Genomic DNA, 55,536 nt, shown 5'->3' on the forward strand with positions numbered 1-55,536 from the left:
ATTAGGCCGCGCTCGCTATTGCCGCAACGCCGTAATACCATTCCCGCAGCTCACCATTCCCGCCCATGTCCGCTGATTGCGCCTGGTATCTCTACCTGCTCGAATGCACCGGCAATTCCATTTACACCGGAATCACCACGGACGTGGCGCGCCGTTTTGCCGAACACCAGTCCGGCAAAGGCGCGAAATATACGCGCTCACGCAAGCCGATTCGCGTGCTCGGCCAGTTGCGCTTCGCCACCAAGTCGGAAGCGTTGAAGGCGGAAATCGAAATCAAACGCATGAGTTCGGCGCAGAAGCGATCATTTTGTGCCCAGCTGCCGCCCCTCGACGCGGAGCAGCAGACGGCGTGATATCAAGAAAAAACGGCCCGCATCGCGCTTGCGATGCGGGCCGTTTCTTTTGGGCTTGCCGCTTCAGACCAGGGTCAGCGTAACGTCGATATTGCCGCGGGTCGCGTTCGAGTACGGGCACACCTGATGCGCCTGCTCGATCAGCTTCTCGGCGGCTTCGCGCTCGAAGCCCGGCAAGGAGATCTTCAGTTCGACCTGGATGCCGAAGCCCTGCGGGATCGGGCCGATGCCGACCGCGCCCTGGATCGAGGCATCGGCGGGCACGTTGATCTTCTGCTGGCTGGCGACATAGCGCATCGCACCCAGGAAGCAGGCCGAATAGCCGGCGGCAAACAGCTGCTCCGGATTCAGACCGTTGCCGGCACCGCCCATTTCCTTGGGTACCGCCAGCTTGGCGTCGAGCTGGCCGTCGGACGTGGTGGCACGGCCATCGCGGCCGCCGGTGGCGGTGGCATGAGCGGTATATACGACTTTCTCGAGTTTCATCTAAGGCTCCGGTTTGGTTGCCCGCATGGGCGCCATCATTAATGCCTGCCGTCAGTCCGGCAAGCTGGAATCGGTCCGCGCTTGTTCGAGCGTCGACCGCAGTGCATGCAAGCGTCGCGTCAGTGCCTGGATCTCTTCGACCGGGCATTGCGTGGCACATAACATCTGTTCGGGAATTCCCGTCGCGCGCTGACGCAATGCGCGGCCGGCGTCAGTCAGGCTGACCAGGACCCTGCGTTCGTCAGCCGCGTCCCGCGTGCGAGTGACCAGACCCGTCGTGGCGAGCCGCTTCAGCAGAGGCGTCAGCGTGCCCGAGTCCAGCGCCAGGCGATTGCCGAGTTCCGAGACCGACAGCGTTTCCGTTTCCCACAAGACCAGCATGACGAGATACTGCGGATAAGTAAGCCCAAGCTCACTTAGCAGCGGCTTGTACAGCTTGGTCATCGCCAACGAGCTCGAATACAGCGCAAAGCATAGTTGGTGGTCCAGCAAAAGCCAGTCGGTGGCGGGTTCGTTGTCGCGTTCCATGTCGATATATTAGACGCAATTATATTGTACGCAAGATAAATCTTCGACTGAGCGATCCGACGGGGCGTGGGGGACGTCGGGGCTCCCGATCCTTAAGTCTGTTTTAAGTCTTGGTCGCTAGCATTACGGTGTTGCGTCGCATCGTGCCGACGCAAGATGCTAAAAGGAAAGGAACACCTATGATGCGCCAGACCATTGCTCGCACCGCCGTTGGTATCGCGGCCCTGGCCGCGCTCGGCGGCGGCTATGCCTATCTGCAGCGAGAAGTGATCACCCCGGGTTACGCGGCTCCCGCTGCCGTGGTGACCGCCGACCAGCCGGCGGCTGCCGTCGCCAGGCCGATGGACTTCTCCGGCATCGTCGCGCAGTACGGACCCGCGGTGGTCAATATCAGCGTCACCGCGCGCGCCCAGCGCACCGCGGTGCAGATGCCGCCCGGCATCGATCCGGACGATCCGCTGTTCCAGTTCTTCAAGCGCTTCGGCCCGCAGTTCCAAGGGCCGCAAGGTGGCCCGCAGCAACTGGTGCGCGGGCAGGGTTCCGGCTTTATCGTCAGCCCCGACGGCCTGATCCTGACCAATGCGCACGTCGTCGACGGCGCGCAGGAAGTGACCGTCAAGCTGACCGACCGCCGCGAGTTCAAGGCGAAGGTGCTTGGGACCGATCCGCAGACCGACGTGGCAGTGATCCGCATCGATGCCAGGGATCTGCCAACCGTGCGCCTCGGCAATCCGTCGCAGGTGCGCGTGGGCGAGCCGGTGCTGGCGATCGGCTCGCCTTACGGCTTCGAGAACACCGTGACCGCGGGCATCGTCAGCGCGAAATCGCGCTCGCTACCCGACGACACCTATGTGCCGTTCATCCAGACCGACGTGGCGGTCAATCCCGGCAACTCGGGCGGTCCGCTGTTCAACCAGCGCGGCGAGGTGGTCGGCATCAACTCGCAGATCTACAGCCAGACCGGCGGCTACCAGGGCCTGTCGTTCGCGATCCCGATCGACGTGGCGACCAAGGTGCAGCAGCAACTGGTGGCGCATGGCAAGGTCACGCGCGGGCGCCTCGGCATCAGCGTGCAGGAGGTCAACCAGGCGCTGGCGCAGTCGTTCGGCCTGCCCAAGCCGACCGGGGCGCTGGTCAACTCGGTCGAGCCTGACAGCCCCGCCGCGCGCGCGGGCCTGAAGCCGGGCGACGTCATCGTGCAGCTGGACAACGACGTGATCGATCATTCGGGCGACCTGCCGGAGCACGTGGCCGATATCAAGCCGGGCACGCAGAGCTCACTGAAGATCATCCGCAAGGGCCAGCCGATGACGTTGTCGGTGACGGTCGGCACCGCGCGGGACCAGGCGGTGGCGCAGAAAGCGGGCGGCAAGGAGGCCAACGGCCGGCTGGGGCTGGCAGTGCGGCCGCTGTCGCCGGCGGAAAAGCGCGAAAGCGGTATCGAAGGCGGCCTGGTGGTCGAGGACGTGACCGGTCCCGCCGCGCGCGTGGGCATCCAGCCCGGCGACGTGATCCTGTCGCTCAACGGTACGCCGATCGCATCCGTCGATCAGCTGCGGACGCTGGTGGGCAAGTCGGGCAAGCAGGTGGCGCTGCTGGTGCAGCGCGACGATGCGCGCATCTTCATTCCGCTCGATCTGGGCTGATCCTCGCGGGCACCACTGCGTGCCCGCAAGTCGTTAACCAGCAAGGCTTTGACGTCCTCGCGGGCCGTATACCTGCACGTATACCACCACGTTTACGAGTGGGTATACGTGCAGGTATACGGCCCGCTAAGCCTTACCGGAGGCGGGATTCAGCGCAACGAACTACTTACAGAAAGCGCGCCAGCAGGTATCATCTCGACTGCGATGCACGAAGCATGCGGCGGCAGCCCCCGCCGGCCCTGGTTCTGCTGAATCGACAAAGAGGAAGTCTATGCAGTTGGATTTCACCCGTGCCCCGATGCCGGGTACCGATAGAGCGCGGCGACTGACGTCCACGACGTCAGCCACCGGCTCCGCGCCGAAGCCCCGGCGGCGCAAGAAAGAGGTTGCCCCGCACTGGGAGCGCGGCTACCGTTCGCACTTCTACCGCAACGAGCGCGGCGACAAGCTTGGCGAAGTGCGCCTGTCCGAACGCGGCGAGCTTCCGGTGGTCTACCACTGGGCCGCCGGCAATTACTCCGGCGCGGAAGGCTCGCTGGCCCACGCCCGTGCGCGCGTGGAAGAGACCATCGGTTTCGGCATGCGCCAGCTGTCGCTGTTCTGAGCAGGATCTTCGCCGGTGCCGCGTTCGCCGGCACTGCGACCCGTCCGCGCCCACCCTTCGCGCGCGGTGCCTTCGCTTCTCCCTGATCTTCCCCGTTGTTTCTGCAGTCCCCGAGCGTAGCCTACAGCCGGCACAGTTCTGGCCAGTCCGGCAATCAGCCGATAGATTTCCTCGCAAGCAATCAGTGTGGCCTGCAGCGTGACCGCCGCGCCTTGGGTCCGCCTGCCCGTTATCGACGCAATGCCGCCGAGATTCCGCGGATGCCCGCCCGCATCGACGCCAAGGCCTGCGCCTGCATTTCGGCCGGCAGGTTGCCGTAGCGCAGGCTGACATAGGCGGCGCTGACGGCGGCGATCGCGTCGCCGGCGCGTGGCAAGTGCGTGCTGGCCCGCGCCGCAAAATCCTGCGGGCCTTCGGCCGGCGCGCGCGTGCAGCCGTGGCGGGCAAGCACGGCGCAGAAGCGCGCATAGGCCGCGCCGACCGGATCCGCGGGCGCGCGCCGCCGCCACAGCGGCACCAGCGCCAGCAGGCACAGCATGCCGAGCACGGCCGCCAGCAATGGTCCGGCACCGGCGCTGGTGCCGAGCGCCTGCAGCAGCCGCTGCTGCCGCGCATGGTCGTACTGCAGCACCCAGCGCTGCCAGGTGTAGACCATGCCCTCATAGGCCCAGCGCAAATCCTTGAGCCATGCCGGCTGGCGCGACGGGCGCCAGTCAGCGGCTTCGTTGCCGACCACCGCATCCAGCCCCTGCTCGATGCGGCTGGGCGCGACCGCGCTGGTCGGGTCAACGCGTACCCAGCCTCGGCCGTCGAGCCAGACTTCGGCCCAGGCATGCGCATCGGACTGGCGCACCACGTAGTGATTGGCCATGGGGTTGTACTCGCCGCCCTGATAGCCGGTGACCACGCGCGCCGGCACGCCGGCGGCGCGCATCAGGAACACGAAGCTGCTGGCGTAGTGCTCGCAGAAGCCACGCCGGGTGTCGAACACAAAGCTGTCGATCTGTTCGGCGCCCAGCGGCGGCGGGACGAGCGTATAGGCGAAAGGCGCCGCCGCGAACAGCCGCAGAGCGGCCTGCACGCGCGCCGCGGGATCGGCATGGCGTTGTGCCCATTGCGCGGCCAGTGCGCGGGCGCGCGGGTTACCCGGCGGCAGGCTCAGCGCCAGCCGCAGCGTGGCCGGCGGCAACAATTCGGCCGGCGGCGCCAGCGTGGAATGCGTGCGATAGCGGATGCGCTGGTCCACCGCCCGGCGCGCCATGAACTCGCCGTCGGCCGTGATGGCGGCATCCGCGCCGGCGGACAGCGCCTGGCCGCGGTCGAGCACGAACAGCCAGCGTTGCCGGCTGGGCTCCAGCGTGATGCTGATGTCGATACCGGCCGTGCCGCCGGCGCCGGGCGCTGGGGCTAGTTGCTGCCGCCGCAGGCGCGACGGGTGCCAGATGGTGCCGTCGTATTCCCACAGTACCAGCGCGCGCCAGTAGAGCGCGGCCGCGGGCAACGGCGGGCCGGCGATTTCGGCACGCAGGGCGATCTCGGGCGAACGGATCAGTTGCCCCACGCTGCCCGGGCGCATGGTGTCGCTGATGCCGGTGGTGCCGCTCTGCGCGGACTGGGGCAACTGCCACAGCGGGTGCTCCAGGCGCGGGAACAGCACGAACAGCGCCAGCGCCCACGGCAGGCCCAGCAGCGCCATGCGGCCCAGCAGCGGCCAGATCGCCAGCCGGCTGCGCGCCTCGGGGTGATGCAGCAACAGCCAGTTGCGCAGCACCCAGGCGCCGATCGCCAGGCTGTACAGCGCCAGCCAGAACGGCTGGTCGGACAGGTACAGCGTCAGCAGCAGGTAGAACGACAACTGCGTGACCAGCGTTGCGTCCGAAAGCGCACGGCATTCCAGCAGCTTGAGGATCACGAAGGCGCCCAGCAACGCCACCGCCAGCTCGCGCCCGATGCCGCCGCCATCCTGCCACACCAGCGCACAAGCGACCAGCAGCACCAGCATCGCGGTGGTGCCGAGCATCCAGCGCGACGGCAGCGGCGCCCGCCGCCGCCACAGCAGCCAGCGCCACGCCAGCAACAGCACCAGCAGCAGGCTGACCGCCACCGGCAGCGTACGTGCCTGCGGCGCCAGCACCAGCGCCAGCTGGCCGAGCAGCAGGCCGTGGTCTTCATGCCGCAGCGGCCGGGGCGCGGGTTTCATGCGGGTTCCGCGGCGCGGACCGTGCCAGGACGCTGCGGCCACAAGGCCAGCGCCTCGAGGCAGGCGCGCCGGTGGCTGGCGCCGCGCGCCGGCTGCAGTTCGATGCCGGGCAGCCGCAGGCCAATCTCGACTTCGTCGCCGGCGGCGAGCAGCCACGCGCACAGGCGCGACAGCCGGGCCTCGGCCTCCATGCCGGCGGGCAGCGCGTGCCAGTCCAGCCAGCGCGCCGGCTGCCGCGGCGGATCGCCGGCGCGGCTGAGCCAGCGGCCGGTGCGCGCGCTGTGCTTCCAGGCGATGCGGTGCAGCGGGTCGCCGCTGCGGTAGCGGCGCAACTGGTCGATGCCGTCGTCGCTATGCGTTGTGCCGGGGGCAGCGTGCGCGTCGTCGCCATGGTCGGGGCGGTGCGCGGGCGGCGGCGGTGGGGCGTCGCCTTCCGGCGCGGGGTAGACCAGCGTCGACAATTCCAGGTCCGCATGGCTCCAGACATGGAACAGGCCGAACGGAAAGCGGCTGGCAATCGTGACCCGCGGCAGCACCAGGCGGCCGCGCCGCGGCGCTGGTACGTGCAGCGCCAGCATGCCGCTGGCATTGGCATCCAGCGTCAGCGTTGCGGCGGCGACTTCGGGTATGGCGGACAAGCGCGCCTCGATGCCGATGCGCGCGTCGCCACCATGGCTGTCGACGCGCAGGTGGAAGACGGCGTCCTGCCCGGCATGGACCGCCGCCACCGGCCCCGCGGCCACGGCGAGGTCAAGCAGGTTGCGGTAGGCCAGCCACATGCATGACATGCCGATACCGGCGAGCATGAAGGTCAGCGCGAAACCCAGGCTGATGTTGTAGTTCAGCGAGGTCATCAGCATCGCGGCCAGCACCACCGCAAAGCCGACCCCACCGCGCGTGGGCAGGATATAGAGATGGCGCCGGTCCAGCAGAACCACGCCGCCAGCAGGGCGCCGGCTTGCGGCGCGGCGCCATGCGAGGCGTGGGGTGCCGCCGAGCACGCCCTTGCGCGCCGCCATGGCGTTCAGGGGATCGCCACGCCGGCCAGCAGCGCGGCCAGCTGGCCGTCGACGGCGGCGTGGCCGCCAGCGCCGGCCGGCAACAGGCGGTGCGTGGCCACGGCCATGAACACCGCCTGCACGTCTTCGGGCAGCACCAGGTCGCGCTGTGCCAGCAGCGCCCAGGCGCGCGCACACGCCAGCAGCGCCAGCCCGGCGCGCGGCGACAGTCCCGCGGCAAAGCCGCCGTGGCTGCGCGTGGCCTGCACCAGCGCCAGCACGTAGTCGACCAGCGCCGGGCTGGCGTACACCTGCGCGGCCGCGTCCTGCAGCGCCAGCACCTGGCTGCCATCCATCACCGCCGGCAGCTCCGCCGCGCTGGCGCCGCCCAGGTACAGCACGCGCTCGAAGGCGGGGTCCGGGTAGCCCAGCGACAGCCGCATGGTGAAGCGGTCCAGCTGGGATTCGGGCAGCGCATGCGTGCCGATCTGCTCCAGCGGGTTCTGCGTGGCGATGACGAAAAACGGCGACGGCAGCGCGTGCGTGGCGCCGTCATGGGTCACCTGCCCCTCGGCCATCGCCTCGAGCAGCGCGCTCTGGGTCTTGGGCGGCGCGCGGTTGATCTCGTCGGCCAGCACCACCTGCGCGAACACGGGGCCGCGGTGAAAGCGGAATTCGCCGGCGTCGCGGACAAAGACCGACACCCCGATCAGGTCGGCCGGCAACAGGTCGCTGGTGAACTGCACGCGCTGGTAGTGCAGCCCCAGCGTGCGCGCCAGCGCATGGGCCAGCGTGGTCTTGCCCACCCCCGGCACGTCTTCCAGCAGCAGGTGGCCGCGTGCCAGCATGCAGGCCAGCGCCAGCCGCACCTGTTGTGGCTTGCCAAGGACAATGCGGCCCAGCTGGGCCTGGGCCTCGGCCAGCGAAGCGACGATGCGGGGGCGTGCAGTCACGTGGGACCTCGGCGCGGAGCCTGAAAAAATCGCGGTGGATGCAGGAATTATCGGGCAAAGACCAGCGCATTGTAGCGGCGCGCACCGCAGACGCGACCGTCTGTTGCCGTACGCAGGCGGCCGCTGGCCGAGCGCGGTGCGCAGGCTGCGGATGCGGCGCCTGCGCCAGATGGCGCCGGTTCTGGCATCATGAGCCTGTCGGGCCACCGCGGCCCCTGTTTTGTTTCCGCCTCTTTGCGCGACCTTGCGCCGTGCCTGCTGCAATGACCTCGCTGGATCCCTGCGCCGACCTGCCCGCTTCCACCCTGTCCGCCGATGCCGGCGCGCTGCCGCGCCTGGTGCAGGCCTTCCATGCCAACGGTTTCGTGATCCTGCGCGGCTTTGCCGACGAGCCGGCGTGCGCGGCGCTGGAGACGGTGACGCGCCAGCATCTCGCCGCGGCGGTGCCGCCGGTGGAGTTCGAGGCCGATCTCGGCTATCCGGGCGCCCCGGCCACGCGCGATGCCACCGGCGGCGGCACGGTCAGGCGCCTGCGCCAGGCCTATGGGCGCGATGCGGTATTCCGCCGCTGGGCCAGCGATCCGAAGCTGGTCGTCGTGGTACAGGCGTTGCTGGGCGAGCCCGCCCGCATCACGCTGGCGCATCACAACTGCGTGATGACCAAGCATCCGCACTACGGCAGCCAGACCGGCTGGCACCGCGATACCCGCTACTGGTCGTTTGCGCGCCCGGAACTGGTGACGGTGTGGCTGGCGCTGGGCGACGAGGATGAGCGCAATGGCGTGCTGCGCGTCATCCCGGGCTCGCACCAGGCCCGGCTCGAGCCCGGCCAGCTGGACCCGGCCGAATTCCTGATCGAAGCGCACCCGGCCAGCCAGCCGCTGCTGGATGCCGCGCAGCCGCTGGCGCTGCACCGCGGCGACGTGCTCTGCTTCGACAGCCGGCTGTTCCATGCGGCCGGCCGCAATGCGTCCAACGCGGTCAAGCTGTCGGTGGCGTTCGCGTATTTCGGCGCCAGCAACCGGCCGCTGGATGGCACGCGCTCGGCCGAGTTCGGCAGCGTCGAGCTGCCCGCGGTGGTCTGACCCGGCGCGCGGCTGCGCTCAGGTGCGCAGCCCGACCAGCCCGGAAATCTTCTCGGAAGCTTCGAGCAGCGGCGGCAGGAAGCGCTCCAGCATCTCCTGCGCGCTGGTGCGATTCGCCTGGCCGCTGATATTGATGGCGGCGATGGTGTGGCCGGCGCGGTTGCGGATCGGCGCGGCCAGCGATACCAGCCCTTCCTCCAGCTCCTGGTCGTTCAGGGCCCAGCCGCGCTGGCGGATATCGGCGACGATGGCCTTGAGCGCGTCCACGTCGGTCACCGTGCGCCCGGTGCGCGCGCGCAGTTCGGTGGCGCGCAGCACGCTGTCGAGCTCGGGCTCGCTCAGCCCGGCCAGCAGCACCCGTCCCATCGACGAGCAATACGCCGGCAGGCGGCTGCCGATCGACAGGTTGATGGTCATGATCTTGCGCGCCGGCACGCGCAGCACGTAGACGATCTCGGTGCCATCCAGCACCGAGATCGAGCAGCTTTCATGCACCTGCTGCGACAGCGTCTCCATGATCGGCTCGGCCAGGTTCCAGAACGGCATCGAGGTCAGGTAGGCGAAGCCCAGGTCCAGGATCTTGGGCGTGAGGCGGAACAGGCGCCCGTCGGCCTGCACATAGCCCAGCCCCACCAGCGTCAGCAGGATGCGGCGCGCGCCCGCGCGCGTGAGGCCGCTGGCCTGGGCGATTTCGGTCAGGGTCTGGGCCGGGTGCTGCGCGTTGAAGGCGCGGATCACCGACAACCCGCGCGCAAAAGACTGCACATAGCTGTCGCTCGGCTTTTCGGGCGCGGCGGCGCTGTCGGCGGTCGGCGATGCTGGCGGCGGGGTCTGGCGGGAATCGGTGGGACTGGCCATCTGCGTAGCCCGGCGCGGTTCGCCGGATTGGCACGGAAAGGCCGAAAGGGTAGAGGAAATGCCGACATTGCGCCAGTACCGGGCCCGGACAGGCCCTGGCCGCCAGAACCCTGGCCCTTAGCGGAAGCTGCGCTGCACCAGCACGAATACCGCACCCGCCACGCACAGCGCGGCGAAGCCATGCAGCAGGTCCATGCCGGCGAGCAGCGTGGCCTGCCGGTCGACTTCCTGCGAGAGTCTGGCCAGTCCCGCCGCGGACAGCGCATCGGGCATCTGCAGCACCGGGTTGAAGCGGGTGATGTGCTCGACCAGGTGGGTGCGGTGCTGCGCCAGGCCGTCCTGCATGAACACGCTGGCCAGCCCGGTGCCCATCGCCGAGGCGATCTGCTTGCACACGTTCTTGAACTGGTAGGCGTGCGAGAAATCCTCGACCGGCACTTCCAGATAGGTCATCGACGCCACCTGCACCATCAGCAGCACCGGCGTCAGCCCTTCCAGCAGCATCACCGGCACCAGCGCGTAGTCCGGCGCGCCCGGCATCAGCTGGGTCGACAGCAGCATCGCCGCGCAGGCGTAGACGACGAAGCCGATCGCGATCACGCGCCGCTTGCGGAATACCAGCGCCATGCCCAGCGTGATCACGATGGCGCCGATGGCGGAGACCGTGCCGCTGGTCGACAGCAGCATGCAGGTGGTGCGGAAGGTCAGCCCGAGCCCGGTCTGCGTCAGCGTCGGCAGCAGGAACGACCACGCCGACGACAGCAGGTAGTACAGCGTGTAGAAGCCCAGCCCGTACAGGTACTGGCGCCCGGCCAGGCGCGAAAAGTCGATCCACGGATCCGGGTGCCGATACAGCCGCCAGCCGCTGAAGGCAAACAGCGCCACGCCGCACAGCGCGGCCAGCGGCATCTCCAGCGAACTGAAGAAGCGCGTGTAGCGCATCTCCTGCAGCGTATGCAGAAAGACCAGCGCGCCCAGCGCGGCGGCGATGGCGGCGGGCCAGTCCAGCGTCGACACCGGCGGGTGCGGATCGCGCGGCGCGCGCGTGGGGTAGGTCAGCGCCACCGACAGCAGCACCGGCAGCGCAATGCCGGCCTGGAACAGGAACACCGCGCGCCAGCCGATATCGTCCAGGAAGATGCTGGTCAGCCAGGGCGTGATCGCCAGCATCGAGAATGCGCCGCCGCCGAAGCGCAGCATCAGCGGGGCGCGCTCGGCCGGCGTCGACACCAGCTGGACCAGGATGCGCGAGGCCGCGAACAGGCCACCCGCGCCCAGCCCCTGCACCGCCTTGCCGGTGATCAGCCCGGCCGGGCTGGCAAACTCCGCGCAGATCAGCGAGCCGGCGATGAACACCAGCAGCGACACCATGGTGAAGCGCTTGTACGTGATGCGGCGCGCGAGCTGGTCCAGCACCATGTTCATCAGCACCGCGGTGGCGGCGTAGGCCGAGATCGCGTACAGGTAGTCTTCCGGCGCAGCGCCGACGCCGCCCTGGATATGCTGGCTGGCCACGCCCATCATCAGCGTGGAAGAGAAGTCGATGCCGGTCACCAGACCCAGCGTCAAACCGAACAATGAAAGACGCCAGTGACCCATTTCGGGGTGACTGGCGATCTGCATGCGCGGGCGCCGGGAGTTAGGGGCGGCGAGGGCGGCGGGGGCGGGGATGGCTGGAATGGCGGGGGCTAGCGCGTCCGATCCGGCCTGGACAGGCGTTTGTTGCATCGCTCAAGCATAATGGAGGCCCAGCGTCGAGAACTACAGGTTGTCAGGGAAACATTGTCCGGTGAACGAAACAATCCAATGGAATGACTGGGAGGCGTTCTGCTGCGTGGTCGAGCAGGGCACGTTCACGGCCGCGGCGGAGCAGCTCGACTGTCCCAAGTCACGCGTGTCGGCCGCGGTTGCGCGGCTGGAAACCGCCATCGGCGCCAAGCTGCTGGAGCGCACCACGCGCCGCATGCGCCTCACCGATGCCGGTAAGGCGGTCTATCGCGACGTCGCCCCGCTGTTTGCGCGGTTGCGCGAGATCCGCCAGGAAACGCTGGCGCGCGAAGAGCGCGTGCAGGGCGTGCTGCGCATCGCCACGCCGTATGAATTCGGCGCGCAGCAGCTCGGCGGCGTGATCTGCCGCACGCTCGCGGCACACCCCGCGCTGGATGTGGCGGTGGAAATCACCCAGGGCCTGGTCGATCCGATCCGCGACGGCTTCGACGTGGCCTTTGTCATCGTCGACGCCGACCTGCCTGACTCCGGCACCGTGGCGCGCCGCATCTACCATGTCGAGCGCGGCCTGTTCGCCGCGCCGGCGCTGGCGGCCAGCCTGCCGGCGCAGCTGCGCCCGGAGGACCTGGCCAATATGCCGACGCTGACCACGCCCGGCGACACGGTGTGGGAATTCACCCGCGACGACCAGACCGTATCGGTGCCGATCCGCCCGCGCATGCAGACCCACAACGCCGAACTGCGCCTGCAGGGCGCGCTGGCGGGACTGGGCATCGCGCGGCTGTCGGTGATCTATTGCGAGGCGGAGGTCGCGCAGGGGCGGCTGGTGCGCGTGCTGCCCGACTATCCGCTGCCGCCGCTGCGCGTGTTCGCACTGCTGCCGGACCGGCGCCTGCAGCCGCGCAAGGTGCGCGCCTTCATGGAAGCGATCGAATCGATGATGGTGTCGGAGCTGCCGCCGGAAGGGGATGCCGAGACGGCACGGGAGCCCGGGCTGGATGCCGCCGCGGACGGGCTGGCACCGGGCGAGGCGCGCACGGCGGGCTGAGGGCGCAGTCGTTGAGGGCGTTGGCCGGTCCTGCGCCCCGGCTCCGGTCAGTGCAGGCCGATGATGCCAGCGCCCAGCCGGGCGAGGACCATCAGCAGGATCTGCGCAATCACGAACAGCACCAGCGGCGAGATATCGAAGCCGCCCAGGCGCGGCACTACGCGCTGGATCGGGCGCAGCACCGGCGCGGTCAGGTGGTCGATGGCCGGGGTGATCGGCGAATGCGGGTTGACCCACGACAGGATCGCCATCAGCAGCGTGACCCACATCACCAGGCTGATGGACCACTTCAGCACATAGAGCACGGCGGTCAGCAGCATGGCGGGCACGAAGCCGGGCAGGTCGATGCCGCTGATCAGCGCGACCAAAGCCAGAAACACCACCGCGGTCAGCCACGCGGCCAGGATCGTGGCCCAGTCGATGCCGCCCACGCCCGGGATGATCCGGCGCAGCGGCCGCACCAGCCAGTCAGTGATCTGGAACACGCCCTGCGAGACCGGGTTGCGCGTGGGCAGCCGCGTCAGCTGCATCCAGACGCGCAGCAGCAGCGCCATGCCGAACAGGGTAAAGACGGTATCCAGCAGGAAGAGAGCGATTTCCGAGAACATCGGTGCGTTTTCCGGTGACGGGTGAAGGTGTCTGCAACCGCACAGATTCTGCCATAGCCGGGCACGCGCACGGCGCAAACAGGGCTCGGCTGCCGGAGTGCCGTGCGGCCCCTATAATTGCGAGCGCCCCGCCCGGGGCGTTGCGCGGATTGCCGCGCCTTCATTCTCTTTTCGCGTTTTTTGCCGCCCATGCCCAGCAAGTCTGCCTCGTCGCCGCAACCCGCCCCGCTCAGCAAGGCCGACTTCGAGGCACTGTCCGACTTCCGCTACCAGCTGCGCCGCTTCCTGCGGTTTTCCGAAGACGCCGCGCGCGAGGAAGGGCTGACGGTGCAGCAGTACCTGCTGCTGCTGCATATCCGCGGCTGCGCCGACAAGGACTGGGCCTCGATCGGCGAACTGGCCGAGCGCCTGCAGGCCAAGCAGCATGGCGTGGTGGCGCTGGTCAATCGCTGCGAGGCCGCCGGGCTGGTCAAGCGGCGCCTCAATCCCGAGGACCGCCGCGTGGTGCAGGTGCACCTGACCGCCAAGGGCGAGCGCTACCTGAACCGGCTGGCGATGCTGCACCGGACCGAACTGGAATCGCTGCGCGGGGCGTTCCGCGTAGCCCGCATCACGCAGTTCAACGACGACGGCGCGGAGCGCGGCTGAGCGCCGCCACGCCCACATCGCCGGCCGTTACAGGCGGTTACCAATCACAAGCTCCGGTGACACCCGCTGGCCGGCGGCGGCCCTAGACTCGCGCGCATTCCCCAACACGCGCAGCGCGCAGGAGTCCTGACATGTCCATCCCCTTTCGTTCGGTTGTGCTTGCGGTGCTTGGCGCCGGTGCGCTGGCCGGGTGTGCCACGCCGTATGGCTACGACAACGGCTATGGTGCGGGGTATGGCGGGGGCTACGGCGGCGGCTATGGCAACACCGGCTACGGCAATGGCGGCTATGGCAGCACGGGCTACGGCAGCGGCACCACCATCAGCGGTTACCCGCAGCAGGGCTATCCGCAGCAAGGCTATCCGCAACAAGGCTATCCGCAGCAGGACTACCCGCAGTCTTCGTATCCGCAGCAGCCGTATCCCCAGCCGTCGTACCAGGACGGCAGCCATGGCAACGGCTACGGCAACCAGGCCTACGGCGTGCGCTACGGCTGGGTCGAGGGCATCGAGGTGGTGCCGGGCCAGCCGCCGTCGACCAGCGGCGCGGGCGCCGTGGTGGGCGGCATCGTCGGCGGGCTGCTGGGCCACCAGGTGGGCGGCGGCCGCGGCAATACCGTGGCGACCATCGGCGGCGCCGTGGCGGGCGCGGTGGCCGGCAACGAGGTCGAGAAGCGCACCGGCACCAGCGCCCCGGCCTACCGCGTGCGCGTGCGCACCAGCGACAACGCGTACCTGACGCTGACCCAGTCCAACGCCTACCAGATGCGTATCGGCGACCGCGTCCGCATCGAGAACGGCGCGGCCGTGCCGTACTGAGCGGTCAGTCCGCGCCGAAGGGCTGACTACAGCGCTGCCGACAGGAACACCAGCGCGCGCCCATGCGCCAGCGCGGCGCTGGGCTGGTGGTAGGAGCCGCGCGCCCAGCAGTTGAAGCCGTGGTCGGCCTGCGGGTAGACGTGGATCTCGGTGGAGGGTTTGCCGGCCACCGCGTCGCGCACGGCCTGCACGGCGTCGGGCGGGATATGCGCGTCGAGCGCGCCGTAGTGGAACTGCACCGGCACGCGGATGCTGGCGGCTTCCTGCAGCTGGTTCTGGATGCCGCCGCCGTAGTAGGGCACGGCCGCATCGACCAGGCCGCGCGCCGCGCTCAGGTACGACAGCAGGCCGCCGAAGCAGTAGCCCACCGCGGCCACCTTGCCGGCGCCGGTATGCTGGCGCAGCACTTGCACCGTGGCCGCGATGTCGTCGAGCGCGGCGGACACGTCCACCGCCTTGCGCAAGGCCATGGCGCGCGCCATGTCGTCGCCCTCGTAGCCCAGCTGCACGCGCGGTGCCCGGCGCCAGAACACGTCCGGCGCGAGCACGGCATAGCCGTCGGCGGCGTACTGGTCGGCCACCGCGCGGATATGCTCGTTCACGCCGAAGATCTCCTGCAGCAGCACGATGCCCGGCGCGCCGGGCTGCACGCCCGCCGGCGGCAGGCTCAGGTAGGCATCGAAGCTGCCCGCGGCGGTGTCGACGCGGATCCACTGGCTGTCGGGAATGGCTGTCATGGCTAAGGGTTCTCCGGAAAGGGCTTGGCAGGGTTGCCGCAAGGCCAGCCCGCCAGTGTGCCACCGCACGCCGCATCGTGCAGCAGGGCCTTGCTTCAGTACGCGCGCGACTGCCGGTAGCGCTTGTGCCAGTTGTCGGTATAGGCCTTGACCACCGCCGCATCGCCGCGGATCAGCATGCCGTTCTCGGCGTTGCGCTCCTGCGCCGACTTGGTGAAGTTGAAGGAGCCGGTGAAGACCGCCTGGTCGTCGAACACCATCACCTTGTTATGGGCGATCGCGGGCTTGTTGTCGATCACCACCGGCACGCCGGCGTGCTTGAGGAAGGTGGCGCTGGTATAGCGCTCGCTCTGCTGGCTCTTGTCGAGGATCACGCGCACGTCGACGCCGCGCCGGTGCGCCTGCGCCACGGCCTCGGCAATCGGCGCGCTGGTGAACGAATAGGCCTGGATCAGCAGGCGCCGGTGTGTGCTGCGGATGGCATTGATCAGCAGCGCCTGGCAACTCGCGCCATCCGGCACGAAGCACAGCGTGTAGCCGCTGCCATCGGCAAAGGGTTTGGTCGGCAGCGGCCTGGCGTCGGGCGGCTGGGCCGGTTGCGCGGGCTTGCCGGCGCGGGACGGGAAGTGGTTGGCGACCGCCTCGTTGAAGGTCTCGCTGATGCTGTTGGCGATGGTCTCGGAGACCTCGTCGAAGGTCGAGGTCGAACGGGCGTGCGCCAGCAGCGCGAAGGGACTGAACGAAGTGAAGGCCGACAGGGCGGCGGCCAGGCCCAGGCCCAGCACGGCTCGGCGAATGAAGCGATAGGTCACGGCGGATCTTGGCGTCGGTGAAGGACAGCGTGCGCGCGCCGCGCGCCGCACCTGTCCGGGGCGGGACGCAGCGTAGCAGCCGCATACGCCACTGGCAAAGCGGGATTGTGTAACAGGGTCTGCGGCACGCACGGCGTCTTGCCGGGGCCTTGGGACTATCCGCGGCCGGCGCCTATGATGGATGCAACCCATGCGGCCGCGGCCGCCAAGGAGAAGCAATGACGAACCACACCTACAAGCTGGTCGAGATCGTCGGCTCCTCGCCCGACGGCTGCGACCAGGCCATCCAGAGCGCCATCGCCAAGGCCGGCGAGACCATCAAGAACATCGACTGGTTCGAAGTGGTCGAAACGCGCGGCCATATCCAGAATGGCAAGATCGCGCACTACCAGGTCACGCTGAAGGTGGGTTTCCGCGTGACCTGAGTCTGCGCCGCGCTGCCTGGGCAGCCGGCCGGGTCTTTGAAGTGTTTCAACAATGAGGCACCGGGAAGCGTGCGGCATGCCCGAGGCCTTGTTAAAAAAAAATCGGCCGGCGCTGAACTGCCGCCGGCCGTGCAGGGAACCTTCCACGGACCAGGGCTCAGTCGAACTGGTAGGAATAAATCATGTTGATGCGCGGCGAGCGGCGGCTGGCATTGGTCGGCTTGTCGCCGACCGGCTGCGCCAGCGACAGGTCCAGCGTGTAATAGCGCCGGTCCGAGAAGCGCGCGCCCAACGCCACCGACGACAGGCTGCGGTGCGACAGCGACACGCTGTTCGAATACACGCGCGCCACGTCGGCCGACACATAGGGCTGGATCGTGCGCAGGTAGGTCAGGTCGGGCAGGAACAGCCGGCTGATTTCCGCCGACGCGCCCCAGCCCTTGTCGCCCGCGACTTCGCCGGCGGGGTAGCCCAGGCCAAAAAAGCGTCCGCCAAAGCTGATCTGCTCGCCCGAGGCCAGCCGGTCGCCGCTGTACTGGCCGGCGGCCGCCACGGTCAGGCCGAAGCCCGCGGGCAGGTCCTTCGATTGCTGCAGCAGCAGCCGGGTGCGGAAGAAGCTCAGGTCATTGCTGTTGTTCTGGCGGCTTGCGCCCAGCGCATCGAAGCCCTTGTACAGACCCAGCGTGGCGTTGCGGCTGACGCCTTCGCCGCGTTGCACGTAGGTCAGCTCCGCCGTGGCCACGCGCACGTTGGTGCCGAGCGTCACGCGCGTGCCGGTGGCGGTGTGGGTATAGCGCTCGAACTGGTCGGCGCCGTAGACGCCGCCTGTCAGCGTGAGCGTATGCGCGTTGGACAGCAGCAGCGGATAGCTCAGGGTGCCGCCGATGCGCTTGGTGTCGTTGACATAACGCGGGTTGAAGCCGATCGGCGCCAGCGTCGCGTTCTGCGGCACGCCGCGGTAGTGCGAGGCATTGAGGCGCGCGACCATGCCTTCGGTGCCGATCGGCTGCGCATAGCTGGCGGCATAGTATTCCTCGCTGTCGCGGCCCTTGGGAAACAGCGCCGACACCGAGATCTGCTCGCCCAGCGGCGTCAGGCTGTTGGTGGTGGCCGTGGCGATGGCGCGCAGGCCCGGCGACATGTATTCGATGCCGGTGCCGAAGGTAAAGGGCTTGCGCTTGACCTCGAGCACCATCTCGCAGGCGCCGTCGGTGGTGGTCGGCGGCTGGACTGTCGCCGCCACCTGCAGGCCGGGCTGCAGCGCCAGCGCATTGACGTAGTGCTCGAAGCGGTCCTGGCGCAGCGGGCGGTCCTGCTGCAGCTTCTCGGCGATGGCGCGCAGGCGGCGCTCGGCCGGGCCCGCCTTGCCGGTCACGGTCACCTTGGCAACGTAGCCTTCCACCACCGTGACCAGCACATCGCCGTTGGCAAAGTCCTGCGCCGGCACGAACGCGAACGACAGCGGATAGCCGCGCTCCTTGTACATCTGCGTCACCGCATTGGCGGCTTCCAGCAGCTGCGCCACCGTGATCTCGCGGTTGGCCAGCGGCCGGAACTGCGCGGCTACTTCCTCGAACGGCAGCGTCTTCGCGCCCTCGATGCGAAAGCGCCGCGGCGTCAGGCGCGCGTTGAGCAGGTCCTGCATGGCGGGCTGCGGCCGCTCGACCTGCACGGTCACGCGGCTGTCGGGCCGGGCCGGCGCAATCTTGGGAAGCGTCTGGGTCGGATCGCCCTGGACCGGGCTGCGCGGATCGGCCTGGACCAGGCCGTGATGGAACGCGCCGACGCCGACCAGCAGCGCGGCAACGCGATGACGTGCACGCATGGCAAACCCCTGTAAGAAACACTGCGGCTATTGACGTCGCGTGCCACCGGCGTGGGGATTGCCGCTACCCCCGGGCGCCTGCTGGCCGATCCTGCCGGTCCAGCGCGTGGCCGCTACGTTGAATCAGGTGAGCACCGCTGCCCGCGATCAGGCGATCGCCGGGGCAGCGGCCAAGGCAGGATTACTTCTGGCCGATCGCGCCGGTCAGGCCGCCGAGCAGGCCGCCGACCAGGCCCCCGACGGGGCCGGTGGTCGAGCCCTTGGTGGTGGTGCTGCCCGCGGTGGTGGTGACGCCGCCGGTGACGGCGGAGACGACATTGGTGACGGGGGACAGCGGGCTGGTGGCGCCGGTGCCGGCGGTTGCGCCGCCAACGCTGCCGACGACGCCATTCACCACGCCGCTCACCGCGCCGGTGACCGGGGCCAGCGGCGTGCTGGCTGTGGCGGAGGTCAGGCCGCCGGTGACGGTGCTGACCAGGCCGGTGACAGGCGCCAGCGGCGAACCCGTGCCGCCGGCGCCTGCCCCGCCTGCCAGCCCCCCGGCCAGCGTGGTAACCGGTGCCAGTACCGAACCCAGCGCGCCCAGCCCGCCGCCGCTGGCGGGGCCGTTCACCGCGCCGCCGAGCGCGGCCACCGTGGTGCCGGTGGCGTTCACCACGCCGCCGGCGCCCGCGACCACCGGCGTGTTGGTCTGTTGCAGCCTGGTGCCGGCGGTGGCCAGCGCGCCGCCCACGGTCGCCAGCAGGCTGCTGCTCGGGGCGCCCAGGCCAGTGGCCGCGCCTAGTGCCTGCGTGGTGCCGGTCAGCTGCGAGGTGATCGGCACGATCAGCTTGCTGGTGGTGATGGTGACCTGCTCGACCGCGCCGCTCGACAACACCGAGGTCAGCGTCCCGCCGGTGTTGCTCACGGTATTGCCCAGCGTGCCGACCACCGCGCCCAGCGGCGAAGTCAGCGGTGCCAGCGGTGCCAGCTGGCCGGTGCCCAGGCCGCTCACCGCGGTGCCGGCGCTGGTCACCGCCTTGCCCAGGTCGGTCACCACGTTGCCGGTGCTGGCGACGGTGGTGCCTACCGGGTTGGTCGAATTGGGCATGCTCCCCAGCCCGGATTGCAGGCCCGTGGCCAGCGCGCCGACGGCATCGCCGGTCGCGGCCACCACGCCGCCCAGCCCGCTTTGGGTCTGGCCGGGCAGCAGCGGCAGGTTGGCGTTGCCAAGCTGGTTGCCAAGGTCGCTGACGGTGCTGCCCGTATTGCCCAGCACCGTGCCGGCGTTGTCGATCACCGTGGCGGTCGGGGTCAGCGCGGTGGGCGTCTCGCCATCGCCGGTATTGCCGCCGGTGTTGCCACCAGTGTTGCCGCCGCCGCTGCCGCCCGTGCCTCCGGTACCGCCGCCAGCCAAGTCCGTGCCGCCACCAGTCCCACCGGTGCCGCCGGTGCCGCTGTTCGTGCCGCCATTGGTGCCGCCATTGGTGCCCGCGGCATCGCTGGTGCCCATCGACGTCGCTCCGCTGCCGCTGGCGCAGCCACCCAGGGCCAGCAGGGTTGCGAGGAGTGCCGTTACGGCGAGTTGTTGTTTGCGCATGGTCTGTTCCTTCATTCCCGTCGTTCAATCGCTCGGCCGCGCAACGCGTTTGTCTGCTGCGTGCGGCGGTGACGGTGATGGCGCAATCGGTATGCCAGCCTTTTGGCGTGCTACCGCACAGACCCCGCCGAAGTCGGGTATGGCGCCCGCCAGGCCTTGCGGCATGCGGCCTGCGCGGTGGCGGTGGAAAGCGCCGCGAGACCTGGTTGCGCGTTGGCGCGGAGGGCGGGGCGCGTTACGCGTTACGTAACGTGTGTCGTGCGCGGGGAACAAAACAGCGCGGGCAAGGCGACGCGCAGCCAGCGGTCGCGGAGCCGCGGCGCCGGCGCCGCGTGTTCCCGCATGCCCGGAACACGTTACGTAGCACGTAACACGTCGGGCCCCTGCCGCGACGCTGCGCACGCAGGCTTCGCCGCTACCCCGTTCCACCCTGAAAGCCGCGCCGCACAAGGCATGCAAGCGGCCCGCCGGTCTGTGCGCCAGCCCGCCTTGCCGCGCTGGCACGCGCCTTGCCATTCGCTCTCCCGACGCCCCGACGATTTCGCGTTCCACCGTGTTGCCATGACTGATGGGGATGGCAGGCAGGTCGAACAAAGCGGGACAACGGTGGGGCTCGTCGGCATTCCATGCGGCGGTTCACAAGAAAAGACGGTCCGGCAGTGCCGTGGCCAACCAGACAGGAGAAGGACAATGAAGACCAAGCATCCCGCACCGCTTTCCATAACCTCGCTGGCCGCGGCCGGCGTCGCCGCCCTTGCCTTGCTGATGGCGGGCTGCTCGTCGAGCGGCGGCGGCAGCGGCGCCAATCCGCAGCCCAGTGGCGGCGGCGCCGATACGCCGGTCACGCCGCCGCCGCCTGGCGCCGCGCAAACCGCGCCGACCGCCAAGGTCACCGAAGGCGCGGGCAACACCGTGGTGTCGGCGGGCAATGCCGTCAGCGAGATCGGCAAGTCGATCCAGGAGGCACCGCTGCCGCTGCTGCCCACCGACGCACGCAAGGGCGCGGGTGGCGTGGTGGTCAATGCGGGCGAAGCGGTCGGCGCGCTCGGCGCCGGCGTGCGCGACGGACTGGGGCAGATGGGCTCGGTCGACAACCCGCTCGGCGTGACCGTGTCCAGCAGCGGCAACGTCGTGCGCGAAGCGGGCGACGCCGTGGTCAGCGGCGGCGAGCTGGTGAAGGGCCTGGGTACCGAGAAACTGGCGCCGCTGGCACCGCTGACCACGCCGGTGGGCGGCCTGGTCAAAAAGGTGGGCACGGCGGTGCAGGGCGGCGGCGACAAGCTGCAGACGGTGCTGTCCGATGGCGCCGTGGCGCAGGTCACCAACTCGCTCAGCGAGGTCATCGTGCCGCTGAGCAGCAAGGTCACCGACGGCACGCAAACGCTGGGCGCAACCACGCGCCTGGGTTCACCGACCGACGGTCTGCTTTACAAGGTCGGCAATACGGTGGCCACCGGCGGCAGCATGCTCAGCAACACGCAGGCGCCGGTGGTATCGCCGCTCGGTGGCGTGGTGACCGAGACCGGCAAGACCGTTGCCGCGGTCGGCGTGCTGGTCAACGGCAATGGCCAGAGCGGCGGCAACCCGCTGGGCGGCCTGTTGAACAACCTGCCGCTGGCCGGCGCCGGCAATGGCCAGAGCGGCGATGGCAGCCAAGGCGGCAATGCGCTCGGCCCGGTCGGTGCGCTGCTGGCGCCGGTCACGGGTCTGGTCGGCGGCATCAAGAGCGGTGTCGGCGGCAGCGCCGGTGGCAGCTCTGGTGGTGGCGACGGCAAGCCGCAACTGCCGATCCTGGGCGGACTGCTCCACTGAAATGTCTCAACCCGCATAGGTGTTTTCACGGTGCGCTGTCGCTCATCACCCCGTCGCAGCGCATCTTTTTATTCCACCTGGCCGCGCGGCTGAAATGCCGGCATGGCCAGGCTGCGGGCCGGTTTACGCCGGCCCGCCTGCTCTTTGACAAGCTGCGATCCAGCGCGATTCAAACGCGTGCCTTAACCCCTTCGGGTCATTACTATCACCCGAGGGAGGGGTATGGTTGAGACATACCATGTCTTATAAAAAAAGCGCAGCAAGCGTGAATAGTCGATAAAAGAGCGGGCCACAGAGCACCGTGATAATCGAACGGGGGAAGCGTGATCGCGGCATCAGATCACTCGGGAGTGTCAACAAATCATGAAACGACTCATTGCACGCTTTATCAAAGATGAGCGCGGGGCAACCGCTATTGAATATGGGCTGATTGCCGGGCTTGTCGCCCTCGCAGTCGCCGCCGGCGCCACCCAACTTGGCACTAACCTTAGCGATGGCTTTAAGAGCCTTGGCGAAAAGGTGGTGACCATGCTTGGCAAGCCAACCACGTAAGGCGCCGTGATTGCCGCGCTCCTCTGCGCGGCGACCCTCTACACAGACTTCGCTTACCGGCGGGTTCCGAACCTCTTGCTGGCGATCGCCGTGCTGGCCCTCGGGCTGTCCCTGCTCGCCGGACAGGCTACGGAACCGCCGCTGGCCGCGCGCCTGATCGGCGCGGGGCTGGGTCTTGCCGTCACCTTGCCGGTCTACGCTCTCGGGCGCATGGCCGCGGGCGATGTCAAGTTCCTGACGGTAGCGGGGTTGTTCACCGGTCCGCAAGGGCTGGTGGTGGCATGGGTCGTCGGCAGCCTGCTCGGGCTGGTGCATGCGCTGCTGGCGCTGGCACTGGCGCGCCGCACGCCGGCCGCGGATCACGCTTTGCATTCCCAGGACCAGTCCCTCCCAACGGCGCAGTTTTCGCTGGCGCGCGGCATCCCGTATGCGGCGTACCTGGCCGTGGGGGTGCTGTTCTGGATGGCTGCGGGCCAATAGCCGGAATGGCTTGAGGCCAGCAGGCCGCGCCGCCGGTCGGCGCGGCGGAACACCAAGAGACCGGGGTTTCAGATGTTGCTGCACGCAAGGGTCAACAGGAAAACCAGCCGGCGCCGCCACGGTGCCGGCAGCGCCGCGATCGAATTTGCCATCGTGGCGCCGGTGCTGATCACCATCGTGATCGGCATCGTCTATTACGGCGTGATGCTGGCGCTGCAGCAGGTGCTGACGCTGGCCGCCGAGGAAGGCGCGCGCGCCGCGCTGCGCTATCCCGCAGGGGTTTCCGGCACCAGCCTTGCAGCCACGCAGCAGGCACGTGTCGATGCCGCGGCCGCGATGGCGCGCGGCACCTTGCCCGCATCCATTCGTGACCTGATTCCCGCCGCCGGCGTCGCCACGGCCGTGCCGTGCGCGGCCGGCTCGGCCGACGTCTGCGTACAGGTCACGCTGACCCTGGCCACCACCAACATCATGCCCGCGGTGCCGATGGTGCCGCTGCCGGCCGCGCTGTCGGGCTCGGCCATGGTCCAGCTCTCTCCCGACATTTGATGCGCATGACGAATCGCCCCATGCCCGAACCAAGGATTTCCGCATGACCAGCAAGCAGATCCGATTACTGGCCATTGTGCTGCTTGGCCTGGCCCTGCTGCTGGCGCTGCTGGCGTGGCAGGTCGGACGCCAGCCGGCCCAGCCCGCGGCATCGGCCGGCGCCAGGCCGCTGCATCCGGTGGTGGTCACCACACGGGCGGCGGAAGCCGGCAAGCCGCTCGATGCCGAGGCGCTCAAGGTGGAGCTGCTGCCGATCGATCCCGCCGGCGCCTATCGCGACGTGGCGCGCGTGACCGGGCAGGTGCCGCTGGTGGCGCTGGGCGCCAACGTGCCGGTGCTGGAAAGCCAGCTGCTGTCCGGCCTGGCCGCGCAGGTGCCGGAAGGCGAGCGCGCGGTGGCGGTGTCGGTCGATGAAGTCATCGGCGTTGGCAACCAGGTGCAGCCGGGCGACTATGTCGATGTATTCCTGGTGCTGCGGCGCGACCAGCAGGAAATCCCCGACAGCCAGGCGCGCATGCTGCTGTCGCGCCTGCGCGTGCTGGCCTACGGCGTGGCCTCGGTCAACCGGCCGCAGGCGGCCAGGCCGGAACAGATGATGGCGCGCCAGGAAGGCGCCAAGACCGCGGTGCTGTCGGTGCCGCTGGAACAGGTCAGCCGGCTGGCGATGGCGCAGCACTCCGGGCGCCTGGTGCTGGCGCTGCGCAATCCGCAAGACCAGGCCATGCCGAGCGACGGCATGTTTGCCGAACTCCCGCCCGCATTGGCGGCGCGCGCCGGCATTCCCGCCGACGCACCGCGCGCGGCCACCGACAAGGCCACCGCGGGCGTGCTGCTGTCCGGGCTGGCCGCCACCAACGGCGCGCCGGCTGCGCGCGCACCGGCGGCAGCGCCGGCGCCGCGGCCGCTGCAGGTGGCCGCGCCGACGGCGCCGGCACAAGTCAGGGAACGCGCTGGCGTGGAAGTGATTCGCGCCGGCAAGCGCGACATCGAATAAGCACGTGGGCGCCCATCGCATGCCAATCCAGAACCCACCCGCCCATGCCGTGACGCTGCGCCGCCGGCTGATGCAGCTAACCCTTGCCGCCATCATCGCCACCACCGCATGGTGCGCGCTGGCGCCGCGCGCGCAGGCGCAGGACGTCGCCACCGCGCGGCAATTGCGCCTGATGGCCGGCGCGCAGAAGGAGCTGCGCAGCGCGCAGCCGGTGGAGCGCGTCGCCGTGGGCAACCCCGCGGTGGCCGATGCGCTGATCCTGCGCACCCGCGGCGCGCCCAGCGTGCTGCTGGTGGCCAAACAGCCTGGCGTGACCGACGTGATGGTGTGGACGCGCGGCAACGCCGAGCCGCAGAGCTACAGCGTGAAGGTGGATGCCATCGCGCCCGATGCCAATGGCGCGCAGCTGGGCTACTCGGCAGCCGGCGCCACCATCACCGGGCAGTCGCCGGATGCCTATGGCGCCGCGCGCGCGCAGGCGGCGGCGCGTGCGGCCACGGCCGGCAAGACCGACGGCAAGCCGGGCCTGGTGGTGGACCGCTCCACCGTGCCGCTGAGCGGCACCGTGCAGGTCGACGTCAAGGTGGTGGAGATCAGCAAGACCGTGCTCAAGGAAGTCGGCATCAACTTCTTCCGCAACAACTCGGGCTTTGCCTTCGGCTCGTTCTCGCCGTCGACGCTGAACAAGTTCACCTTTACGCCGGGCAGCGGCGGCGCGCCCGGCAGCTTCAGCGCCGACATCGCGTCGCCGATGAGCAATGCCTTCAACCTGGTGGCCGCGTCGCTCACGCATGGCATCTTCGCCAATATCAGCCTGCTCGAGGCCAACGGCCTGGCGCGCGTGCTGGCCGAGCCCAGCCTGGTGGCGCTGTCGGGGCAGAGCGCCAGCTTCCTCGCCGGCGGCGAGATCCCGATCCCGGTGCCGCAGGCGCTGGGCACCACCACGATCCAGTTCAAGCCGTTCGGCATCGGGCTGACGGTGTCGCCCACGGTGCTGTCGGCCGACCGCATCGCGCTGAAGGTGGCGCCCGAGGCCAGCGATCTGGACCCGTCGCGCGGCATCTCGATCAACGGCGCGGTGGTGCCGGCCATCGTCACGCGCCGCGCCGACACCACGGTCGAGCTGGGCGATGGCGAGAGCTTCGTGATTGGCGGGCTGGTCAGCCGCAACACCGTCAGCAACGTCAACAAGGTGCCGGTGTTGGGCGACCTGCCGGTGATCGGCGTGTTCTTCAAGAACCTGAACTTCCACCAGGAAGACCGCGAGCTGATGATCGTCGTCACGCCGCGCCTGGTGAAGCCGATGGCGAAGAACTCGCCGGCGGCGCAGGCCGTCGGCGCCGACGGCCGCACCAGCGCCAGCCCCAATGTATGGGGCTGGTATGTGCTGGGCGAATACGCGGACCCGACTTTGCCGGGTTTCTCGAAATAGCCGCCGGCCATGCCGGCTGGCATGGCCAACAGCTTTGAGGCGGAGAGATGGACTATTTTCTGTTGCACGCAACGCAGGGCGAAGTCAGGGACTGGCTGGGCAAGGTCATCGGCGCGCTCGGCACGCTGGTGGCCGATGGCGGCGCCCAGGAAGGCTTTATCGAGCGCGTCTCCGAGCTGCGCCCGGGCCTGGTGTTCCTGCATTTCTCGGCGCAACTGGCGGCGCCGTCGGCGCGCCTGGCCGAGCAGCTGCAGCGGCTGTTCCCCGGCCTGCCGCTGGTGGCCGTGGGCCAGGCCGGCGAGCCCGGCGTGATGCTGGCCGCGCTGCGCGCGGGCGTAAAGGATTTCATCGACCTGCGCGATGCCCCGGCCGAGGCCGAGGCCGTGGTCAAGCGCCTGGCGGTGCCGAGCGAGCAGGTGCGCCCGGCCGAGGCCGCGCGCCAGGGCAAGATCGTGGCGCTGCTGGGTGCGCGCGCCGGCGTGGGCGTGACCAGCCTGGCGGTCAACCTGGCCGCGGCGGCGCGCCGCCACCTGCCGCGCCATGCCAAGACCGATGCCCGCGCCGAAGTGCTGCTGACCGACCTGGGCCTGCCGGCGCGCGACGGCGCGCTCTACCTGAACCTGAGTCCGGGCTTCCATTTCGTCGAGGCAGTGCGCAACCTGCGCCGCTTCGACCAGGTCTTCGTGCAGACCGCGCTGACGCGGCATGGCAACGGCGTGTGCGTGCTGCCGCTGCCGGCCGCGCTGAGCGAACTTCGCGACATCTCGTACGCCGATGCGATCGGCCTGCTCGAGCGCCTGCGCGCGTTCTTCGACCTGCAGATCGTCGACCTGGGCGGCTTCGGCAATGCCGAGTTCACCGCGCAGATCGTCAAGGCCGCCGACAGCGTGGTGCTGGTCGCGGACCAGAGCGTGGGCGCGATCGTGTCGGCGGCGGAGCTGGTGCATGAACTGCGCGCGCGCGAAGTGGAGCGCGACGACCTGCACCTGCTGGTGTCGCGCTTCGACGCGCGGCTGGGCGTCGATGCCGCGCAGATTGCCCGGCGCGTTGGGGTGGAGTCGGTGGCGACGCTGCCGGACAGCCGCGAGGCGCTGGTGCTGGCGATGAACCGCGGCGCGGTGCTGGCCGACGACGATCCGCACTGCCCCTATGTGCGCGCGCTGGCCGAGCTGCTGGCACGGCTGGGCTACCGCACCGCCACGGCCAGGGACGCCACGCTGCTGGCGCGGATCAAGGACAAACTGCCCGGGGCGCTGCGCGCAGCGCTGGTAGCGCGCAGCGCGCGCACGGCTCGCACTGGAAGCTGACATGACGCAAGCGATCGAATTCTCCGACAACGCCCCCGCACCGTTCCCGGTGTCGCAGGAGTTCCACAACATCAAGGAAGCCGCGCACGAGCACCTGCTGACGCGCATCGAAGAGCTGGGGGCCGAGTTCGGGCGCTGGTCGCGCACCGCGATCCAGCGCTTCGTCGACCTGGAGCTGGAAAGCTTTACGCGGCTGCGGCGCATCCCCATCAACGAGGCCGAGCTGCGCCAGATCGCCGAGGCGCTGACCAAGGAGCTGGCCGGCTTCGGCCCGATCGAGGACCTGCTCAACGATCCCGCGGTCGAAGACATCCTGGTCAACGGCCACCTGGATGTGTATGTGTCGCGCCATGGCGTGCTCGAGCGCATCCCGGTGCGCTTTGCCGACAGCGGCCACCTGCTGCGCATCGTGCGCCGTATCCTGGCGCCGATCGGCCGGCGCCTGGACGAGTCCAACCCCATGGTCGACGCGCGCCTGCCCGACGGCGGCCGCATCAACGTGGTGATCCCGCCGCTGGCGCTGGAAGGCCCGGTGGTGTCGATCCGCAAGTTCCGCAAGGACCCGATGACGCCCGCCGACCTGCAGGCGCTGGGCACCATGAGCCCCGAGATCTGCGACCTGCTGCAGGCCGCGGTGCAGGCGCGCTGCAATATCCTGGTGAGCGGCGGCACCAGCTCCGGCAAGACCTCGCTGCTCAATGCGCTGGCCACCTTCGTGCCGCCCACCGAGCGCGTCATCACCATCGAGGATACCGCCGAGCTGGCGCTGAACCATCCGCATGTGGTGCGGCTGGAAAGCCGTCCCGGCGGCTTCGAGGGCACCGGCGTGGTGTCGATCCGCGACCTGCTGCGCAACAGCCTGCGCATGCGCCCGGACCGCATCATCGTCGGCGAAGTGCGGGGCGGCGAGGTGCTCGAGATGCTGCAGGCCATGAGCACCGGCCACGACGGCTCGATGGGCACCATCCACGCCAGCAGCCCGCGCGAATGCCTGTACCGGCTCGAGATGCTGGCCGGCTTCGCCGGCTTCCAGGGCAGCGAGATGAGCCTGCGGCGCCAGATCGCCAACGCCATCGACTTCATCGTGCAGATCGCGCGGCTGTCCAACGGCAAGCGCCGCATCGTCTCGATCACCGAGGTCACCGGCCTGGGCGACAACATCATCTCGACCCAGGAGCTGTACCGGCACGAACCGTTCGTGAACGCCGACGGCACCGAGACCGACCGCTGGCTGTCGCTGGGCCTGCTGCCGCACTCGCCCAAGCTGGCGCGCATGCGCGGCCCGGGCTTCATGCTGGACGACCGCTTCGATGTCTAGCGCTACCTTGCTGCTCGCCGCGCTCGTCCTGGTCATCGCCGGCCTGGGGCTGCTGCTGCTCGCCAGCGCGCAGGCACGCGCGCGCCGCGAACAGCAGCAGGCGTTCCTGCAGGCGCAGACCGAGCAGGTGCGGATGCGCTACACCCAGGCGCCCGATCCGTCGCTGCAGCTGCCCGCGCGCGACCTGCGCCGGCGCTGGGACGACTTCCTGCGCCGCGCCGACCTGGCGCCGACGCGCCGCACCGCGCTGCTGTGGCTGTCTCCACTGGTGCTGTGCACGCTCGCCGGTGCGGTGGCGGGGCAATGGCTGGGCGCGGTGTCGGCGCTGGTCGTGGCGCTGGCGGTGACAGCGTGCGCGGCGTGGCACCGCGTGCGCCGGCTGCACAAGAAGCTGCTGTCGCAGCTGCCCGGTTTCCTGGATGGCGTGGTGCGGCTGATGACCATCGGCAGCAGCGTGCCGGCCGCGTTCCAGAACTCCATCGCCAATACCGAGGCGCCGCTGCGCCAGTGCCTGGTGCAGGCGGTGCACCTGCAGCGCGCCGGCAAGGAGCTGGACCAGGCGGTGCTGCAGGTGGGGCGCGCCTACCAGGTCGAGGAACTGGTGCTGGTGGCTTCGGTGCTGCGCCTGTCGGTGCGCTACGGCGGCCGCGCCGACGTGGTGATGGAGCGCACCGCCACCTTCATGCGCGACCGCGAGCAGGCGCAGCGCGAGCTGATGGCGCTGTCGGCCGAGACCCGGCTGTCGGCCTGGGTGCTGGGCCTGCTGCCGCTGGTGGTGGCCGGCGGCCTGTTCACGCTGAACGCGGGCTACATCCTGATGATGTGGAAAGACCCCACCGGCAAGACCATGCTGCTGTCGGCCGCGGCGCTGGAAGTCGCCGGCGCGCTGATGCTGTACCGGCTGGCCAAGTCGATCTGAAGGCAACGATGACATTGCCACCATGGACCGCCTGACTCTGATCTCGCTGAGCCTGCTCGCCGCCGCCTGCGGCATCGGCGTGCTGGCCTTGCCGCTGCTGCGCGACTGGCGCCAGCGCCGGCTGTCGACCCGCACCATCGACGCCGCGCTGGCGCGCCAGCGCGCAATGGAAGCCTTACAGAACGCACAGGCCGCCCAGGCCGTGCCCGTCGGCGCGCCGCGTGCGCCGGGCGTGCCCGGCGTGCCGGGTCCCGCGGGCGCGCGCCCAGCGACCCCTGCGGCAGCCTCCGGCGTCGCCACCGCGCTCGGCGCCCAGCTGGGCGCGCGCGTGGGCGAGCGCTTCGATGCCCACTGGCTGGAATCGCGGCTGGGCCGCGCGGTGGTGACCCCGGAAGACCAGCAGTTGCTCGAGCAATGCGGCTGGTATGGCCTGCAGGCGCGCGTGCTGTTCGGCGTGCTGCGCCTGGGCCTCCCGCTGGCCTTGTCGGTGCTGGCGATGCTGTGGCATCTCGGCGCCAGTGCCTTCATGGTGATGGCCTGGGGCTTCGGCACCTTCGCCGTGGCCTACCTGGCGCCCAAGTGGTACCTGCGCCGCCGCGCCGCTGGGCGCCTGCGCATGGTCGACGACGAGCTGCCGGTGCTGATCGACATGCTGCGGCTGCTGCAGGGCGTGGGTTTGTCGATCGACCAGAGCCTGCAGGTGATCGTGGCCGAGTTTGGCAGCATGCTGCGCGTGCTGGGGCCGGAGCTGGCGCGCGCCAACCAGCAGTTCGCCTCGGGCCGCTCGCGCGAGCAGACCCTGCTGCGCATCGGCCGGCTGTTCGACAGCGAAGACCTGAAGAGCCTGATCACGCTGCTGACGCAGGTCGACAAGCATGGCGGCGCGGTGCAGGAGCCGCTGCGCCAGTTCGGCCTGCGCATGCAGGAGGCGCGCAAGTCGCGCATGAAGGACGAGATCGGCCGCCTCACGGTCAAGATGACCGCGGTGATGGTGGTCAGCCTGTTGCCGGTGCTGCTGATCCTGACCGCGGGCCCCGGCTTTCTCGGGGTGATCCGCATGCTGGCAAACATGGGAGGAACGCGATGATGGGTTTCATGGCGCGCTCGGCCGCGCGCGTGCTGCTGACCGCGCTGGCCGCGCTGTCGGGCTGCGCCGCCAGCAACAACGGCGCCACGGCCATGCACGATCAGGCCGAGGCCCAGGTGGAACTGGCCAGGTTGCGCGACAAGACCGCGCGCGCGGAATACAGCGAGCAGGCGGTCTACCTGGGCCTGATCCGCAAAATGCAGCAGGACGGCCTTTACTTTGCCTCGCTCGCGCATATCGAGGTCTATGTGCAGCGCTTCGGCACCGGCCCGGAGATCCAGGTAATGCGCGCCGATGCGCTGCGCGAAACCGGGCAGGACCAGGCCGCCATCGAGGCCTACCAGGCGCTGGCTGCCACCGCGAAGGGCGCGGAGGCCGCGCATGCGCACCACGGACTTGGCCTGTTGGCGGGGCGCCAGGACGACTTTGCGCGCGCGGTCACGGAGTTGCGCGCCGCCGCCGCGCTGGACCCGGTCAACGCGCGCATCGCCAGCGACCTCGGCTATGCGCTGATGCGCGCCGGCGCGCTGCAGGACGCGCGCGTGCCGGTGATGCAGGCGCTTGAGCTGGACGCGCGCAATCCGCGCGTGATCAGCAATGCCGTGGTGTGGCTGATGGCCGATGGCAAGCGCGCCCAGGCCAACGCCATGATGCAAAAGGCCGCATTGCCCGAGCCCACGCGCAGCGCGATCCGCAAGGAGGCGGACCGCATCGCCCGCGCCGCCGCCACGCGCGACCGCGCCACGTCGCGCCAGGGCCAGCCCAGGCCGATCTCCGCGCCCGCCGCCGTGGCGGTCGTGGCCAAGCCAATCGCCATCGCCGCGCAAGCCGGCGCTACACCATGACAGCCAATCTTCTTGTTCCGATCCGAAAGCGCGCAGCATGCGGGGCGCTGTGCCTGTGGACACTGGCCCCACTGGCCTACGCGCAGGGCGACGCCGCGCCGACCGAAGCCGCCGGCATGCCGGCGGCGCGGCCCGCGCAGCGCGAGATCGGCGCCGACACGCGCACGATCCTGGCGATCCAGCGCGAGGGCACGCAGGCCGGGCCGATGCTGCCGATGCACGGCGAGCAGGCCGCGCTGGGCTATGAGCGCTACCTGAACAGCTTCCGCTTCGCACTGCCCGAGTTCTACACCGGCCAGGCCAACGCCAGCACCACGCGCGCCGGCTCGGCCGGGCAGATGCTGGGCGGAAAATGAGCCTGCGCCAGCCGCCGGTGCCCCGCACCCGTCGCGCCGCACGCGGCGCCGTCAGCGTGATGGCGGCGGTGCTGATCGCCACCGTGGCGATTGCCGCGCTCGTGTCGGTCGACGTCGGCCATGTGTTCATGCGCCAGCGGCAGTTGCAGAACATGGTGGACCTGGCGGCGATGTCGGCGGCGCAGCAACTCAAGCGGGCGGATAGCGCGGCCAATCTCAACGCCGCGGTGCTGGGAACGGTCAGCAATATCGGCGCGAAGAACGGCTACCCGTCGGGCATTGCCATGGGCTGTGCGGCGGCCGCCGGCGGCGGCGCGGATGCGATGACGGCCTGCGTCGGCGTGTGGGATCCGGCGACCGCCGGACCCAGGCATTTCAGCGCCGTGTACAACGCGGCCACGGTCTCGCCCAACGCCGTGCGCGTGCAAGCCACGCAGACGGTGCCGATCCTGTTCGTATTCAAGGGCGGCAGCGGCAGGCAGCTGTTCGCCGAATCGATTGCCAGCGGCAGCCCGCCGGTGGCGGCGTTTTCGCTGGGCACGGGTCTGCTGGACGTCTCGACCGCCAATAGCATGCTGAGCGTGCTGCTGGGCAATGCGGTGAACCTGTCGTTGGCGGACTGGCAGGGGCTGGTCAATACCACGGTGACGCTGGACCAGCTGCGCCTCGAGGCGGACGTCGGGACCGTGGAACAACTGCTGAGTGCGTCGCTGAGCCTGCGCGATTTCTATGCGCTGGTGCTCGGCGCGGCCGGGCGCGACACGCTGCTCAACACCATGCTGGGCAGCCCGCCGACCGCGCTGGCGGCGAGCGGGGCGGCCGCGACGGTGTCGCTGGCAAGGCTGCTCGACCTCGGCCTGATGGCACCCGCGGCATCGTCGGCGGTGGAGGTGGGCCTGAATGTCGCGCAGTTGCTGCTCGCTGGCGCGCAAGTCGCACGCGGCGACACCGCGGTCGCTTTGCCGCTGAACATACCCACGCTGCCGCTTGGCCTGGGCGGCATCAGCGCCAACCTGCGCGTGATCCAGCCGCCGGTCACGGCTGCCGGACCGGCGCGGCAGCTTTCCAGCAAGCCCGACACGTGGCAGACCAGCGCCACCTCCGCGCAGGTAAGGCTGACGCTGGCGCTGCAGATCAAGGCAGACATCCTGAAGCCGGTAATCGACGCCGATCTGAACGTGCCGCTCTTTCTTGATGTCGCCAACGCCACGGCCGACCTTACCCGGCTTCAATGCGCGGCCAATCCCGCGGATCGTCGGGCCACGATGCAGCTAAGGAGTGGCCTGGCCACGGCGTGCCTGACCGACGGCTGCACGGGCGGCGAGGTGGTGCTTGGCGAGGTCAAGGTGGGACTGCTGGGGGACATCGCCCAGGTTGTTGCCACCGACGTGCCGCGTCATGGCAACACCGTCGCCCAGGAAGTCACATTGGCGCCGGGCGGCCATGCGCAAGTGGGTATGTCGGATCCCTTCGGCGGAGTGTTCTCGCAGGTGCTGTCGCTGAAGGTACGGACCAAGTTGCTGGGGATTCTCAGCTTGCCTCTGGATGTCGGCCCGCTGCTGGCGCCGCTGGGGGCTACGCTCGATGGGCTGGTCCCGCCGCTGCTCAACAGCCTTGGCATCCAGCTAGGCAACGCCGACCTCTGGGTCCACAGCATCGATTGCAACAACGCTGAACTGGTGTACTGAGCCATGATCGCGCCAACCGCCTGATGGCAGAAACAGAATGAAGACAGACCGCTGGGCCTACGAAAACCTTGAAGTCTACGTGTGGGAAGGCAAGTACGAGATTGCCGACCGGGTCACGCGTTTCCTGGCGCCGCTGGGCGTGGACGTGATCCGCGCCGGCGCGCTCGAGGCCTTGCCGGCCGAGCCGCGCCTGAAGCCTTGCATCGCGGTGATCAGCGTGTCGGTGATCGGCGCGGCGCGCTTCTCGCTCGACTGGGAGGCCGCGCATGGCATGCCGGTGATCTGGGTGGCCGGGCCGGGGCGCGAGACCGATCCGGGGCGCTTTCCGCCGGAGTACGCGCATATCCTCGCCGATGACTTTACCGGCGCCGACCTGCGCAGCCAGATCGGCAAGCTGCTGCCGCAGCTGCTCGCCACCGAGGCCACCGGCGAGCGCGAGGCCGACCTGGTGGCCGGCTCGCCGGCGATGCGCCAGCTGCTGCAGCATGTGGAAACCTTTGCCGACTTCGGCAGCAATGTGATGCTGTACGGCGAGACCGGCGCGGGCAAGGAGCGCATCGCCCGCTTGTTCCATGAGCGCAACAGCACCTATGGCAAGGGCCCGTTCGTCGCGGTCAACTGCGGCGCGATTCCCGACGGGCTGTTCGAGTCGCAGTTCTTCGGCCATGCCAAGGGCGCGTTTACCGGGGCCTCGTTCGCGCATCGCGGCTACTTCGAGCAGGCCAACGGCGGCACGCTGTTTCTCGACGAGATCGGCGATCTGCCGCTGTTCCAGCAGGTCAAGCTGCTGCGCGTGCTGGAAGAGAACGTGATCACCCGGCTGGGCTCGACGCTGGCGGTCAAGCTGGATTTCCGGCTGGTCGCGGCGACCAACAAGGACCTGCGCGACGCGGTGCGGCAGGGGCGCTTCCGCGCCGACCTGTTCTTCCGCCTGGCAGTGATCGAGATGCGCATCCCCAGCCTGGAAGAGCGCGGCCCGGCCGACAAGGTGGCGCTGCTGCAGTCGTTCCTGCGCCATATGCTGGGCGCCTCCGGCTATGAGGCCTTGCCGCCGATGCCGGACTGGCTCAAGGGCGCGGTCGGCACCGCCTACTTCACCGGCAACGTGCGCGAGCTGCGCAACCTGGCCGAGCGCGTCGGCATCACCGTGCAGCAGACCGGGCATTGGGACGAGGAGCGCATCCGGCCGCTGTTCCGCGCGCTGCATCCGGGCGCGTTCGATGGCGGCGAGCGCGCCGACCTGCGCGGCGACATGGAAGAACGCCGCCGCATCCTGGCCGCGCTCGACGCCAACGGCTGGCGGCGGCAGGACACGGCGGCCAGCCTGGGCATCAGCCGCAAGGTGCTGTGGGAAAAAATGCGCAAGTACCAGATCGCCGACAGCGAGGCCGAGCCGGCCTGAGCGCCGCGCGCATCAGGGCAGGCGGATCTCCTTCACGTCGAAGTGCGATTCGCCGATCAGTTCCTTGTCGTATTCGCCGACCAGTTCCACCGTGGTCTGCGCGTCCACCGGCTTCTGCGCGGGCCAGGTCCTGGCCTTGATCTTCACCTTGATCTGGCCGGTGCCGTCCGAGAACAGATAGCGCTCGTCGCCGACGCTGCTGACGATCTTGCCGCGCAGCACGGCCTGCTGGTCGTCCTTGCCGTCGGCCTGCAGCGCCTTGACGGTCATCACGGGCACCGTGGAGGGCCCGGTGTACTGGGCGCTGGCGCCGGCTGCGCCCAGGCCCAGCGCCAATGCGAGGGTGGTGGCGGTCAGGATGCGTTTCATGTGCGTTCTCCGTTGAGAGGGATCGAGGGGCGACTGCGGCCATGATGCGCGCGCCCGCCTGAACCGGTGCTGAACAGGTGGCGGGCTGCGACGCATTATGATGCGGGTTTCGCCGATACTTCAACGGACTCCGGATTGCGTTTCCTTCACACCGCCGACTGGCATCTCGGCCGCCTCTTCCATGCGCGCAGCCTGCTGGAAGACCAGGCCCATCTTCTCGACCAGTTTGTCGAACTGGTCCGCATCGAACGCCCGGATGCGGTGCTGATTGCCGGCGACGTCTATGACCGCGCCGTGCCGCCGCCCGAGGCGGTGGCCTTGCTCGACGACGTGCTCGGCCGCATCGTGGTCGACGCCGGCGTGCCGGTGGTGATGATCGCGGGCAACCACGACAGCGCGCAGCGGCTGGAATTCGGCGCGCGGCTGATGCGCGCGCAGGGCCTGCACGTGGCCGGCCGCACGCTGGCCAAGGCCAGTTGCGTGAGCCTGCACGATGCGCACGGCGAAGTCCGCGTCTATGCGTTGCCGTATGCCGAGCCCGCCGTGGTGCGCGATGCGACCGGCACCGAGATGCCGTCGCACGAAGCCGCGTTGCGCGCGCAGCTCGATGCCATCCGCGCGGTGCATCCGCCGGGCGTGCGCGCGGTGGTGGTGGGACATGCCTTTGTGGTGGGCGGTGCGGCCAGCGAATCGGAACGGCCGCTGTCGGTGGGCGGCAGCGGCGCCGTGGCGGCGGAGCTGTTCGCCGGCTTCGACCTGGTCGCGCTGGGCCACCTGCACCGGCCGCAGACGCTGGGCGGCGGACGCATCCACTATGCGGGCTCGCTGCTGAAATACTCGCTGTCGGAATGCGCGCATGTGAAGTCGGTATCGCGCATCGAACTGGATGCGGACGGGACCGTCGCCATCACGCCGCTGACGCTGCAGCCGCTGCGCGACGTGCGCGTGCTCGAGGGCGAGCTGGCACAGTTGCTGGCCATGGGCACCGACGACCCGCAGCGCGATGACTACATCCACGCGCGCCTGACCGACACCGGCGCGCTGCTGGACCCGATGGCCCGGCTGCGCCAGGTCTATCCCAACGCGCTCGCGATCGAGCGCACGGTGCTGGCGCGCACCGGCATGGCGTCGGAGGCGGGGCGCAAGCTGCGGCAGCTGGGCACCGGCGAGCTGTTCGCCAGTTTCTTCCGTGAAGTGGCCGATGCCGAGCTGGACCCGGACCAGCGTGCCGCGTTCGACCAAGTGCTGGCCGGCATCGCCGCGGCGGAACGGGAGTCGGCATGAGACCGCTGCACCTGACGCTGCAGGCGTTCGGCCCCTTTGCCGCGACCGAGGAGATCGACTTCACGCGGCTGGGCGAGCAGGCCTTCGTGCTGATCCATGGCCCCACCGGCGCGGGCAAGACCACGCTGCTCGATGCCATCTGCTTTGCGCTGTACGGCGACACCTCCGGCGGCGAGCGCAGCGCACAGGCGATGCGCAGCGCCAATGCGGCAGCGGGCTTGCGCACCGAGGTAACGCTGACCTTCAGCCTTGGCGCGCAGCGCTGGCGCGTGGTGCGCTCGCCCGTGCAGGAGCGCCCCAAGCAGCGCGGCGAGGGCTGGGTGACGGAACCGGCCAGGGCGCAACTGGACCTGCACGACGGCAACGGCTGGGTCAGCAAGGCCAGCCAGCCGGGCAAGGTCACCGATGCCGTGCGCGAGCTGCTGGGTTTCGACAGCGCGCAGTTCCGCCAGGTCATCGTGCTGCCGCAGGGACGCTTCCGCGAACTGCTGACCGCCAGCTCGCAGGCGCGGCAGGCCATCCTGGAGCGGCTGTTCCGCACCGAGCTGTACCGCCGCGTGGAAGAGCTGCTGAAGACCGAGGCCGCCGGCATTCGGCGCGACGCCGAGCGCATCACGATCCAGCGCGACGAAGCGTTGCGGCAGGCCGGTGTGGAATCGGCGCAAGCGTTGGCGGACAGCATCGCGGCCATGCAGGCCGAGCTGCAGGCGCTGCAAGGACAGGAGCAGGGCGCACGCGCCGCGCAAGTCGCCGCGCAGGCCGCGCTAGCGGCGGGCGAACAGGTGGCGGCGCGCTTGCTGGAGCGCCAGCAGGCGCAGGCCGCCCATGCCGCGTTGCTGGCGCGGCAGCCCGCCATCGATGACCAGCGCGGCCGCGTGCACGCGGCCCAGCGCGCCGCGCGCGTGACGCCGGCGGTGCAGGCCGCACAGGCCGCGCAGCGCGATCATGCCGCCGGTGCGGCGGCATTGGCGCAGGCGACCGAGCACGCCGCGCGCGCGGGCCACCGGGCCACGCAAGCCGCCGCGGCGTTGCAGGCGCAAGCGCAGCAGGCCGACGTCCGCCAGGCCGCGCAGCGCCGTGTTACGCAGCTGGAAGCGATGCTGCCGCGCGCGCAGCGGCTGGGAGCGTTGCAGCGCGCCTTGCACGAGGCCGAAGCCAGGCAGGTCACTGCCGCCACCGCACGCGATCGCGCCTTGGCGCAAGTCGAGACATGCCGCGCCGCCGCCGTGACCGCTGAATCGGCACTGGGACAGGCACAGCTTGCCGCGGCGCAGGCACAGGCGACCGCCTTGCAGCTGGCCGCGCTGCAGGACCGCGCGCGGCAATTCGAACGGTACCGGCAGGCGGCGCGTTCGCTGGACGCCGCGAACACGCATTCCGCGGGCCACGCGCAGGCCGAACAGCAGGCGCTGCATCAGCGCGACCGCTGCCGCGCCGTGCTGGCCGACGCCGAAGCCGCATGGCGCGCCGGGCAGGCCGCGCGCCTGGCGCAGACGCTGGCGTCTGGCGATGCCTGCCCGGTCTGCGGCAGCACCGCGCATCCCGAGCCGGCACGGCACGTAGCGCAGCCGCTGTCGGACCTGGCTCTGGAGGCCGCGCGCCAGGCCCTTCTGGAAGCGGAGGCCGATGCCGTGCGCTGTGCCGGCCAGCACCAGGCCGCGCAACTGGCGATCGCACAGGCGCGCGAGCGGCTGGAAGAACTGGCCGCGGCACTGGGCGATGCCAGCGCGGCAGCGGCCGCCGGCGTCAGCGCTGACATCGAAGCGCGGCAAGCGGCGCTGGCGCAGCAGCGGCAGGCAGCGGCCACCCTGGCGCAGCGCGAAGCCGCGATCGCGACCTCGCGCGCGGCGCGCGACAGCGCCGAAGCCGTGCACCGCGATGCCGTTGCCGCGGCCGATGCCGCCGCGCAGGCACTGGCGCATTGCCGCGGCGAATGGCAGGCCGAGAGCGCACAGGTTCCCGAAGATTCGCGCGACCCGGTGGCCCTGGGCCAGGCACTGCGCCAGGCGCAGGCCGCGCTGGCCGCACTGGAACAGGCGCTGGCCGCCGCGCAGGCGGCGGAGCGCCAGGCCGCCGCGGAAGATGCGGGTGCGCAGGCCGCGCTGGTATCGGCACGGCAGTCTCACGCGCAGGTCACTGAACGCCTGGCCGACGCCGACGTGGCCTTGGCGCAGGCGCTTGCGCAGCAAGGCTTTGCCGATGCGCGGGCGCACGCCGACGCCAGCCTGGACGATGACGCGATGCAAGCGCTCGACGCCACGCTGCGCGCATTCGATAGCCAGCTGGCCGCCGCCGCGGACCGGCGCGAACGCGCGGAAGCTGCCGCGCAAGCGCTCGATGCGCCCGACCTGGACGGGCTGCGCGCGGCGCTGGCGGCTTCGGCGGCGATGGTGGAAGAGCTGGTGCGACAGCAGGCTGAACGCGGCCGTTCCCGCGACGCGCTGCTGCAATGCCAGCAGCGGCTGCAGCAGCTGGACCAGGCAGGCCGCGACATCGAAGCCCGCTTTGCCGTGCTGGGCCGGCTGGCCGAAGTGGCCAACGGCAACAACCCGCGCCGCATGACGTTCCAGCGCTTCGTGCTGGCCACGCTGCTCGACGAGGTGCTGGAAGCCGCGTCGATGCGGCTGCTGGCGATGAGCCGCGGCCGCTATGTGCTGCAGCGCGTGCGCGAGCAGGCCGACCAGCGCAGCGCCGGCGGGCTCGATATCGAAGTGTTCGATCACGATACCGGCGCGGCGCGCCCGGCCAATACGCTGTCAGGGGGCGAAGGCTTTCTGGCGTCGTTGTCGCTGGCGCTGGGCCTGGCCGACGTGGTGCAGTCCCGCGCGGGCGGCATCCAGCTCGACACGCTGTTCGTCGACGAAGGCTTCGGCACGCTCGATCCAGAAAGCCTCGACTTTGCCCTGCGCACGCTGCTGGACCTGCAGCAGGCCGGGCGCCTGGTCGGGATCATTTCGCACGTGACGGAGTTGCGCGAGCGCATCGACGTGCGGCTGGAAGTTAAGCCGGGCACGGGCGGCAGCCGCGTGCTGCTGACTGGTGTGCCGGTAGCGGCCTAGACGGGGAAGGGGCAGGATCAGGCGACGACGGCCTGGCGGCAGCGGATCGCCATCACCTGCGCCTCGAAGGCGCGGGCGGCCGCACGGGCCAGGCGTGCGCGGCGCGACAGCGGCAGTGTGGGAGTCAGTATGGTGGCGCCAGCAGGCGCCGGCGTGGCTTGTATCGGGTGACGATCCGATGCCCAGGCATTGCGGGTGACATGCAGAATGCGCGCGAGCGCTGCTGCATGGGGCGTGGAAGAAAACGGGACGTTGGCGGTGGCCATGATGACGGGCTCCTCGTTCTTGTGTGTTGCCAGGCGAGGCCGGCTCAGCCGGGTGGTCCGGAGGCTGCTGTGCGGCGCTGCCTTGTGCTGATTCAACGATAGCCCCGGACGGCGTCGCCTCCTATCCCGTGCGAGCCGATTGTGAGGTCGGCTCTGTCCTACACAGAGGGTGTATGCATCACCTTGCGCGCTGATCGCACAAACTGCTGGGCCGACCGCCCGGTCGGCTTGACCGTCGTCGACGGCCAGGTGTAATCTGTTCATTCTGCGAATTCAAGTTCGTATATCGAACATTTCGGTTGTCCCGGCTTTACCCGGCTATCCGTAGGTTCGATCGACGAGTGCCTGGTTCCACTTCGACCAATGCAGAGCACGCGCAGACTGCTGGACTCGTTCACCGGGCAGGCCACGCCGCCCGCCGCAACGAACATCCTTCCGGCAGGACTACCGGAGACCGTCTTTCATGCGCCGCGGCTTGCGGCCCGCTCCGGTAAGCCTGGCGGATCTTCCGACCTGGAACGCAAGTGATCAACAAGCTATACGACTCGGTGGAAGCGGCAGTTGCCGGCATCCACGACGGCGCCACCATCCTGACCGGCGGCTTCGGCCTGGCAGGCATGCCCGCGGAACTGATCGACGCGCTGATCGCGCAGGGCGCGCGCGACCTCACCATCGTCAACAACAACGCCGGCAACGGCGACACCGGGCTGGCCGCGCTGCTGAAGACCAAGCGCGTGCGCAAGATCATCTGCTCGTTCCCGCGCCAGGCGGATTCCTACGTGTTCGATTCGCTCTACCACGCCGGCGAGATCGAGCTGGAGCTGGTGCCGCAGGGCAACCTGGCCGAGCGCATCCGCGCCGCCGGCGCCGGCATCGGCGGCTTCTTCACCCGCACCGCCTATGGCACGCCGCTGGCCGAAGGCAAGGAAACCCGCATCATCGACGGCCAGGGCTATGTGTTCGAAACCCCGATCCACGCCGACTTTGCACTGATCAAGGCCGACACCGCCGACCGCTGGGGCAACCTGACCTACCGCAAGACCGCGCGCAACTTCGGCCCGATCATGGCGATGGCCGCCAAATGCGCGATCGTGCAGGTCAGCCGCGTGGTCGAGCTGGGCGAGATGGACCCCGAGCACATCGTCACGCCGGGCCTGTTCGTCAAGCGTGTCGTCAAGGTCGCCTGAGCGCGAATACAGGAGAAACAGCATGCAACGCCTGACCCGCGATCAGATGGCCGCCCGCGTGGCCAAAGACATTCCCGACGGTGCCGTGGTCAACCTCGGCATCGGACTGCCCACCCTGGTCGGAAACCACCTGCCGGCCGACAAGGAAATCCTGCTGCACAGCGAGAACGGCCTGCTCGGCATGGGCCCCGCGCCCGCCGCCGGTGAAGAGGACGGCGACCTGATCAACGCCGGCAAGCAGCCGGTGACGATCAAGCCGGGCGGCTCGTACTTCCACCACGCCGATTCGTTCGCGATGATGCGCGGCGGCCATCTCGACTTCTGCGTGCTGGGCGCGTTCCAGGTGTCGCAACAGGGCGACCTGGCCAACTGGCACACCGGCGCACCGGGCGCCATCCCCGCCGTGGGCGGCGCGATGGACCTGGCGATTGGCGCCAAGCAGGTGTTCGTGATGATGGAGCACCTGACCAAGCAGGGCGAAAGCAAGATCGTGCCGCAATGCACCTATCCGCTGACCGGCATCGGCTGCGTGACGCGCATCTACACTGACCTGGCCACGCTCGACGTGACCGGCGACGGCCTGGTCGCGCGCGACCTGGTCGAGGGCCTGAGCTTTGACGAACTGCAGCGCCTGACCGGCGTGCCCCTGAAGCAGGCCTGAGCGCCGGCATCGACATCCATCACAACGAGAGAGAGACGCACCATGACCGAAGCCTTTATCTGCGACGCCATCCGCACCCCCATCGGCCGCTACGGCGGCAGCCTGTCCGCGGTGCGCGCGGACGACCTCGGCGCGGTGCCGCTGAAGGCGCTGATGGCCCGCAACGCCAACGTCGACTGGAAGGCCATCGACGACGTGATCTACGGCAACGCCAACCAGGCCGGCGAAGACAACCGCAACGTGGCGCGCATGTCGTCGCTGCTGGCGGGCCTGCCGCAGGAGGTGCCGGGCGCCACCATCAACCGCCTGTGCGGCTCGGGCATGGACGCCACCGGCACCGCCGCGCGCGCGATCAAGGCCGGCGAGGCCAACCTGATGATCGCCGGCGGCGTGGAAAGCATGAGCCGCGCCCCGTTCGTGATGGGCAAGGCCACCAGCGCGTTCTCGCGCGATGCGCAGATCTTCGACACCACCATCGGCTGGCGCTTCATCAACCCGGCCATGCGCGCCGCCTACGGCGTGGACTCGATGCCCGAGACCGCCGAGAACGTCGCCACCGACTACAAGATCAGCCGCGAAGACCAGGACCTGATGGCGCTGCGCAGCCAGGAAAAGGCCTCGCGCGCGCAGGCCGACGGCACGCTCGCCCAGGAAATCACCGCGGTCACGATTCCGCAGAAGAAGGGCGACGCCATCGTGGTCGAGCGCGACGAACACCCGCGTGCCACCAGCATGGAAGCGCTGGCCAAGCTGCGCGGCGTGGTCCGTGCTGACGGCACCGTTACCGCGGGCAATGCCTCGGGCGTGAACGACGGCGCCTGCGCGATCCTGCTGGCAAGCGAAGCCGGCATCAAGCAACACGGCCTGACCCCGCGCGCCCGCATCGTCGGCATGGCCACCGCCGGCGTGGCGCCGCGCGTGATGGGAATCGGCCCGGCACCGGCGACGCAGAAGCTGCTCAAGCAGCTGGGCATGACGCTGGACCAGATCGACGTGATCGAGCTGAACGAAGCCTTCGCCGCGCAAGGCCTGGCGGTGCTGCGCGAACTCGGCGTGGCCGACGACGACCAGCGCGTCAACCCGAACGGCGGCGCGATCGCGCTGGGCCACCCGCTCGGCATGAGCGGCGCGCGCCTGGTCACCACCGCGATGTACCAGCTGCACCGCACCGGCGGCCGCTTCGCGCTGTGCACGATGTGCATCGGCGTGGGCCAGGGCATTGCGATGGTGATCGAGCGCGTTTAAGCACGAAGGTTGAACCCTCTCCTGCAAGCGGGAGAGGGAGCAGGACAGCGGTAGTTTTTATTGAGTGAGTCAAAGATGTCCCTCCCCGTAGCCACCCTCGTCACCGGCGGCAGTTCCGGCATCGGCCGCGCCATCTGTGAAATGCTGCTGGCCGATGGCGTGACCCAGGTGGTCAATGTCGACTACGCCGAGCCGGCGTGGTCGCACCCCAACCTGAGCTTCTTCCAGGCCGACCTGACCGATGCCGAGGCCACCCGCGCCGTGGCCGCGCAGGTGACGTCGCGCTTCGCCGTCACGCGCCTGGTCAACAACGCCGGCGCCACGCGCCCCGGCACCGCCGACACCGCCACCGTCGCCGACCTGGACTACGTGACCGGGCTGCACCTGCAGGCCACGCTGCTGCTGACGCAGGCGTGCCTGCCGGCGATGCGCGCCGCGGGTTTCGGCCGCATCGTCAACATGGCGTCGCGCGCGGCGCTGGGCAAGGCCGAGCGCGTGGTGTACTCCGCCACCAAGGCCGGCCTGATCGGCATGACCCGCACGCTGGCGATGGAACTGGGTGGCGACGGCGTGACCGTCAACGCCGTGGCGCCGGGCCCGATCGCCACCGAGCTGTTCCGCAAGAGCAATCCGGAAGGCGCCGAACAGACCAAACGCATCCTCGCCAGCATCACCGTCAAGCGCATGGGCACGCCCGAGGACGTGGCACGTGCCGCGCTGTTCTTCCTGTCGCCCGACAACGGCTTCGTCACCGGCCAGGTGCTGTACGTTTGCGGCGGCACCACGCTGGGCGTTGCGCCGGTGTAAAGACCGGCCGGCCTGCGCGACTCAAGCATTCAACAAGAAGAGACGTTAACCAAGCGTCACGCATGGCGGCCCATCAGCGGGCCGCCCACCGGAAGCGCGCGTGTGCGCGCTCCGTTCGGGAACGGCAATCACGCCATTCAGCACAACCTCCCGCGGTACCCGATCACCGCCGGAACGACATAGCACCGGAGCTTTACCGATGAGACAAGATTCCCAGACCTCCACCACGCGCCGCCGCCTGCTTGCCGCCGGCGTGGCGCTGGCCACCACCATCGCCGGCTTTGCCGGCGCGGCCCATGCGCAGGGCGGCTATCCGACCAAGCCGATCACGCTGATCGTGCCGTTCTCGGCCGGCGGCACCACCGACATCCTGGCCCGCATCGTCGGCCTGCAGCTGGGCAAGGCGCTCGGCCAGCCGGTGGTGATCGACAACCGTCCGGGCGCGGGCGGCAACATCGGCGCCTCGCTGGCCGCCAAGGCCCCGGGCGACGGCTACACGCTGTTCATGGGCACCATCGGCACCCACGCCATCAACCAGTCGCTGTACTCCAAGCTGCCGTACGACCCGGTCAAGGACTTCGCGCCGATCAGCCGCGTGGCGATGGTGCCGAACCTGGTGGTGGCCAATCCCAAGGTACCGGTCAACAACATCAAGGAACTGATCGCCTACGTCAAGGCCAACCCGGACAAGCTGTCGTACGGCTCGTCGGGCAGCGGCTCGTCGATGCACCTGTCGGGCGAACTGTTCAACTCGATGACCGGCCTGCATATCCAGCACATCCCGTACAAGGGCAGCGCCCCGGCCGTCAATGACCTGCTGGGCAACCAGATCGGCCTGATGTTCGACAACATGCCGTCGTCGTACCCGCACGTGAAGGCGGGCAAGCTGCGCGCGCTGGCCGTGACCTCGGCCAAGCGCTCGCCGGCGCTGCCCAACGTGCCGACCGTGGCCGAATCGGGCGTGCCGGGCTATGAAGCCACCTCGTGGTTCGCCCTTTACGCCACCGGCGGCACCCCGCAGGCCATCGTCGACCGCCTCAACGCCGAAGTGGTCAAGATCCTGGCCATGCCCGACGTGAAGAAGCAGATGGCCGACCAGGGCGCCGAGCCCAACCCGGAAAAGCCGGCCCAGCTCGCCGCGTTCATGAAGTCGGAAACGGCCAAGTGGGCGAAGGTGGTGAAGGCTTCGGGGGCGACGGTGGACTGATTGCCATCGGCCTCTGTTGCTGCGCAATAGCGGAAAGCCGGCTCCTCGAGGGAACCGGCTTTTTTATTTCCGGAGCGCGGCCGGGGTCTGAAACGCACCATCTTGGCGGCAGTCCAATGGGTGTCGTCGGCCTGAACCGGAGGGAACCGCCATGCAAGACCTCTTCTTCGTTCATGCTGACGCCGCCCATGTCGAGTGGCAGCTGGCCCTGGCCGATTGCCAGCGCCAGCTGGACACGCAAAACTTGCTGAGGCAGGCCAGGTCCGACGCGGCGCCGCCGCTGACGCTCGGCTGGTGCTACCTGAGCGACTATTACGCCCTGGCCGCCGAGGCCATCCTTGAGGCGCTGCAGCAAAACTGGCCCGGAGTGTCCTGGGTCGGCACGGCCGGGCTGGGCGTTTCCGCGAGCGGCAAGGAGTACTTCGACGAACCGGCGATGGTGCTGATGGCCGCGCCGCTTCCGCGCGATGCCTTCCGCGTCTTCTCCGGACGTCAGCCGCTGCCGTCCGCGTCTGCCGGCTTCGTTCCCCATACCGCGCTGGTGCATGCCGAAGGCAGCACACCGGATGTTCAGGGCCTGCTGCACGAGCTGAGCGCACGCACCGCCACCGGCTACCTGTTCGGCGGCCTGTCCTCGGCGCGCAACCGTACCCTGCACATTGCCGACGGCGTCTTCTCCGGCGGGCTGTCGGGCGTGCTGTTCGGTCCTGAAGTGGGGCTGGTGTCGCGGGTCACGCAGGGGTGCGAGCCGATAGGACCGGTACGCACCGTGACGCGCGGCGAGCAGAACCTGGTGTTCGCGCTGGATGGCAAGCCCGCCCTCGACTGCGTGCTGGACGATCTACAGCTGGACCGCGGCGCGCCGGTCGAAGCCATGGCCGAGGCACTGTCGGGCACGCTGGCGGGACTGAACGCGGCCAGCGACGACGTCCCGGCCCTGCCGGGCAGGTTCGGCTCGGACACGCTGGTGCGGCACCTGATCGGCCTGGACGTGCAGCATCGCGTGCTGGCGCTGGCCGACACGGTTGAGCCCGGCATGCGGCTCGCCTTCTGCATGCGCAACGCCGCCGCGGCGCGCGCGGACCTGGTGCGCATCGCCACCGAGCTCCGCACGGAGGTCGAGCAGGGCGGCGGCCGCGCGCGCGGCGCGCTCTACATCAGCTGCTCCGGCCGCGGCGGACCGCACTTCGGCGCGCCGCATGCCGAGCTGCAGACCTTGCGCGGTGCGCTGGGCGACCTGCCGCTGGCCGGGTTCTTCGCCGGCGGCGAGATCGCGCGGGACCACCTGTATGGCTACACCGGGGTGCTGACGGTCTTCACCGGCCACTGATCCGGCACGGACGGGCGACGCATGCCGCGACGGCAGGCGTCAGCCGATGACGGCCTCGATATCGCGAAGCTGGCGCCCGAACCACGCGCGCAGCAGGCCGTTCGACAGCACCATCGGCACCGAATACGCCAGGATGCGGTAGACCTGACGGCGGGGCAACCTGGACGAGCGGCCCGGCTCCAGCCAGCTGTGGTTGCGCACCAGCAGCCGCAGCGTTTCCATGCCGATCAGCACCGGCCACAGGCAGGCCAGCCGCAGCCTGACGAAGCGCGCCGGGATGGCCAGCGTATAGGCCAGCGCCTGTTCGAAGTGCTCCAGCGTGTTGCGCACCAGCTCGAACATCAGCGCGCGCGCACGCGCAGAGGCGTCCGGGCGCAGCAGGTCCTGCGGGCGCAAACCTTCGCTCTCCAGCATCGTCTCCGGCAGGTAGCAGCGCCCGATGCGCAAATCCTTGCCGCAATCGCGCAGCACATTGGTCATCTGCAGGGCTTTGCCGAAGCGGACGCCGCGGCGCAGCATGCCGTCGACCTCGCCGATCGCGCCGGGCATGTGGGCGGCCGCCATGCGGGTCCAGAACTCGCCCACGCAGCCTGCGACCAGGTAGGTGTAGCGGTCCAGGTCCTCCAGCTCGCGCAGCGCGACGATGTGCCCCGCGCGTTCATCGGGGAACGTGCGCAGGTCGAATTCCATCCCTGCGGTCAGCGTCGACACGATCTGCCGCACCGCGCTGCGATCTGCCGGCTCCAGTTGCGCCAGCGCGGCCAGCGCGTGTGCCAGCGACTCGAGCAGGATGCGTTCGTCGGACTGCTCCTGCCGGCTTGCCACTTCCGCGGCAAAGTCGGGCATCGACGCCGCCCCGCCGTTCACGCCGTTGACCTGCTCGCGCAGCGACAACAGCAATGCCAGCCGCCGTTCCGGTGCGATCAGCGCGGTATCCGCAATGGTGTCCGCGGCGCGCGCGAGCAGGTAGGCCAGCCCAACCGGATCCCGCATGCGCGCGGGCAGCACGCGCAGCGTCAGGTAGAACGAACGCGACACGCCTTTGAGCAGCGGACCGAGGAGGAATTCCCGGCTGGTGTCGCGCATGGGTGGTGACCTGTCCCTTGAGAAATTGGCGTGGATGCGCCCGCTCGGCAAGGCCGCGGGCCGGCACATTGTACCTGCGGCGTCGCTCGCGCCTTGTCACAAAGGGGAAAGTCCGGGGCATGCAAGGGAAAGCGGAAAGTCGCACCGGGCCGGATGATTCCATCGTCGCGACGGACATGCAGCCATCCATCGCAGACGGCGCGTCATAGCTGATGGAGAACAGGAGACAACGTGGCAAAAGTCATCAGGATTTACGAAACAGGCGGCCCCGAAGTCCTCCGTTTCGAGGATGCCCGCGTGGGGGAGCCGGGACCGGGAGAGGTGCGCCTCCGTCACGTGGCGGTGGGTTTGAATTTTGCCGACACCTACTTCCGCAGCGGCATGTACAAGGTTCCGCTGCCCAGCGGCATCGGCAACGAAGCCGCCGGCGTGGTCGAGGCCATCGGTGCCGGCGTCACCCATCTGTCGGTTGGCGACCGCGTGACCTACACGGGCTTTATCCCCACCCTGGGCGCCTACAGCACCGAGCGGCTGATTTCTGCCGATGCGCTGATCAGGCTGCCGGAGGCCATCAGCTGCGAAGTCGCGGCGGCCATGACCATGCGGGGCCTGTCGGCGGCGTACCTGATGCGCCGCATCTATCCCTTCAAGGCGGGCGACGCCATCCTGCTGCATGCCGCGGCAGGCGGGGTCGGCCTGATCATTTCGCAATGGGCCAGGCTGCAGGGACTGACGGTGATCGGGACGGTTTCCACCGAGGCCAAGGCCGAAGTCGCGCGCGCCCATGGCTGCGACCACACCATCAACTACAGCCATGAGGACGTGGCCGCGCGCGTGCGCGAGCTGACCGATGGCGCGGGCGTGAACGTGGTCTTCGATAGCGTGGGCAAGGACACCTTCATGTCCTCGCTTGACTCGCTCAAGCGCCGCGGCCTGCTGGTGTGCGTGGGCTTTGCCTCGGGTCCGGTTAGCGGGTTCGATCCGGCAATACTGGCCCGCAAGGGCTCGGCATTCCTGACCCGGCCGGGCCTGGCCGACTATATCGCCGATCCCGCCGAGAAGGCGGAACTGGTCGCCGAGTTGTTCGGCCACGTGGCGGCCGGCCGCATCCGCATCGGCATCAATCAGCGCTATGCGCTGCAGGAAGCCGTGCAGGCACATCGCGACCTCGAGTCGCGGAAGACCACCGGCTCATCGATTTTCGTGATTTGACCGTTTGCCCGCCTTGAACAAGGCGGATCCATATCTCACCCTGGAGAGCCACCAGCATGAACTTCCTTGACGGCCACCTGTATCCCGAAAACCAGCAGCCCCTGATCATCACCGCCGCCCCCTATGCGCCGGGATGGATTCCGTCGGACTTTCCGGAAGATATCCCGGTCACCATGGAAGATCAGATCCAGAAGGCGGTGGATTGCTATGAAGCCGGTGCACGCGTGCTGCATCTGCATGTGCGCGAAGCCGACGGCAAGGGCAGCAAGCGCCTGTCCCAGTTCAACGAGCTGATCGCCGGGGTGCGCGCCGCTTGCCCTGAAATTGTCATCCAGGTGGGAGGTTCGATCAGCTTCGCGCCGGAAGAAGGCCAGGAAGCCAAATGGCTCGACGATGACACGCGGCATATGCTGGCCGAACTCGATCCGAAGCCCGACCAGGTCACCGTGACCGTCAATACGTCGCAGATGAACGTGACCGAGCATGCTGGCGTGGACGACTTCAAGGGGGTTTCGCGCGGATTCGCGCACCTCTACGGTACCTACAAGGACATGGTCGTGCCGTCGAATCCCAGCTGGTTCGAGGAGCACGTCCGACGCCTGACCGCCGCCGGCATCCAAAGCGAATTCCAGTGCTACAACATCAACAGCTTCGAGACGATCGAGCGGATGATTCGCCGCGGCGTTTACAAGGGCCCGCTGGTCATGAACTGGGTGGCGATCAGCGGTGGCATGGACCAGGCCAACATCTACAACCTGGCCAACATCCTGCGTGCCGTGCCGGATGGCGCCGTGGTCACGGTGGAGAGTTCGGTGCTGAATGTGCTGCCCATCAACATGATCGGCATGGCGTTGGGCCTGCATGTGCGGTGTGGCATCGAGGACGTGCTGTGGAACCAGACCCGCACGGGCAAGATGAGCACGGTCGAGCAGATCAGGCAACTGGTGCGCATCGCCGGCGAATTCGGCCGCCCCATCGCCACCGCGCAGCAGACCCGGGAGATCCTGCAGCTTGGCGTCTTCTACGACACCGTGGAAGAAACGCTGCAGAAGAATGGCTTTGCCCCCAATCGCAACGGTGGCCACCAGGGCTTCCTGCGCAAGGCCGAGTGCATGTAAGGAAATCTTCGAACGGCTCACTCGGTCCCGTCATGTGCGTCGCCCTGCCGCCAGGGCGACGCACATGGAAACAGTAACCGAGCGTCAACACGGCAAGTACATGGAGGCAGACAATGGCATGGCGAATTCAACGGCTGGTTGCTGTCACGCTGGGCACGGGAGCGCTGCTGGCGTGGTCCGCGGCCGGCTCGGTGCAGGCGGAAGCAGCCTGGCCCACACGCCCGATCCAGATGGTCGTGGCATCGTCGGCAGGATCAGGAACCGATGCCCTGGCACGCGTGATGGCGCAACGCCTGTCGGTCGCCCTGAAGCAACCGGTCGTCATTGAAAACCGCCCGGGCGGCAGTGGCGTCATCGGGACAAGCGCCGTAGTCAAGGCGCCTGCGGACGGATACACGGTCCTCTACACCACCGCATCGAACCAGGTCGTCGCTCCGGCCGTGCTGAAACACCTTCCGTATGACCCGAAGAAGAGCCTGGTCCCCATCGCCGAGACGGCCGAGGGTGGCGTGCTGCTGCTGGTCAGCAACGACCTGCCCGCGCACAACCTGCAGGAGCTGGTCCAGCTGCTGAAGGCGAACCCGGACAAGTACAGCTACGCGAGTTGGGCCACGGGTTCTTCAGGGCAGCTGACCATGGAATGGCTCAAGAAGCAGACCGGCATCAAGGCGGAGCATGTCGCATACAAGACCTCCAATCAGCTATTGACCGACCTTTCCTCGGGGGTCGTGAAAATCGGTTGGACCGACCCGGCCGCGCCCGTTCCTTTCCTGCGCGCCGGCAAGGTCCGCGCCATTGCCGTCACCGGCACCGTGCGCGCGCCGAAGCTGCCGGATGTCAAGACCATGGGGGAACAGGGCTATCCGTTCGATATGACGGGCTGGTTCGGCATGTTCGCGCCCGCGGGAACCAGCCCGGCCATCGTCAAGCGGCTGGCCGATGAGGTCAGCAAGGTCCAGGCGTCCCCGGAGCTCGCCACGATGATGAAGACCATGAACTTCGGGCCGCCGCCGGTGAAGACCCCGGTGCAGTTCGGCGAGACGGTCAGCCACGATCTGCAGGCCTGGGCGAAGATCGCGGCCGATGCAAAGATCCGGCTGGATGAATGAACCAGACCGGCCCGCAAATCCTGTTGACGGAGCGTTATGCCCGGCTTGCCGTCGAAGGTGCTGCGGGTCGGCGCGCGATGCGGCTCTCCCTGGGGCTGCAACCGAATTGCGCGTGATACCAGCGCGAGAAACCGCTCAGCGCAGAAAAGCCAAGCATGGTCGCCACTTCAGTCAGGGGACGATCGCTCTCGATGACATGACGCGTCGCAAGCTCCGTGCGCACGTCATTGACGATGGTCGAGAAGCTCTGCCCCTCTTCGGCCAGGCGGCGCTGAACCGTGCGGCACACCACGCCCAGGCTTTCGGCCACCTGTTCGATGCTGCAGCGGCCGCTGGGCAACAGCAACAGGACCGCGCGGCGCACGTCCTCGCGCATTGTGGTCCGCTGCGACATGGCGGAGCTGTCGACCAGGCGCTGCGCGTAGCGAGCCATGGCGGGATCGGCCCAGGGGTTGCGCGCATCGAGATCGGCCTTCGCGCAGACGATGCCGTTGAAGTCGCAATTGAATTCGATGCGAGGGCCCAGGAAGCGATGGTGGGCACTGAGGTCGCGCGGCGCGGCGTGTTCGAAGCATACGCGTAGCGGCTGCCAGTCGGGCCGGAGCAGCTGGCGTATCAATCGCACCATGACGCCGAGCGCCAGCTCCATCCTCTGGCGAGTCGGCTGGTGTGCACTGCCAGCGATCAGCGTCTCGCGGATGATGACCAGTTCGCCACACTCTTCGACCGCCAGCGACTGCGCACCATTGAGCATCGGCTGGTAGCGCATCAGCATGTCGAGCGAATCACGCAGCGTCGCCTGGTCGCGGATCAGCATGCCTACCGCCCCAAGATTCGACAGCAGGCGTGACTCTGCCATGCACAAGCCGAAACTCTCATTGCCCGAGATGTCGGCGGAGGCCTGGAGCAGGCGACCAAAACGCTCGACCGGAATCTTGAGGTCCGGCTCGCGCAGCACGCCTGGACTCAACCCCGCGTCAAACAGCATCCGCACCGGGTCCAGCCCGGCGGCCCGGGCGACCTCGCTGTAGTTGGTGAGGGCTGCTGCGCGCACAAGTAACGACATCTGGAACTGACGCAGAAAATTGACAGCCCATGATAAATAGCCGCCATGCCTTGTCAAGCGAGGATAACCCGCGACGTTGCTCGTGTCGAAGCCGCCGCACGGCTCAACGCTACGCGTGACGGCCGACGTTCACTTCGACGTCTTCCGCCCTGCCGGCAGCGCGGAGGTGCTTGCCTCCGCCAGTGCAGATCAGTAGGGGATATCGCCGACGATGCCGGCGCGCTCCAGCTTGCGCGGTGCGGGGTAGTAGTCGTTCACGGCGTAGTGCTGCGTGCTGCGGTTGTCCCAGACGGCAACATCGCCCTGCTGCCAGGCCCAGCGCACCTGGTACTCGGGAATGGTGGCGCGGCTGGTCAGGTAGTTGAGCAGCAGCGAGGCGCCGGGCGACTTGTCGATGCCGTGGCGCACGTTTTCCGGCGTGCTGTAGTTGGTGAAGTGCGTCGTGAACGAGGCACCGACAAACAGGATCTTCTCCCCGGTCTCCGGATGGGTACGCACCACCGGATGCTCTACCGGCGGATGTTCGCTGGCCAGCCTGGCACGGTCTTCGGGTGTCATGACGGCGCCGAAGCTGTGCTCGATGCTCGCCCTCGCGCGCAAGCCGTCGATCTTGCGCTTGATCTCCTCGGGCAGCTCTTCGTAGGCCTTCGCCATGTTGACCCAGATGGTGTCGCCGCCGATCTCAGGACATTCGATGCAGCGCAGTACCGCCCCCATGGCTGGGTTGGGCCGCCACAGGCCGTCGCAGTGATAGCTGTTCTCGTAGCTGTGCGGGTTGTCGCTGCGGTAGACCTTCACGAGTCCGGCATGTTCTGGAACACTGCCGGCCACGGGATGGTCTTCCAGCTTGCCGAAGCCGCTCGCGAAGGCCACGTGATCGGCGCGCGAGACCTCTTGTTTGCGAAAGAAGAGTACCTTGTACTTGAGCAGCGCCGCACGGATTTCGGCGAAGAGCGCCGGGTCGCGTGCCGCCTCGCCAAGGTTGACGCCGGAAATCTCGGCGCCGATGGCGGGGGTGATTTGCCTGATCTTCATTGCTGTGTCTCCTGCAGGTCGGTCGATCGTCGGACGCTTCCGCGTCCGGCCTATTGCAGGCCAGTATCAGGCGCTCCCCCGGCTACCTGCTTACTTTGCAGGGACATTGACTTGCCAGTTGGCGACACTCGGGGCGCAGGCGTCCCCACACGTTGCTCAGGGCGATGCCTTGCACAGATAGCGCTCGAACCATTGCGCCGCCAGGCGGGCCACCGACTGCAGCGCGCCGGGCTCTTCGAACAGATGGGAAGCGCCGGGGACGATCACCAGCTTCTTCGGACATGACAGCTGGGCGAAGGCCGACTCGTTCCGTTCCAGCACGCTGACATCGAGCCCGCCCACGATCAGCATGGTCGGTGTCGGCAGGGTGGCAAGGGCGTCGGCGCCTGCCAGGTCGACCCTGCCGCCGCGCGAGACGATGGCGCCGATCGGGATTGGCGACCTGCTCGCGGCGCGAATCGATGCGGCGGCACCAATGCTGGCGCCGAAGTAGCCCAGTCGAGCTGGCATGCCGGCCTGCTGCGCGACCCAGCTGGTGGCATGGGCAAGCCGCTCGGCCAGCAACGCGACGTCGAAGCGGATCGCCTGCACCTGGTCTTCGTCGGGAAGCAGCAGGTCCATCAGCAAGGTTCCCATGCCGCCGCGATTGAGTTCGGCGGCCACGTAGCGATTGCGCGGGCTATGGCGCGAACTGCCGGTGCCGTGCGCGAACAGTACCAATGCCGCGGCGCCCGGTGGCAGCGCGAGGACGCCTTGCAAGATCACGCCGGCGGCCGGGATCGTCACCTCGGTGATGTTGGCATCGCCATGCATGGTGCTGGCCTCCCATGGATGTAACGGATGCGGCCCCGAAGTGCAGGGCGTGACAACCGGCCGCATCGCCATTCACTATAGGGCGGGCATGGCAGCGAGGCCAGCCACCGGTTGGACAGCGATATCTGCAGGTTGACCATCCTGGGTAAAGCGATAAGAATTTGCGATCACAGGCGCGAGCCTGTCCTTCCATCCCCGCCTTCGTCCTTCCCATGATTCCACCCGTCAGCACACTCCACGGCCGCCTCAAGATGCAGCACCTGCGCCTGCTGCTTGCCGTGGAAGAGCGCGGCTCGCTGCGCCAGGCCGCGGAAGCGCTGACGCTGACCCAGCCCGCGGTCAGCAAGATGCTGCAGGACATGGAAGACCTGCTTGGCGTGCCACTGTTCGAGCGCCATGCGCGCGGGCTGCGGCCGACGCGCTTCGGGCTGGCGGCAACGCGCTATGCGCGGCTGGTGTTTGCGGATATGGGCGGCTTGCGCGACGAGCTGGTGGCGCTGGAATCGGGCAAGATCGGGCGCGTGCGTGTCGGCGCGGTGATGGCGCCGACGCCGGGGCTGCTTGCCGACGTGATCCGGCAACTGAACCGCGATCATCCGCGGCTGGAGGTGGCGGTGCACGTCGAGACCAGCGACGTGCTGATGCCGCAGCTCGAGCGCGACCAGCTCGACCTCGTGCTGGGCCGGGTGCCGGATGGCTGGGACAGCAGCGGGCTGGAGTTCGAGCAGCTGGGCGACGAGGGGCTGGCGATCGTGGTCGGGCCGCAGCATCCGCTGGCGCGGCGGCGCAAGCTGTCGTTCGCCGAGCTGACGCGCTACCCGTGGATCATGCAGCCGCGCCCGAGCCCGATGCGCGCGCTGATCGACCGCTCGTTCGAGGATGCCGGCGTGCCGGCGCCGCCGTCGACCATCGAGACCGCGGCGGTGCTGATGACCACCTCGTTGCTGGCGGACAGCGAGCTGATCGCGGTGTTGCCGGAGTCGGTGGCGGCCTACTACGGCCGGCTGGGCGCGCTGGCGGTGTTGCCGCTGCCGCTGCCGCGCAAGCTGGGGCCGTATGGCATCGTCACGCGGCGCGGCCGCCCGCCGACCGCATCGATGAGCCTGCTGATCGATGCGTTGCGGGCGCGGTCGCGCTAGCGCGCTGGTGTTTAGTCGGCGCTGCCGGGCAGTTTGCCGTCGACGCGCCAGTGGTGTCGCTGCGGGCTATCCGGGCGCAGCGAAGCGGGCAGCAGCCCGGCCGGCATGTCCTGGTAGCTGACCGGGCGCACGAAGCGCGCGATCGCCAGGCTGCCGACCGAAGTGCTGCGGCCGTCGGAAGTAGCCGGCCACGGACCGCCATGCACCATCGCATGGCCGACTTCCACGCCGGTGCCGAAGCCGTTGACCAGGATGCGCCCCGCCAGCCGTTCCAGCGCGGGCAGCAACGGGCGGGCGGCGTCGTGGTCGGCGTCGTCGAGATGCAGCGCGGCGGTCAGCTGGCCTTCCAGCGTATCGATGATGCCGCGCACCTCGGCCAGGTCGCGGCAGCGCACCACCAGCGCGGCGGCGCCGAAGACTTCGTGGCGCAGCGCCGGGTCGGCGAGGAAGGCCGCGGCGTCGGTGGCGAACAGCGCCGCCTGTCCCTGCGTGGCCGATCCTGCCGGGCCGCGCGCGATGGTCTGTACCTGGGCGTGCCCGGCGAGCGACGCCACGCCGGCGCAATAGGCGCGATGGATGCCGGGGGTCAGCATCGTCGCCGCGGGCAGCGTGTCCAGCCGCGCCGAGGCGGCCTGCAGGAAGCGATCGAGGTCGTCCCCTGCAACGGCCAGCACCAGGCCGGGATTGGTGCAGAACTGCCCGGCGCCCAGCGTCAGCGAATCGGCGAAGGCGGTGCCGATGGCTTCGGCGCGGCTGGCCAGCGCATGCGGGAACAGCAGCACCGGGTTGACGCTGCTCATCTCGGCAAACACCGGGATAGGCTCCGGCCGCGCTGCAGCCAGCGCCATCAGCGCCATGCCGCC

General features: G+C 69.1%; 53 protein-coding genes (1 of these 53 only partly in view). 34 read left to right on the forward strand and 19 right to left on the reverse strand.

The genetic code is table 11. From position 1 onward, the window contains the following. Positions 1-65 precede the first annotated feature (65 nt). Complete coding sequence (locus MKD38_RS18315) at positions 66-353, forward strand: GIY-YIG nuclease family protein (RefSeq protein ID WP_252678768.1); 288 nt, start codon at positions 66-68, stop codon at positions 351-353. 63 nt (positions 354-416) lie between these two features. Here MKD38_RS18315 and MKD38_RS18320 read toward each other — a convergent pair whose 3' ends face one another. Both MKD38_RS18320 and MKD38_RS18325 read right to left on the reverse strand, forming a co-directional pair. Further along, entirely contained in the window at positions 417-839 is a 423-nt protein-coding gene (locus tag MKD38_RS18320) for an organic hydroperoxide resistance protein (protein WP_012355022.1), read from the reverse strand. Positions 840-890: 51 nt separating this feature from the next. After that, complete coding sequence (locus tag MKD38_RS18325; RefSeq protein WP_252678770.1) at positions 891-1,367, reverse strand: MarR family winged helix-turn-helix transcriptional regulator; 477 nt, start codon at positions 1,365-1,367, stop codon at positions 891-893. A gap of 179 nt (positions 1,368-1,546) precedes the next feature. Here MKD38_RS18325 and MKD38_RS18330 point away from each other — a divergent pair, with 179 nt between their 5' ends. Further along, a complete protein-coding gene (locus MKD38_RS18330) occupies positions 1,547-3,013 on the forward strand; it encodes a DegQ family serine endoprotease (RefSeq protein ID WP_252678772.1) in 1,467 nt (488 codons plus the stop codon). A gap of 271 nt (positions 3,014-3,284) precedes the next feature. Further along, the gene (locus tag MKD38_RS18335; protein WP_018004792.1) at positions 3,285-3,617 is read left to right on the forward strand and encodes a hypothetical protein; all 333 of its coding nucleotides are present in this window, start codon (positions 3,285-3,287) and stop codon (positions 3,615-3,617) included. A gap of 229 nt (positions 3,618-3,846) precedes the next feature. Here the strand turns inward: MKD38_RS18335 and MKD38_RS18340 are convergent, their stop codons facing one another. From MKD38_RS18340 to MKD38_RS18350, 3 genes are read right to left on the reverse strand one after another with little or no spacing between them, the layout of a single operon-like run. Beyond that, a complete protein-coding gene (locus tag MKD38_RS18340; protein WP_252678773.1) occupies positions 3,847-5,817 on the reverse strand; it encodes a transglutaminase TgpA family protein in 1,971 nt (656 codons plus the stop codon). Continuing rightward, entirely contained in the window at positions 5,814-6,836 is a 1,023-nt protein-coding gene (locus MKD38_RS18345; RefSeq protein ID WP_252678774.1) for a DUF58 domain-containing protein, read from the reverse strand. The genes MKD38_RS18340 and MKD38_RS18345 overlap by 4 nt, the downstream gene beginning before the upstream one ends. A 5-nt stretch (positions 6,837-6,841) precedes the next feature. Beyond that, entirely contained in the window at positions 6,842-7,768 is a 927-nt protein-coding gene (locus MKD38_RS18350) for an AAA family ATPase (protein ID WP_252678775.1), read from the reverse strand. Positions 7,769-8,031: 263 nt separating this feature from the next. On the opposite strand from MKD38_RS18350, the gene MKD38_RS18355 reads away from it, so the two are divergent. Beyond that, positions 8,032-8,853, forward strand: a complete 822-nt coding sequence (locus tag MKD38_RS18355) for a phytanoyl-CoA dioxygenase family protein (RefSeq protein WP_252678780.1) — start codon at positions 8,032-8,034, stop codon at positions 8,851-8,853. Between the two features lie 18 nt (positions 8,854-8,871). Here the strand turns inward: MKD38_RS18355 and MKD38_RS18360 are convergent, their stop codons facing one another. Both MKD38_RS18360 and MKD38_RS18365 read right to left on the reverse strand, forming a co-directional pair. Continuing rightward, positions 8,872-9,711 (reverse strand): IclR family transcriptional regulator, encoded by an 840-nt coding sequence (locus MKD38_RS18360; RefSeq protein WP_116297355.1) that lies wholly within the window; start codon positions 9,709-9,711, stop codon positions 8,872-8,874. A gap of 117 nt (positions 9,712-9,828) precedes the next feature. Next, the gene (locus tag MKD38_RS18365; protein ID WP_252678782.1) at positions 9,829-11,439 is read right to left on the reverse strand and encodes an MFS transporter; all 1,611 of its coding nucleotides are present in this window, start codon (positions 11,437-11,439) and stop codon (positions 9,829-9,831) included. A gap of 61 nt (positions 11,440-11,500) precedes the next feature. Between MKD38_RS18365 and MKD38_RS18370 the strand changes: the two genes are divergently transcribed. After that, positions 11,501-12,487 (forward strand): LysR family transcriptional regulator, encoded by a 987-nt coding sequence (locus MKD38_RS18370; protein ID WP_252678784.1) that lies wholly within the window; start codon positions 11,501-11,503, stop codon positions 12,485-12,487. Between the two features lie 47 nt (positions 12,488-12,534). On the opposite strand, the gene MKD38_RS18375 is transcribed toward MKD38_RS18370, so the two are convergent. Next, positions 12,535-13,095: a YggT family protein gene (locus MKD38_RS18375; RefSeq protein WP_018004782.1), complete on the reverse strand. Its 561-nt coding sequence runs from the start codon at positions 13,093-13,095 to the stop codon at positions 12,535-12,537. Between the two features lie 189 nt (positions 13,096-13,284). Here MKD38_RS18375 and MKD38_RS18380 point away from each other — a divergent pair, with 189 nt between their 5' ends. Then, complete coding sequence (locus tag MKD38_RS18380; protein WP_111521475.1) at positions 13,285-13,743, forward strand: MarR family winged helix-turn-helix transcriptional regulator; 459 nt, start codon at positions 13,285-13,287, stop codon at positions 13,741-13,743. A gap of 131 nt (positions 13,744-13,874) precedes the next feature. Beyond that, on the forward strand, positions 13,875-14,561 hold the full coding sequence (locus MKD38_RS18385; protein ID WP_252678786.1) for a glycine zipper 2TM domain-containing protein: 687 nt from the start codon (positions 13,875-13,877) through the stop codon (positions 14,559-14,561). 26 nt (positions 14,562-14,587) lie between these two features. Here MKD38_RS18385 and MKD38_RS18390 read toward each other — a convergent pair whose 3' ends face one another. After that, on the reverse strand, positions 14,588-15,298 hold the full coding sequence (locus MKD38_RS18390) for a dienelactone hydrolase family protein (protein WP_252678788.1): 711 nt from the start codon (positions 15,296-15,298) through the stop codon (positions 14,588-14,590). A gap of 95 nt (positions 15,299-15,393) precedes the next feature. Beyond that, the gene (locus MKD38_RS18395) at positions 15,394-16,110 is read right to left on the reverse strand and encodes a phospholipase D family nuclease (RefSeq protein WP_252678790.1); all 717 of its coding nucleotides are present in this window, start codon (positions 16,108-16,110) and stop codon (positions 15,394-15,396) included. A gap of 218 nt (positions 16,111-16,328) precedes the next feature. On the opposite strand from MKD38_RS18395, the gene MKD38_RS18400 reads away from it, so the two are divergent. Continuing rightward, entirely contained in the window at positions 16,329-16,535 is a 207-nt protein-coding gene (locus tag MKD38_RS18400) for a dodecin (protein WP_018004776.1), read from the forward strand. A 157-nt stretch (positions 16,536-16,692) separates the two neighbouring features. Here MKD38_RS18400 and MKD38_RS18405 read toward each other — a convergent pair whose 3' ends face one another. Continuing rightward, positions 16,693-18,360: a ShlB/FhaC/HecB family hemolysin secretion/activation protein gene (locus tag MKD38_RS18405; protein WP_252678792.1), complete on the reverse strand. Its 1,668-nt coding sequence runs from the start codon at positions 18,358-18,360 to the stop codon at positions 16,693-16,695. Positions 18,361-18,541: 181 nt separating this feature from the next. Continuing rightward, a complete protein-coding gene (locus tag MKD38_RS18410; RefSeq protein ID WP_252678793.1) occupies positions 18,542-19,939 on the reverse strand; it encodes a collagen-like triple helix repeat-containing protein in 1,398 nt (465 codons plus the stop codon). 690 nt (positions 19,940-20,629) lie between these two features. On the opposite strand from MKD38_RS18410, the gene MKD38_RS18415 reads away from it, so the two are divergent. The 14 genes from MKD38_RS18415 (at position 20,630) to MKD38_RS18485 (ending at position 34,680) form a co-directional block, all read left to right on the forward strand. Next, positions 20,630-21,751 carry a collagen-like triple helix repeat-containing protein gene (locus MKD38_RS18415; protein ID WP_252678794.1) on the forward strand — a complete coding sequence of 374 codons (1,122 nt, stop codon included), beginning with the start codon at positions 20,630-20,632 and terminating at the stop codon, positions 21,749-21,751. Between the two features lie 363 nt (positions 21,752-22,114). Continuing rightward, positions 22,115-22,303: a Flp family type IVb pilin gene (locus MKD38_RS18420; protein ID WP_018004770.1), complete on the forward strand. Its 189-nt coding sequence runs from the start codon at positions 22,115-22,117 to the stop codon at positions 22,301-22,303. Between the two features lie 6 nt (positions 22,304-22,309). Then, on the forward strand, positions 22,310-22,783 hold the full coding sequence (locus MKD38_RS18425; RefSeq protein ID WP_252678795.1) for an A24 family peptidase: 474 nt from the start codon (positions 22,310-22,312) through the stop codon (positions 22,781-22,783). 72 nt (positions 22,784-22,855) lie between these two features. Beyond that, the gene (locus tag MKD38_RS18435) at positions 22,856-23,332 is read left to right on the forward strand and encodes a TadE/TadG family type IV pilus assembly protein (protein ID WP_252678796.1); all 477 of its coding nucleotides are present in this window, start codon (positions 22,856-22,858) and stop codon (positions 23,330-23,332) included. Between the two features lie 43 nt (positions 23,333-23,375). Beyond that, positions 23,376-24,326: a Flp pilus assembly protein CpaB gene (gene cpaB, locus MKD38_RS18440; RefSeq protein ID WP_252678797.1), complete on the forward strand. Its 951-nt coding sequence runs from the start codon at positions 23,376-23,378 to the stop codon at positions 24,324-24,326. Positions 24,327-24,345: 19 nt separating this feature from the next. Then, a complete protein-coding gene (locus tag MKD38_RS18445) occupies positions 24,346-25,758 on the forward strand; it encodes a type II and III secretion system protein family protein (protein ID WP_252678798.1) in 1,413 nt (470 codons plus the stop codon). A 47-nt stretch (positions 25,759-25,805) separates the two neighbouring features. Further along, complete coding sequence (locus tag MKD38_RS18450; RefSeq protein WP_252678800.1) at positions 25,806-27,065, forward strand: CpaE/TadZ family protein; 1,260 nt, start codon at positions 25,806-25,808, stop codon at positions 27,063-27,065. Position 27,066: 1 nt separating this feature from the next. Continuing rightward, on the forward strand, positions 27,067-28,383 hold the full coding sequence (locus MKD38_RS18455) for a TadA family conjugal transfer-associated ATPase (protein ID WP_252678802.1): 1,317 nt from the start codon (positions 27,067-27,069) through the stop codon (positions 28,381-28,383). Next, positions 28,376-29,302, forward strand: a complete 927-nt coding sequence (locus MKD38_RS18460) for a type II secretion system F family protein (RefSeq protein WP_252678803.1) — start codon at positions 28,376-28,378, stop codon at positions 29,300-29,302. Before MKD38_RS18455 ends, MKD38_RS18460 begins: the two co-directional genes overlap by 8 nt. Positions 29,303-29,324: 22 nt before the next feature. After that, positions 29,325-30,389, forward strand: coding sequence for a type II secretion system F family protein (locus MKD38_RS18465; protein ID WP_252678805.1), 1,065 nt, complete (start codon positions 29,325-29,327; stop codon positions 30,387-30,389). Next, positions 30,386-31,234: a tetratricopeptide repeat protein gene (locus MKD38_RS18470; RefSeq protein WP_252678807.1), complete on the forward strand. Its 849-nt coding sequence runs from the start codon at positions 30,386-30,388 to the stop codon at positions 31,232-31,234. The genes MKD38_RS18465 and MKD38_RS18470 overlap by 4 nt, the downstream gene beginning before the upstream one ends. Further along, positions 31,231-31,590: a DUF3613 domain-containing protein gene (locus MKD38_RS18475; protein WP_252678809.1), complete on the forward strand. Its 360-nt coding sequence runs from the start codon at positions 31,231-31,233 to the stop codon at positions 31,588-31,590. The genes MKD38_RS18470 and MKD38_RS18475 overlap by 4 nt, the downstream gene beginning before the upstream one ends. Next, positions 31,587-33,278, forward strand: coding sequence for a TadG family pilus assembly protein (locus MKD38_RS18480; RefSeq protein WP_252678811.1), 1,692 nt, complete (start codon positions 31,587-31,589; stop codon positions 33,276-33,278). The genes MKD38_RS18475 and MKD38_RS18480 overlap by 4 nt, the downstream gene beginning before the upstream one ends. 37 nt (positions 33,279-33,315) lie before the next feature. After that, entirely contained in the window at positions 33,316-34,680 is a 1,365-nt protein-coding gene (locus MKD38_RS18485) for a sigma 54-interacting transcriptional regulator (protein WP_252678813.1), read from the forward strand. Positions 34,681-34,692: 12 nt separating this feature from the next. Here MKD38_RS18485 and MKD38_RS18490 read toward each other — a convergent pair whose 3' ends face one another. Beyond that, entirely contained in the window at positions 34,693-35,049 is a 357-nt protein-coding gene (locus MKD38_RS18490) for a YgiW/YdeI family stress tolerance OB fold protein (RefSeq protein ID WP_252678815.1), read from the reverse strand. 135 nt (positions 35,050-35,184) lie between these two features. Here MKD38_RS18490 and MKD38_RS18495 point away from each other — a divergent pair, with 135 nt between their 5' ends. Together MKD38_RS18495 and MKD38_RS18500 are read left to right on the forward strand one after the other, a co-directional pair. Beyond that, positions 35,185-36,333 (forward strand): exonuclease SbcCD subunit D, encoded by a 1,149-nt coding sequence (locus MKD38_RS18495; RefSeq protein WP_252678817.1) that lies wholly within the window; start codon positions 35,185-35,187, stop codon positions 36,331-36,333. Continuing rightward, on the forward strand, positions 36,330-39,392 hold the full coding sequence (locus MKD38_RS18500) for an AAA family ATPase (protein ID WP_252678819.1): 3,063 nt from the start codon (positions 36,330-36,332) through the stop codon (positions 39,390-39,392). The genes MKD38_RS18495 and MKD38_RS18500 overlap by 4 nt, the downstream gene beginning before the upstream one ends. Before the next feature lie 17 nt (positions 39,393-39,409). On the opposite strand, the gene MKD38_RS18505 is transcribed toward MKD38_RS18500, so the two are convergent. Next, positions 39,410-39,658, reverse strand: coding sequence for a hypothetical protein (locus tag MKD38_RS18505; RefSeq protein ID WP_252678821.1), 249 nt, complete (start codon positions 39,656-39,658; stop codon positions 39,410-39,412). 524 nt (positions 39,659-40,182) lie between these two features. Between MKD38_RS18505 and MKD38_RS18510 the strand changes: the two genes are divergently transcribed. From MKD38_RS18510 to MKD38_RS18535, 6 genes are all read left to right on the forward strand, one after another. Next, on the forward strand, positions 40,183-40,845 hold the full coding sequence (locus MKD38_RS18510) for a 3-oxoacid CoA-transferase subunit A (protein WP_092316195.1): 663 nt from the start codon (positions 40,183-40,185) through the stop codon (positions 40,843-40,845). Positions 40,846-40,867: 22 nt separating this feature from the next. Further along, complete coding sequence (locus MKD38_RS18515; RefSeq protein ID WP_252678823.1) at positions 40,868-41,506, forward strand: 3-oxoacid CoA-transferase subunit B; 639 nt, start codon at positions 40,868-40,870, stop codon at positions 41,504-41,506. A 42-nt stretch (positions 41,507-41,548) separates the two neighbouring features. Further along, positions 41,549-42,751 (forward strand): 3-oxoadipyl-CoA thiolase, encoded by a 1,203-nt coding sequence (gene pcaF / locus MKD38_RS18520; RefSeq protein ID WP_252678825.1) that lies wholly within the window; start codon positions 41,549-41,551, stop codon positions 42,749-42,751. A gap of 75 nt (positions 42,752-42,826) precedes the next feature. Beyond that, on the forward strand, positions 42,827-43,558 hold the full coding sequence (locus MKD38_RS18525) for an SDR family NAD(P)-dependent oxidoreductase (protein WP_062802297.1): 732 nt from the start codon (positions 42,827-42,829) through the stop codon (positions 43,556-43,558). 199 nt (positions 43,559-43,757) lie between these two features. Beyond that, the gene (locus tag MKD38_RS18530; protein ID WP_092316187.1) at positions 43,758-44,765 is read left to right on the forward strand and encodes a Bug family tripartite tricarboxylate transporter substrate binding protein; all 1,008 of its coding nucleotides are present in this window, start codon (positions 43,758-43,760) and stop codon (positions 44,763-44,765) included. Between the two features lie 151 nt (positions 44,766-44,916). Beyond that, positions 44,917-46,095, forward strand: coding sequence for an FIST signal transduction protein (locus tag MKD38_RS18535; RefSeq protein WP_252678827.1), 1,179 nt, complete (start codon positions 44,917-44,919; stop codon positions 46,093-46,095). Between the two features lie 39 nt (positions 46,096-46,134). On the opposite strand, the gene MKD38_RS18540 is transcribed toward MKD38_RS18535, so the two are convergent. Continuing rightward, positions 46,135-47,181: a phytoene/squalene synthase family protein gene (locus MKD38_RS18540; RefSeq protein WP_252678829.1), complete on the reverse strand. Its 1,047-nt coding sequence runs from the start codon at positions 47,179-47,181 to the stop codon at positions 46,135-46,137. A gap of 231 nt (positions 47,182-47,412) precedes the next feature. Here MKD38_RS18540 and MKD38_RS18545 point away from each other — a divergent pair, with 231 nt between their 5' ends. From MKD38_RS18545 to MKD38_RS18555, 3 genes are all read left to right on the forward strand, one after another. Then, the gene (locus tag MKD38_RS18545; RefSeq protein ID WP_252678831.1) at positions 47,413-48,393 is read left to right on the forward strand and encodes a quinone oxidoreductase family protein; all 981 of its coding nucleotides are present in this window, start codon (positions 47,413-47,415) and stop codon (positions 48,391-48,393) included. A gap of 56 nt (positions 48,394-48,449) precedes the next feature. Beyond that, on the forward strand, positions 48,450-49,511 hold the full coding sequence (locus MKD38_RS18550) for a beta-keto acid cleavage family enzyme (protein ID WP_115682223.1): 1,062 nt from the start codon (positions 48,450-48,452) through the stop codon (positions 49,509-49,511). Between the two features lie 113 nt (positions 49,512-49,624). Further along, positions 49,625-50,620 (forward strand): Bug family tripartite tricarboxylate transporter substrate binding protein, encoded by a 996-nt coding sequence (locus tag MKD38_RS18555; protein ID WP_252678833.1) that lies wholly within the window; start codon positions 49,625-49,627, stop codon positions 50,618-50,620. Between the two features lie 34 nt (positions 50,621-50,654). Here the strand turns inward: MKD38_RS18555 and MKD38_RS18560 are convergent, their stop codons facing one another. The 3 genes from MKD38_RS18560 to MKD38_RS18570 form a co-directional block, all read right to left on the reverse strand. After that, complete coding sequence (locus MKD38_RS18560) at positions 50,655-51,686, reverse strand: AraC family transcriptional regulator (protein WP_252679058.1); 1,032 nt, start codon at positions 51,684-51,686, stop codon at positions 50,655-50,657. Between the two features lie 189 nt (positions 51,687-51,875). Further along, positions 51,876-52,721, reverse strand: a complete 846-nt coding sequence (locus MKD38_RS18565; RefSeq protein WP_252678835.1) for a TauD/TfdA dioxygenase family protein — start codon at positions 52,719-52,721, stop codon at positions 51,876-51,878. Between the two features lie 156 nt (positions 52,722-52,877). After that, positions 52,878-53,534: a dienelactone hydrolase family protein gene (locus tag MKD38_RS18570; RefSeq protein ID WP_252678837.1), complete on the reverse strand. Its 657-nt coding sequence runs from the start codon at positions 53,532-53,534 to the stop codon at positions 52,878-52,880. A 212-nt stretch (positions 53,535-53,746) separates the two neighbouring features. Between MKD38_RS18570 and MKD38_RS18575 the strand changes: the two genes are divergently transcribed. After that, positions 53,747-54,673, forward strand: a complete 927-nt coding sequence (locus MKD38_RS18575) for a LysR family transcriptional regulator (protein WP_062802302.1) — start codon at positions 53,747-53,749, stop codon at positions 54,671-54,673. 11 nt (positions 54,674-54,684) lie between these two features. Here the strand turns inward: MKD38_RS18575 and MKD38_RS18580 are convergent, their stop codons facing one another. Then, positions 54,685-55,536 carry the 3' portion of an aldehyde dehydrogenase (NADP(+)) gene (locus MKD38_RS18580; protein WP_252678839.1) on the reverse strand. 732 nt of this gene lie beyond the right edge of the window, so only the last 852 of its 1,584 coding nucleotides appear in the window; its start codon lies off the right edge, out of view — the gene reads right to left on this strand; the stop codon is at positions 54,685-54,687.

The sequence above is a fragment of the Cupriavidus sp. WGlv3 genome (assembly GCF_023952475.1).
Lineage (GTDB): Bacteria > Pseudomonadota > Gammaproteobacteria > Burkholderiales > Burkholderiaceae > Cupriavidus > Cupriavidus phytorum.

Coding starts and splice junctions, on each gene's coding strand:
- MKD38_RS18540 (WP_252678829.1), bottom strand. CDS start 47,181: ATGCGCGACACCAGCCGGGAATTCCTCCTCGGTCCGCTGCTCAAAGGC.
- MKD38_RS18385 (WP_252678786.1), top strand. CDS start 13,875: ATGTCCATCCCCTTTCGTTCGGTTGTGCTTGCGGTGCTTGGCGCCGGT.
- MKD38_RS18525 (WP_062802297.1), top strand. CDS start 42,827: ATGTCCCTCCCCGTAGCCACCCTCGTCACCGGCGGCAGTTCCGGCATC.
- MKD38_RS18565 (WP_252678835.1), bottom strand. CDS start 52,721: ATGAAGATCAGGCAAATCACCCCCGCCATCGGCGCCGAGATTTCCGGC.
- MKD38_RS18455 (WP_252678802.1), top strand. CDS start 27,067: ATGACGCAAGCGATCGAATTCTCCGACAACGCCCCCGCACCGTTCCCG.
- MKD38_RS18420 (WP_018004770.1), top strand. CDS start 22,115: ATGAAACGACTCATTGCACGCTTTATCAAAGATGAGCGCGGGGCAACC.
- MKD38_RS18475 (WP_252678809.1), top strand. CDS start 31,231: ATGACAGCCAATCTTCTTGTTCCGATCCGAAAGCGCGCAGCATGCGGG.
- MKD38_RS18535 (WP_252678827.1), top strand. CDS start 44,917: ATGCAAGACCTCTTCTTCGTTCATGCTGACGCCGCCCATGTCGAGTGG.
- MKD38_RS18550 (WP_115682223.1), top strand. CDS start 48,450: ATGAACTTCCTTGACGGCCACCTGTATCCCGAAAACCAGCAGCCCCTG.
- MKD38_RS18400 (WP_018004776.1), top strand. CDS start 16,329: ATGACGAACCACACCTACAAGCTGGTCGAGATCGTCGGCTCCTCGCCC.
- MKD38_RS18500 (WP_252678819.1), top strand. CDS start 36,330: ATGAGACCGCTGCACCTGACGCTGCAGGCGTTCGGCCCCTTTGCCGCG.
- MKD38_RS18375 (WP_018004782.1), bottom strand. CDS start 13,095: ATGTTCTCGGAAATCGCTCTCTTCCTGCTGGATACCGTCTTTACCCTG.
- MKD38_RS18530 (WP_092316187.1), top strand. CDS start 43,758: ATGAGACAAGATTCCCAGACCTCCACCACGCGCCGCCGCCTGCTTGCC.
- MKD38_RS18480 (WP_252678811.1), top strand. CDS start 31,587: ATGAGCCTGCGCCAGCCGCCGGTGCCCCGCACCCGTCGCGCCGCACGC.
- MKD38_RS18335 (WP_018004792.1), top strand. CDS start 3,285: ATGCAGTTGGATTTCACCCGTGCCCCGATGCCGGGTACCGATAGAGCG.
- MKD38_RS18485 (WP_252678813.1), top strand. CDS start 33,316: ATGAAGACAGACCGCTGGGCCTACGAAAACCTTGAAGTCTACGTGTGG.
- cpaB (WP_252678797.1), top strand. CDS start 23,376: ATGACCAGCAAGCAGATCCGATTACTGGCCATTGTGCTGCTTGGCCTG.
- MKD38_RS18345 (WP_252678774.1), bottom strand. CDS start 6,836: ATGGCGGCGCGCAAGGGCGTGCTCGGCGGCACCCCACGCCTCGCATGG.
- MKD38_RS18460 (WP_252678803.1), top strand. CDS start 28,376: ATGTCTAGCGCTACCTTGCTGCTCGCCGCGCTCGTCCTGGTCATCGCC.
- pcaF (WP_252678825.1), top strand. CDS start 41,549: ATGACCGAAGCCTTTATCTGCGACGCCATCCGCACCCCCATCGGCCGC.
- MKD38_RS18380 (WP_111521475.1), top strand. CDS start 13,285: ATGCCCAGCAAGTCTGCCTCGTCGCCGCAACCCGCCCCGCTCAGCAAG.
- MKD38_RS18360 (WP_116297355.1), bottom strand. CDS start 9,711: ATGGCCAGTCCCACCGATTCCCGCCAGACCCCGCCGCCAGCATCGCCG.
- MKD38_RS18320 (WP_012355022.1), bottom strand. CDS start 839: ATGAAACTCGAGAAAGTCGTATATACCGCTCATGCCACCGCCACCGGC.
- MKD38_RS18575 (WP_062802302.1), top strand. CDS start 53,747: ATGATTCCACCCGTCAGCACACTCCACGGCCGCCTCAAGATGCAGCAC.
- MKD38_RS18355 (WP_252678780.1), top strand. CDS start 8,032: ATGACCTCGCTGGATCCCTGCGCCGACCTGCCCGCTTCCACCCTGTCC.
- MKD38_RS18515 (WP_252678823.1), top strand. CDS start 40,868: ATGCAACGCCTGACCCGCGATCAGATGGCCGCCCGCGTGGCCAAAGAC.
- MKD38_RS18315 (WP_252678768.1), top strand. CDS start 66: ATGTCCGCTGATTGCGCCTGGTATCTCTACCTGCTCGAATGCACCGGC.
- MKD38_RS18390 (WP_252678788.1), bottom strand. CDS start 15,298: ATGACAGCCATTCCCGACAGCCAGTGGATCCGCGTCGACACCGCCGCG.
- MKD38_RS18325 (WP_252678770.1), bottom strand. CDS start 1,367: ATGGAACGCGACAACGAACCCGCCACCGACTGGCTTTTGCTGGACCAC.
- MKD38_RS18415 (WP_252678794.1), top strand. CDS start 20,630: ATGAAGACCAAGCATCCCGCACCGCTTTCCATAACCTCGCTGGCCGCG.
- MKD38_RS18465 (WP_252678805.1), top strand. CDS start 29,325: ATGGACCGCCTGACTCTGATCTCGCTGAGCCTGCTCGCCGCCGCCTGC.
- MKD38_RS18490 (WP_252678815.1), bottom strand. CDS start 35,049: ATGAAACGCATCCTGACCGCCACCACCCTCGCATTGGCGCTGGGCCTG.
- MKD38_RS18450 (WP_252678800.1), top strand. CDS start 25,806: ATGGACTATTTTCTGTTGCACGCAACGCAGGGCGAAGTCAGGGACTGG.
- MKD38_RS18410 (WP_252678793.1), bottom strand. CDS start 19,939: ATGCGCAAACAACAACTCGCCGTAACGGCACTCCTCGCAACCCTGCTG.
- MKD38_RS18365 (WP_252678782.1), bottom strand. CDS start 11,439: ATGCAACAAACGCCTGTCCAGGCCGGATCGGACGCGCTAGCCCCCGCC.
- MKD38_RS18435 (WP_252678796.1), top strand. CDS start 22,856: ATGTTGCTGCACGCAAGGGTCAACAGGAAAACCAGCCGGCGCCGCCAC.
- MKD38_RS18340 (WP_252678773.1), bottom strand. CDS start 5,817: ATGAAACCCGCGCCCCGGCCGCTGCGGCATGAAGACCACGGCCTGCTG.
- MKD38_RS18445 (WP_252678798.1), top strand. CDS start 24,346: ATGCCAATCCAGAACCCACCCGCCCATGCCGTGACGCTGCGCCGCCGG.
- MKD38_RS18560 (WP_252679058.1), bottom strand. CDS start 51,686: ATGTCGTTACTTGTGCGCGCAGCAGCCCTCACCAACTACAGCGAGGTC.
- MKD38_RS18555 (WP_252678833.1), top strand. CDS start 49,625: ATGGCATGGCGAATTCAACGGCTGGTTGCTGTCACGCTGGGCACGGGA.
- MKD38_RS18470 (WP_252678807.1), top strand. CDS start 30,386: ATGATGGGTTTCATGGCGCGCTCGGCCGCGCGCGTGCTGCTGACCGCG.
- MKD38_RS18505 (WP_252678821.1), bottom strand. CDS start 39,658: ATGGCCACCGCCAACGTCCCGTTTTCTTCCACGCCCCATGCAGCAGCG.
- MKD38_RS18570 (WP_252678837.1), bottom strand. CDS start 53,534: ATGCATGGCGATGCCAACATCACCGAGGTGACGATCCCGGCCGCCGGC.
- MKD38_RS18405 (WP_252678792.1), bottom strand. CDS start 18,360: ATGCGTGCACGTCATCGCGTTGCCGCGCTGCTGGTCGGCGTCGGCGCG.
- MKD38_RS18330 (WP_252678772.1), top strand. CDS start 1,547: ATGATGCGCCAGACCATTGCTCGCACCGCCGTTGGTATCGCGGCCCTG.